This is a genomic window from Exiguobacterium sp. Leaf187 (assembly GCF_001423925.1).
Taxonomy (GTDB): domain Bacteria; phylum Bacillota; class Bacilli; order Exiguobacteriales; family Exiguobacteriaceae; genus Exiguobacterium_A; species Exiguobacterium_A indicum.
The window spans coordinates 114,366-172,036 of the sequence record NZ_LMPR01000009.1 but is presented as its reverse complement, the minus strand read 5'-3'; the positions used below and the strand labels follow the sequence as shown (position 1 = coordinate 172,036).

Here is a 57,671-nt window from a genome sequence, read left to right as displayed (position 1 = left end):
ACGGCAAGTAACGTGATGACGGCACCGTTATGCGGTAACGTATCCATTCCGCCGGACGCCATCGAGATGACGCGATGCATGACTTCCGGTGGCACGCCGCCTGATGTGATGGCTTGCGTATATTTATCCGACATCGCACTTAACGCGATTCCCATCCCGCCTGATGCGGAACCAGTAACGCCGGCAAGCGTCGTCGTCGTGACGGCTCCGTTGACGAGCGGATTCGTAAATGTCTCTGAGATCCCGCTTGAGACGGACTTGAATCCTGGTAACGCTGCGATAACGCCTCCGAAACCATACTCAGCACCTGTATTCATGACCGCTAGAAGCGCGCCACCGATACTGACGTTCAAACCAGCTTGGAAGTTCGTCTTGATCTTCGGGAAGTCATAGAGCATCGCTGCGAGAATTCCGATCAATAATGCCATTTGGACGGACCAGATCGCAAGAACGGCCGGCGTCTCGATCTTTCCGAATGCCTCTAAACCGATTGCTGAAAAATCAAATCCTTCCGGATACCATTTCGGAATCGAGAGTGTGAAGACTTTGTTCATGACGGCAACGAGGACGAGTGGGACGAAGGCAAGGACTTGCCGATAGACCGGTTGACGATCCGTCTCGAGCGTCATTTCTGGTTCATTCTTCAACTCCATCTGCGGTGCGGCACTTGCCGCCGTTGCTTCAAATCCAGCGTAGCCTTCCCCTGCTTGATGGGCTTTTTTCTTGCGTGACTCGAGATACCACATACCGACGACTAGGATGAACAATCCACCGACCGTTCCCATGATTGGCGCAGCGTAGATATCCGTTTTGAAGAACGTCGTTGGGATGACGTTTTGAATCTGAGGTGTTCCTGGTAAGGCATCCATCGTGAACGTGAATGCACCAAGGGCGATCGTTCCCGGGATGAGGCGTTTCGGGATGTTCGCTTCGCGGAATAAGTTCGCTGCGAACGGATACACAGCGAAGACGACAACGAATAAGCTGACGCCGCTATATGTAAGAATGGCGCCAAGTAAGACGATAGCAAGAATGGCACGCTTCGCACCGATCATACGGATGATCGTCTTTGCGATTGACTCCGCGATACCGGACATCTCAACGACTTTTCCGAAAATCGCCCCGAGGAGGAAGACCGGGAAGTACGCCTTGATGAAGCCGACCATCTTTTCCATGAAGATATTCGAGAAGAAAGGTAACACCCAATCCGGGTTCGTCAGTAAGACGGCGAACAAGGCACAGATTGGCGCAAATAGGATGACCGAAAAACCACGATAGGCAACGAACATCAATAAGGATAAGGCAAGAAGAATGATGACAAGTTCCATAAGTAGATCTCCTTCGATTTTAGTAAGCGCTTTCATATCGCTTCTTCATCATTTAACAACGCAGTGTCGAAGAGGTCAATTAAATTCCGTTAAACTATAAGTACAGCTTATAGAAATCATAAGTTCACATTATAGACACAATTGCATCAAATAGATTATTTTTTCAAGGAACAGGAGTTAGTCCTTTTATGGCGTATGTCTTTTAAGTAACGTACTTTATTTGAAAGGATGGACATTTCATGAAAAGCATCCTTTTTGACGTCTTGCATAACGTGACGCTATTAATGGCTGGTTTCTATCTGCTCGGAAAATTATCACCGCTCCCGATCACCCGTGAATCCCCACGGCTGACACGCGTGTTGTACGGTCTTGCTCTAACTGTCATCTCGTTACTACTCATGCAGATGACGATTGAAGCAGCACCTGGCGTCATGGTTGATTTGCGTCATATTCCGGTCGTCGTCGCTGCCTATTTTGGTGGCGCCATCCCGACAACGATCGTGACGATTGCAATCATCATCTATCGTTTCAGTTTAGGAACGAATCTAGCAGCCTTCACCGCATTCGGCTTCATTGTCGCCATTGCTTTAGGAACGAGCTTAATCGTTCGCGAAATGCCACCTTATGCAAAACGAACATTCACACTCGTGACGCTCTACGCGACGGCTTTACACGCTCTTGTCTTATGGATTGTCTTACCGAAACAGATTCTTCTACTTGAAGTGATAGCAGTCGTCATTCCTGCATCGTTCGTCAGTAGTTGGCTCGCCCTACTGATCATCCGCGATATTCGGTTGACCAAACAATCATTACGGATGCTTCGGCAAAAAGCGCAACTCGACTTTTTGACAGGATTGAACAATTCACGCGCCTTCAATGAATACTTCACGGATGTCAAACAGCGATTGATTCTAACCAAACAGTCGGTCGTGTTGTTGACGATCGACATTGATCATTTTAAACAGGTCAACGATACGTATGGACATGAGGCGGGCGATGAGGTGCTACGGCAGTTCGCCAATCGACTGCGCGATGGAGTGGCAGAAAGCGGGTATTTATCCCGTAACGGCGGTGAGGAGTTTTCAGTCCTGTTTGAGAGTGCTCCGCTTGCTGAAGTCTTGCCTTTAGCAGAGCAATTACGCGAACGGATCGCTTCTAGTCCGTTCCGACTAGCGACGACAGAGCTACCGCTCACAGCATCGTTTGGTTTAGCCGCATACGATGAGACGACACTGCAAATCGACGATCTTCTACTGGATGCGGATGCTGCCCTCTATCAGGCAAAGCAACAAGGACGGAACCAAGTCGTCCTGTTTTCTCCTAATGCAGAATCTGCCGTCAGCTTTCAAGAATAACGATGGACGCCACCTCTGAAATCCGCTACCTTTAAAGAAGAGGTAGGTGATTGGCATGAAGTTAGCAAAAGGTCCCTATATCCTGATTGGCCTCATTTTAGGTCTCTTGTTCGGATTCATTGGTGACAACTTCTATTTGTATGTATCAGCAGGTATTCTCGTCGGAGCACTGCTTGAATTGTATGTTGCATACGAACAACGCAAAAAAAATAAAAAATCATGATGGAGGTACCAGCATGACATTCAGTGATCTATTCCTTTCAACACTCTCGTATATCGGTGTCGCGACCGTACTCCTTGCAATCGGTGTCGTCCTGTTCGAGGTGACGACGAAATCGAAGGAACTCGAACTCATCCGTAACGGGAAGAAAGCGGCCGTCTACGCCTTCGGTGGACGTATTCTTGGTCTCGCCATCGTCCTCTATTCGAGTATCTCGAACTCTGTCAGCATTCTCGATATGGTGTTATGGGGCGCACTCGCGATCGTCTTACAAATCGTCTTATTCTATCTCGCGGATTTACTAATCCCACGTTTGAGCATGACGAAAGAGATTGATGCGAACAACGAAGCAGTCGGCTTGCTGCTCCTTTTCTTATCGATTTCGATTGGTTTGATCATTGCAGGATCGCTTACATATTAAAACACATGAAAACAGCCCTGGATCATTAGGATCTAGGGCTGTTTAGATTAAAACTCCACTTCGTAATAAGGTATTGCTAGCTGTTACGATTACTTCAAGAACGAAGCCAAAATGATCATATGATGTATAGCATAAATATCCAAACTACTTTTCCTTTGCTTCTCAACAACTCCTCTCCGAATCTGTCGTACTATCTTTAAATTCGTGTATTCGTCTCTTTTTATTTTGGCGTTACGAGCTTTTCTCTAGTCAAAATCTGATTCTCGTCGAATTTTTAATTACAACTCTTTGTTTGTAATGTTACGCACTATTTCGAAAAACGTCTTTTTGTACTTCTAACTTTTTTGCATTCGATTTGGTGTGTATAAATTTGATGACTAGGTCTGAAAGGATCATGAACTCCGATTCTTCTTCACCTAAAGTAATGGATTGATAAAAAAATATACTCAAAAACGTGTCTGCTTTGAAAATAACAGACGTATTTCTTTGCAAAGCTATAGAGTTGTCTCTCTCATTCAGTATTAGTTTGAGAGAATAACGGCTTTCCCCATTGATCTTAGTTTTTTGTTGATGAACTACAAAGAAGATGATAACTACTTTTAAAAATTTACTTGTGATAATAGGTAATTATCACAAGTAAAATAAAGAGGTGAAAAAAGTGAAGAAAATCATTGTGAAAGATCTACTAAAATTTTACGGATTACAGATGATTAAAAGTTATTTTTACGTATTCTCCTTACTTCTGTTCCCTTTTAGTATTGGAATGAAGATCATCGCCGACATTCGGGAGGAGTATGTGTACATGGATTATGCAAGCCTCTTGAATGGGTTTGTTATTCCTGTACAAGGAATGATGTTACTAGTCGCCGTCTATATGTATCGACTTGTCTCTGAAGAAGTTCAGTATCGACAAAGCATACTCTTCCCGGATATCGTCACCATACAATATCAGCGAATTTTTTCAATCCTTCTAAATCATGTCATTTTTGTAGGGACAACTCTCTTGATAGGTCTATTAGGTTTGTTCATCTACTATCAGAATCAAGAGATTCCATGGTCTACGTTTCAACTTGATATTTTAGAGCATGCTGTGATTTTTTACTTCTTACCGCTCACTCTAACAGCATTATGGGGAATCAACTGTGCACTGATATTTGGAAAGAGAAAGACTGGCATGTTGGCACTCTTTCTCGTATGGGTATTGATTGGTCCATTAAATACCGAATTCTTCTCTGACTATTTCTACAAAGGTGGATTCGAGGGAATACGTAGTCTATTGTTTATTGGTCCTATTCAACCAGGGCATATCCATGCACAACTCAGTGGTTTTCTCGGAAATGAAGCTCTTTTTATAAAGAATATCCTTCATATATCACTGCAATGCGTCTTGTTATTTCTTTTAGTTGGACAATGGCACTTGAGAGCTTCTAAAAGAATTTTGACAGTAGTTTTCTCCATACTTGGATTAGGAGTCCTTGTTTTTGTATCTCCCTTTGCACTCGCGAACAATCAATTGAGTTTTGATCGCAGTTTTGATTCTGATTTATCGAAGCACTATAAACCTCCGTATACCTTCGTTCCTGAAAAGGATGCTCTTGATTATATGATTCAAAAGATGAACTTAAACATGGTACAAGAAACCAACGCATTAAAAGTAGAAGCTGATATGTTAATGAAAGTTTCTCAGAAACAATCTATCAGTCTTTCTTTGTGGCATGAATACGACGTAAACGCTGTAATAGTAAACAACAGGAAAGTTAAATTTAAGCGTCAAGGCGACTTTATCTCTTTTCCGATTTCGTCAGATAGTTCTACAACGAACGTTACAGTTCGTTATGACATTAAAAACAGTCCATATTTTGCTCTTACAAAAGGTACATGGTATTTGCCTGCTACATTAAACTGGTATCCTGTTCGGCAGTCTCAGCCGATCAATCGTTTAGGTGTTGAAACGTTAGATCTTGTCGGAGATCGACAAAGAATGACTGACGTTAAAATCTCGGGAGACATTCCGAAAGACATCATAACGAACTTAAAAAGACAGGGAAAACGTTCTTTAGTAGGTCGTGTAGCTGGTGTAACGATGATGCAAGGGAATATTAAAGTTTATGAGTATGAAGAACATGAAATCGTTACAGATGTTTCGTGGTCGATGCCACAAACTTACTGGCAATCGGTCCAAAAAACATTAGAACAAACTAACGCTGTAGTGCAGCGAACATTTGATAAACAAACGGTAGTACCTAAAAAAGTTATTCTTGTTTCTCCGAACGAAGAACGAAACAGTTATCTTGATAATGAGCACCTCATGCTGCAGATTGGAACGACACTCCGTTTGGATCAAAGCTTAAGTGAAGTAGTGGCAACTTATGTGCCAGGAATTCTTTGGTCAAATAGTTCAAGTGAAGTGAAGGTACAACCCAAATGGAAAGTATTCAACGCTGCCTTCTCTTATTGGATTCAAACAGAATTAAAACTAGCGCCAATAGAGGTGGATCCATTTTTCCTCCAACAATCTAACTTAGATATGAAGGAAGTAGAGCGTTGGATTAAAGAATTTATGGACTATGACCATAAGCAACAATTAATATTGTTGAAAAAATGGTACTCAGAATTAAACGAGACGGAAAAATAGAGTGCAAAGGAGTATGGAGTCATGATCCAGTTACAACATCTCTCAAAATCCTATCGAAAGAAACAAATTTTACACCATGTTTCGCTTGAAATCGAAGGGATTTTTGGTCTATTAGGTCCAAATGGAGCAGGGAAAACGACTTTGATGAAAGTACTATGTGGACTGACTTCCGTTTCTGGAGGACAAATTAGTATCGACGGAAAGTCCGTTGTGAAGAGAAAATATGCGGATGTTTCGAGAGAAGTCGGATTTTTACCACAAGACTTTAATATCTATCCTAGTCTCAAAGTGGAAGATGTACTTCTTCATCTTGCTTTATTGCAAGGTATTACTACAGAATCAGAGCGTCAAGAAAAAGTAGACGAAGCCCTTCACCGCGTGAATCTCCAAGATAAGAGAGACCTGCGAATGAGTGATTTATCTGGTGGAATGCGTCGGCGTGTGGGTATCGCACAGCTTTTATTACGCAAGCCTAAAATCCTTGTGTTTGATGAACCAACAGCTGGACTAGATATCGAAGAACGAATTCGTTTCAGAAATTTACTACGTGAATTAGGCGAAGATCACACTATCATCATTTCTTCGCATATTGTCGAAGACATTGAGTTTTTGTGTACTAAAATCGGAATTCTACAAAATGGAATCGTTCGATTTGAAGGGACACCGTTAGAACTGAAGAATTTAGCTAGAGGTCATCTTTCGAGCGTAAAGGTCTCCCTTGAGGAACTTGGTGGATGGATGCAGGACGAACGAGTCGTTGATCTTAATGAACACGGTGAGCAAATCGAGGTTCGCTATTTAGAAGAAGCCGCAGCCTCTTCGTCGGACATTGAACCCAAACTGATGGACGGTTACTTGATGGTAATGCGAGGTTCGAAATGAAAAGAAGCCTAGCGTTCAAAAGATTATTTTGGTTTGATTGGAGACTTCATGGAATCGCAATGCTTCTTCCTCTAATTATGTTTGTTGCACTAGAATCATATGTTTTGTTCAATCCGATGCTTTATGGCATTCAAGTTATCCAGACAGCATTTATTCCTTGGATTGCTTGGACGGTCATCTTACATTTTCAGCCGATTTTTGATGAAGGTGCATACGATACATTAGTTCCCTACTACCGTAAGTGGCTTGTAATGGATATTCTTCGCTTTCTATTACTCTATTTCGTTGGTTATTTAGTTTTAACCGGGACACTATTGTTCAATGGTGTCGATATACCAACAATCGTTTTTCTACACCATATAGAGTTGATACTGCTCTTTCTATTTTTCGGTATGACACTTATACTTTGGACAAAACGATTTGAATATGCACTCTCCCTTCTACTTATGTACACCTTGCTCGAGGTCGTCACAAAAGGACAGTTCATGCCCTGGCCACACGTGTTTCAATTCGAAACAAATTATTTTGATCCTCTTTATCATGTAAAGGTGCAATTTGTTGGCATTTTAGTAATTTTGTTTAGCTTTATGTCGATAGCAAAGATTAGTAAGCGTAACTAAATGCTCAGTTCTAATATGATTCAGGATAAGATTTCAAATTGGCATGGTGAGCTTCTCCTCTTTTCAATTACCTCTAAGTCAAACAGCCTTGATTCATTGAAATCAAGGCTGTTTTCATGTTCTTTTATTTTTCAAGCTCCTCTAGCTCCGTCCGCGAACGTGGAAAACCATTCGCTTGCCACTCCGACCGATAGATCGAATCCAGTTTCGTCAATCCGACCTCATCCGGGTCTTTCGTAGCATCTGGACTCGGATCTTGATCGAGATGCGCTAAATAGTCTCGTAACGCATCGGTCTGTGTGCTCTGTTCCCGCTTCCTGAACAACAGTAGACTCGCACCGGCAATAACACCCGCTCCGAATAAATATCGTTTTTTCAAGCCCATACGGTTTCCTTCTTTCTTTCCTTAAACCAACCCACCACCGTCACGCAGTCGTGGATGCGCGATACGTTTGACCTTGCCCTCTTCGACCGTCAGCACATGATCGGGCTGTCGCTCGAAGTAACCGGTCTCGAGTACACCCGACCAGCTCTTCACTTCTTTTGCGAATACTCGGACGTCCGAGATGGCTGATACATCGACGTCAAGAATCACGTGACCTCCATCTGTAACGAAGGGACGATCGTCTTTCACGCGTAGCGTTGCTAAGACATGCTTATCACGCAACCGTTGCCGCACATACGGTAACGCAAACGGATCCAGTTCGACCGGTAACGGTCCGCTTAAATGATGAACGAACTTCGAAGAATCGGTCAGATAGAGCAATTCCCGACTCATCAGTGCGACGATTTTCTCGCGAAATAGTGCACCGCCACCACCTTTGATCGTTTGAAATCGTCCGTCAATCTGATCGATCCCATCAATCGTCACATCGATTTCCATTCCCTCTTCCAAGTCGATCAACGGAATGTGTAACTGTTCCGCGAGTCGGACCGTCGCAAGTGACGTCGCCACACCTTGAATCTGTAGTCCGGCCTGCACAAGTGGACCAAGCGCCTCGATGAATCGTTCCGTCGTCGAACCCGTCCCAAGACCAATTATCATCCCATTTTTCACGTAAGTTAGTGCTGCCTCAGCGACTAATTGTTTCTCCTGTTCATACATCCGCATCCCTCCCTACATTTCTGTTCCCGTTTCGATTCGTCTTCAATCGACGGAGAGAGAGGATTCCGTTAACGTCAGGTACTGCTTAATTGCCTGGACGAGCGGTTGTTGAGCTTCCATCCAAAACGCGACAGATGTCGGATCAGCGTCGAGATGACGTGTAACGATCTCATCGATCGTCGCTTGACCGGAATCATGCATGACGGCTTCAAAGACTGTCGAAAATTGACTCGGATCCGCTTGAACCGTCTGATACAGACTATTGCTGAGCAGATAACCGATCGTGTAGGGAATGTTGTAGAACGCAAGATTCGGATTGAACAGATGACTGATGTACATCCATTTATAGCGCGCTGGTTCAGGCAATACCGGACCATAGGCTAACCGTTCTTCCTCTTGCAGGAGTTCACTTAACCGTTCGGCACTGACCGTCCCTTGCTGACGTTCCGCATAAAACCGTTGCTCGAACCGGAACATCCTGGGAACGATGCTGGCATATTTCAGCCCTTCTCGGATCTTGACTTCAAGCAGAGCAAGCACTTCCTCCCGTTCCGTCGTCTCTTTGATGGCAGCATCGAGCACGAGATTCTCCATGAACGTCGAAGCCGTCTCCGCAATGCTCGTTCCTTTTACTTGATTTAAATACGGTTCATCTTGCAGTAAATAATTATGATAGGCATGACCGAATTCATGAGCGAGCGTCGCGACGTCCGGATAACTGTCGCGGTACGTCATGAAGATCCGGCTCTCCTTGGCAATCGGAAAGGCAGCGCAGAATCCGCCCTCTGCTTTTCCAGGACGATTCTCTGCATCGACCCATCCCTCACTAAACACGTTTTCCGCGAAGGCGCCGAGCTGCGGATTCAATCGTTTGAATTGTGTCGTGACGATGGTCTCTGCCATCTCAAATGGAACGTGACGCGCGGAGCGATAGGTGTTCGTCTCAAAATCATGCCATTCTCCCGTCACCCGCTCCGCCTGGGCAATCTTCCGAGCGTAATAGGCGTGAAAGAGGTCGCGGTGTTGATCAAGTGCTTCCATCATCGCTGTTAGGCTCGCTTCCGAGATCCGGTTCTGCTCAAGCAACTCGGTCAATGGTTGCTCCCAGTTCCGCATCTTGTAGGATTGCAATCTGAAGCCGGCAATCCGGTTCAGAATCATCGCGAACAGGTCAGCTTCTTGTGCACAAGCAGTGTCAACTGCTGTCGCTGCCGCTAAACGAGCCGAACGGTCAGGTGCGAACATCGCTTCGTGTAGCCCTTGACCGATCGTAACCTGCTTTTTGTCCAAGTCGACGCGCAATGCCATGAAACGCTGTTTGTAGAGCTGTCCCCAGCCTTGGAACCCGTCCACACCGAGATCCTGCAACAATTGTTCCTGCACTAGTGGTGCACGACGCGACTGGATGTCACGGCGTTCGTTCAAGAAAAAGGCGTATGGTGAGCCCGTGACGAGCTCCTCACACTCTTCTTGTGACAGTGCAGCGATCTTCGTATCGAGTGCTGCTGCCTCACTGCGCACCATCGCTTGCACGATTTCAATCTCTTCGAGCAATGGATGGACTTCTGAGCGCGTGACATCTTCAGCGTACAGACAATAAATGAAGTCGCTCCATTCCTCGACGTCGCGCGCGACTTGCTGATAACGCTCGACCTGTTCTGCCACATTTGTCGGACGTTTCGTCAACGCTGCTTGTATCTTAGTAATTCCTGATTTGACGTCATCTATCGTGTAGAGTGTCTCTAACTGCCATCGTGTGTGTTTCATGCTTTTCCCCCTATGCGTGATCTATTCGTTCTTTCATTCGTGAGAACACTCGACTTCTCCTGTAATTTCCATCAGACACAAAAAAACTCCTTCAGCCATTGACTGAAGGAGGACATCCTCATAAGACGAAGAAGTAGACACATAGGAAATGTGCTAAGCTACCAAGTAATACGAAGATATGGAAGATTTCATGGAATCCAAGATGTTTGAACGATAAGATACGTGGCTTCAGCCCATAGATGATGCCACCGATCGTATAGAAGATACCACCAAGGAACAACAATCCGATGCCGAGCGGTGATAAGACTTGCGCGAGTGGTGTGATCGCAAATACCATGATCCAGCCCATTCCGATGTAGAGCGTCGTTGATAACCAACGTGGACTGTTGAACCAAACCAATTTGAAGGTGATTCCAGAGACTGCAATCAACATGACGATGCTGAACAAGACCCAACCAGTCGGACCGTTCAGACTGACGAGACAAAACGGTGCGTAAGACCCGGCAATCAACAGATAAATCATCGAATGATCCAACCGACGCCAGATTGCGATCGCCCGGTCGCTCGCAAGCACCATATGGTAGGTCGCTGAGACGGCATAGAGCGCCATCATACTGACACCAAAAATAATCGCTGCAACGATCGCAAGTGATGCCCCCCGTTCTAACGATGCCTTGATGACAAGTGCCAGTAACCCGACAAAAGCAAAGACAGCCCCTCCAAGATGCGTTAATCCATTAATCGGTTCTCTCATATAAGCTTTCACTTTCGTTCCTCCTCTGATATGTAGTTTCGAATACTACATGGCGTTATATACGTATTCTATCATATGATGGAGAAGTAGAAAGTCCTATTTTAGCGATTTTGGAGGTTTTTTTATGACACATTCTGATGACACGAGACACGATCGCCAATTACGGCTCGAAGATATTCCGAATATCGATCTCTATATGGATCAAGTCATCCAACTGTTCGAGCGGACATTCGAGGCAACGACGCGAAGTACAGATGAGACGATTTTGACGAAGACGATGATCAACAATTATGCCAAAAAGAAATTATTCTTTCCGGTCACGAATAAAAAATATACGAAGGAGCACTTGATTCTGATCAGCTTGATTTATCAATTGAAAAGTTCGTTTTCGATCAATGATATCAAGACGATTCTCGCGCCCTTGAACGAAGGGATCGAACAGGATCAACTTGATCTTGAAGGGTTTTATCGCAATTACCTCGAACTGACGGAACGAAATACAGCCCGCTTCGTAACAGAACAAGACGCTCTAACCGCCTCGACGACCGACCCACTGGAACAGATCTTAGCGATGGCTCATATGAGTAACTTGTACCGGCGCGCAGCAGAACAATTGATTGACACCCAACTGAAAAAATAAGATAACGCTTTCACTGCGTGATACACTAGAAGAAAAGGCAGAGGAGGAACAGTCATGGAGATCGCGACGACTTTCTTGCGACAGCTGGATCACATCGGACCAGAATTCAGAACCTATCAGGATGGTATTCTCATCGAACTGGCATTCGACCGAACGATCGGAACGGAGCAGGTTTCCGCAAGTGTGTTGCTTGAGACAGCAGATGACTTGAAAATATGCTTGCATACACAAACCACCCAGGCATTATTACTTGCTTCGAAGATTCATGCCTTTGACGCCCACACACCGAGTCGGATTGCTGAGATGATGTCGATTCATGGCTATTTTAAATCGCATCGATTGTCGCATCCCTTGAATGCCTATTCTACTGCCCTGTTCATCAGCCGTCTTACTCCGCAGGACGTGGTACTTGAACGAACGGTACAATTATACACACGCCTCAAAAAACAACATCGGTTCATCGTGTCACCGCTATTGATCTCTTTCGTCTATTTTCACGCTACGACACGCGGTGAGTTAGACGAGCTCGCCTCGCGTATCGAAACGGTCTATCAACGACTCAAACGGCGATTCGGACGCGCTCAACAGACGTATGTCGTCGCCTTGATATTCGCTTTATTGCCTGAAGACGATTGGGATCGCTATATCGCACAAGTGGAGGCATCCCGTAAGATACATCGTAAACACCATGTTCCGCTGTCGTTTCACGGTATGCTTGCGTTACTCGGTGATCCAAATGTTCACGCTTCGTCACTCGAACGGATGGCAGAGGCGTTACGCTCCGATTTACATTTTAAGTACCGGAAAGACTTAGTCTATTTGACAGCAATCCGATTGTATTTAAGTCAACAAACAATCCTGCAACAACTCTTCCCATCTTCGATTCTCCCACCGGACGGCGCCGACGCGATTCCGTTCTTACTCTTCCCTGTTGATTTGACCGATACGTCCCATGCGACAGACGGCGGGATCGACGGAGGATTTGATGGTGGTGGTGACGGCGGCGGGGGTGGCGAGTAATCTTTTACTCCATCAAAAAAAGGCAATCGGTATCCGGCATTTCTGCCGGACATCGATTGCCTTTCATTTTAGTTATTCCTTATCTTGTTGGTTGTCATCATCAGATGGCTGGACATCCCCATCTTCATCTGAAGCATGGGACAAATCGGGTGCCTCTTCACTCGAAGCATCGTTGTCTGGTCGTTCTGTTTTCTCAGCATCTTGTTCTTGCTCTTGATGCTTCGATTCTTTTTCATCCTTCGATTTTTCCGGAACCTCCGCATGGTTCTGCGGATCACGCCCCGCAATCTCATCCTTCGTCATTCGGTTACCTGAAGTAATCGGATCCGTTTCTTTATCGTGTTGATCAGCCATTTGGCATCCCCCTTAAAATGTACTTGTTCCACCTTTTAAGGTATTCCCGACTGAAGAACGGTTAAACCTCAGCACGCCCTCGTATGATGTCCTCGACGAGCAGTTGATCGATCGGTTGAGGATGATGAACCTCGTATCCTTGTACATACAACAACTCATCTAACGTTTGAATGTGCTGCAGCTGAGACGGCGTTTCGACTTCCTGAATCACGAGCGCGATGTTCAACGTCGACGTCAAGGAATGAACAGAGCGAATCATCGAGCGTTCCAGCTGATTTTGAACGAGTCGACGCGTAAAGATTGGATCGAGTTTGACCGCTTGAACAGGCAGGCGTAACAACGAATTGAGTGACGCATAATGACTACCGAAGTGATCGACGGTCAGACGATAGCCTGCTTGGCGTAACTGTTCCAAGCGTTTGATCGCAAAACGACGACGTGTTTGCAGTACTTCCTCACGAATTTCTAGAATGAGACGCTCATTCGGGAAGTAAGACTCTTCTGTTAGTCGAATTAACTCGGAAAAGAGTTGATCCGACTCGAACTGATTTGCCGATAGATTGACAGCGACGGAAATCTTACGACCAAACGTTTCTTCTAGCCGTCGTTGGTCCAAGATGGCCTGACAGATCGTAAATCGACCGATGTCCGGAAAAATCTCCATCTTCTCAGCAATCGGAATGAAATCCGTCGGACTGACAAAGCCAAGCACTGGATGGTTCCAGCGTAAAAGTGCTTCTACCGCGACATAATGTTCTTGTTTGGCATCGACGATCCATTGGTAATAAAGTTCGAACTGCCCTCGTTCCAGTGCATGTGACAGCTCTGATTCAAGGACCGATGCAAACGGGTGTTGCTCCGCATGTCGGTTCGGATTGACGAACGAGGTCCGTCGTTTCCCGTCGTGTTTCACTTGTTGCATCAAGGCTTCCGCTGCATAAATCTGCGTCTGACGACTCGCCATGTCACCCGTCAAGAGACTGACCCCAGACGATGCCGTCACGTGAATCGGTTCGTCCGCGACACCAACGATTGGTTGCTCGATTGCTTCCGTGACGATGCGGGCATAGTCTATTGCATGCTGTTCGAATTCTTGCTCTTGCTCAAGTTCTGCCAATACGACGAACTCATTACCATCCATCCGTCCGACGACATGATTCGGTAACGGTACATATTTTAGACGACTTGCAATTTCACGCAATACTTCATTCCCTATCCGGTAACCGTGCGTAGCATTGATCGCATGAAAACGGTCGAGGTTCAAGACCATCAAGAAAGCTGGATGAATCGTCACACTCGAAATTAAACGATTCATATAGCGTTCGTTATAGACATCTGTCAAAGCGTCTTTGATGACATACGTTTCAACGTTGATTGATTTACTAATGATGTCAGCGTAATGTTCCACAAGTGCAATATCCTGCTCCTTGAAGTCGAATGGTTGATCGTCGAAGGCGCACAACGTCCCGATCTTCTCATTCTCAGCATTCTTGATTGCCACTCCCATGAAACTTCCGTTCCCCAGTGCTTTCGTGACCGGATGATTGACCGTCAATGGATCGTTGAGCAATTCACTGATTGAAACCTTTCCATCCGTTTCATCGACGACCAGCTTACAGAGAACGTGTTGGAAGACATGGGTCGAGCCTTCTTCAATCAATTGTCGCTCTTGATTGATCGCCTTGACGACAAAGTTGCTATATGAATCATTTAATGCAAAAAACAACGTGTTGACGCCGATCCGTTCACTCAGTTTTTCAAGAATCTCTTCGACGAGCGGATGCAATGCTTCATAACGAATGTGTGAATTATTCACCGTGTCTTCCTCCTTTCTCAGTCGATTGTCGGTCATGCGTCGAGCGGGAGTTGAATGATGAATGTACTGCCCTTTCCTTCCGTTGATTGGACGGAAATAGCTCCACCATGATCAAGCACGATCATGCGACAAATCGCGAGTCCTAAGCCGGTTCCACCGATTTTACGTGTATCCGAGTTATCTGCTCGGTAAAACTTATCAAAGATATAAGGTAGGGCTTTCTCTGGTATACCGAGCCCTTCGTCCGAAATCTCAATCCGTAATTGATCCGACTGGTTTGACCCTTTGATCCGGATTGCGCCACCTTCAGGTGAATATTTAATCGCGTTCATGATCAAGTTCGTGAACAGCTGTTTCATCTTTTCACTGCTTGCTGAAATCGTATAGGTGCCTGGATCGAACTGGACACTGATGCGATGCGCGCGACTCGCGAGATCAAACATCGGTTTCATCTCGAACATCAATTGTTTCACATCAAGCGGTTCTTTTTGCGTCCCATGCGTCGAATCTTCTCCTTTTTGAATTTCCAAGATGTCATTGATCAATTCCGCCAAACGAACGGTTTCTGAATGAATCGTCTGCAAATATCGCTTTTGGCGCTTCGGATCCACTTCTCGTTTCATCAATAATTCCGTGAAGCCCATGATGGAAGAGAGCGGTGTCCGCAACTCGTGCGACACGATCGAGACGAATTCTGCCTGCTTAAGATCAAGTTCCTTATCTTTCGTCACGTCCCGTAAGACGAGCATCATGCCCCACTCGACGTTTGCGATCGCAATCCGCTCGGCGTAAGCACTGAGTAGCAAGTTCCCCCGAAACGCTGATAGTTCGATCGTTTCTCCCGGAATATCTCCATTCATCAGTTGACCGATGTAGTCATGGAGTGCGTCTGGCTGATCGACATGTTCAAACAGCGACGTCGCCCGTTCGTAGGCGTGGCGGAATCCTTGCGCTTGATTGACGAGCTTCGGTGGAAACATGTTCAACAAAGCTTGGTTCGCATAAATCTGTTCCCCACTACTCTCGATGTATAGGACAGCTTCCCGAATCGAGTCGAGGAGCTGATACGTCTTGATCTTTTCATGCTCCATCTGATGGAACAGGAGATGGCGTTCAAGCGTCATTCCGAGTTTTCGTGATAGATCAAGTAAGTCCCCGACTTGCTCTAGATTGAACTGAGGAAAAGCATGACGAATATAAAGTAACCCGACGACTTGTCCATTACTTGGAGATTGGACGGGAATCGCCGATTCGAACTGATCGCCAATCGGTAATTGAACCGATTTACGCATGACGAACGCCCGACGTAAGACAGAATATTGATCGAGATCTTTTTCAATCAGCTCCATCTCGTCGATGCCTTGCGCGACGAAATGATTCAACTGTTCACGACGGTACAAGAGGATGGCACCTTCTTTTACATCGAGCAGTTGCAACAGGATCGTCAGGACGGTCTCACAGGCCGCTTCGACATTTTGCGTCGCTAACGCTTCCATGATTTCATTGCGTTGCTTCAATTTCAGTTCGACTTCTCGTAAATTCTGTTGTAATCGATTGATTTCACGTTGATCGAGTGATGTGAGTCGTGCCTCAGCTGATGCTGGAACCGTTCCTTGGCGCAATCGGTAAGGACGGTCCTTCGAGTGGTCGCGTAAGATTCGTTTCAACGTGTATCCTCCTTTCAAAATTCATTCCTGTTACAAATTATAGCATGGTCCCTATTTGATCGACAGTTCGAGTACTGTCTTCCTTATATGCTGCTTTGCACTAATGCGCGAAATGCCTCTTCAAAGGCCCGGTCCGCATCGCGCGTCCGTTTTTTCGGTCCTTTCGTCCGTCCACCCGCTCGTCGGATTTGTTGTCCGACATGGCGTGTATGAAGCAATAGATCGATATTCTCGTTCGTAAACTGACGACCATTTTGGTCCATCGCGAAGCCTCCTCGCGCTAAGACGAGTGCTGCTAAACCGTAGTCTTGGGTCACGACGAGATCGCCACGTTTCATCCGATTGACGATCGCGTAATCGACGGCATCTGGTCCTTGTCCGACCGTGATCGTCGTCGCCCCCTCCCGCATCATCTGGTGTGCTGTATCACAAACTAAAAAGACGTCACGTCCCTGTCGGTGTCGAACGACGAGATCGACAACGGGACATCCGTCTGCATCTACGAAAATAGACATCTGAATCCTCCCTTGTTGTTTCCACTATCAGTGTCACAAACCAAAAGATTTCTTGTCAAGTCGCGTTTCCCATTTGACCGTTTCTTCGTTCTTTCGGACAATGGAAAAGAGAGGATGTGTTGAAATGAACGCTGCGACGTTCCAATCTTTTTACCTGTTATTGAAAAAAACGAAACCCCCGGTCGGATTATTATCCGCTGCCGTTTCCGTCTCCGTCATCCAAGCGCTGGCAGCACTCGCCATCCCTTGGTTCTTAAAGACGTTGATTGACGGTTTTACAGTCGATCGACTGACTCCGCAGCTGATCAGTTTGTTCGTGATCGTCTTCGTCGTCCAAGTCGTCGCGAACGCCTTGTCCATCTATTGGTTACAGATCGTTGGTCAACGGATCGTCGCCAATTTGCGGACGCTCTTATGGAAACACCTGTTGACCTTATCGATTCCGTTCTATGATGAGACGAAATCAGGTGAGCTTGTCTCTCGGCTCAATAGTGACGCTACGACACTCCAGCAATTGCTGTCGGAGCAACTCGTCCGCCTGCTGACATCCCTCGTCTCGATCATCGGGGCGATCACGATCCTGTTCTTCCTCGACTGGCAGATGACACTTGTCATGGTCATCGCTGTACCCGTGACGTTACTAATCATCATTCCGCTCGTGCGGAAGCTGCATAAGATATCTCGTGAGACTCAGAAAGAACTCGCAGGATTATCCGGTTTTTTTGCCGAGATGCTCGGCGAAGTCCGACTCGTCAAATCGCAAGCGACAGAATCCTATGAGCTCGACCGTGGGAAAACTCGCATTGAGAATCTTTATGGCTATGGCGTCAAGGAAGGACGAATCCAAGCCCTCTTGTTGCCAATATTCAACGTCACCTTAACGACGATGTTGATCTTGATCATCGGCTTTGGTGCCTACCGCGTCGCGACGAACCAGATCACGGCGGGTGAACTCGTCGCCTTCTCACTCTATTTGTTCCAAATCATGACGCCGCTCGTGACGATGACTGAATTCATCACGAAGTTGCAGAAAGCACGTGGGGCGACAGAGCGAATCATCGAGCTGCTCGATGAGACACCGGAAGCACCTGGAGCGCTTGTTGCGCCGCGTCCGTTTACGGACGTCACGGTCGATCACCTGTCATTCGGATACAATGAGACGCCTATCCTCCAGGATGTCAGCTTTACGTTACCACGCGGCAAGACGACAGCGATCGTTGGTCCGAGTGGATCCGGGAAGACGACATTATTCGCGATACTTGAGCGGTTCTATCAACCGACGTCCGGTCAGATCCGACTCGGAGATCAATCCATCACTGATTTGACGTTATCGTCTTGGCGCCAAGCGATTGGTTATGTTGCGCAAGACTCACCTGTTTTATCGGGAACGATACGCGACAATCTCATCTACGGTCTTGCGGAAGACGTCAGTGAAGACAAAATCCGTGAGGCTGCACGGATGGCGAATGCCGATACGTTCATTGAACGTTTTCCGGAGGGGTATGCAACTGAAATCGGAGAACGGGGTGTCAAGTTGTCTGGTGGTCAACGCCAACGGATTGCAATCGCACGTGCACTCCTCCGTGATCCGGAAATTCTATTGCTGGATGAAGCCACGTCAAGCCTCGACTCTGAGTCCGAGCGGGTCGTTCAGGAAGCACTTGAACGATTGATGGTCGGACGGACGACGTTCGTCATCGCCCATCGTCTCGCGACAGTCCGTCATGCCGATCAAATCATCGTCCTTGAAGATGGTCGGATTTCCGGCATCGGGACACATGATCGTCTTGTCGTCGACAATCCATTGTATAATAAGCTCGTAACGCAACAATTCATCGGCACGGAACGTGCAAGGGGGAATCACGTATGAAGACAGTCGGTTTCATCGGATTAGGTGTCATGGGACAAGGCATGGTCCGCAATCTGCGCAAGGCAGGTTTTACAGTCAAAGGATATAATCGCACGAAAGAAAAAGGACTCGTCCTTGAAGCAGATGATGTCAAGATCGTCGATACGATTCAAGACGTCGTCACGGAGGTCGACGTCGTCATCTCGATCGTCGGTTATCCGCAAGACGTCGAGCAGATCTACTTCGAAGACGGAATCCTCGATCATGCGACACCAGGAACGATTCTGATTGACATGACGACATCCAGTCCGGCTCTTGCAGAACGAATCGCGAAGGAAGCGGCAGCACGCGGTCTTCAGGCACTTGATGCACCTGTCACAGGTGGTGACCTCGGCGCGAAGAACGGAACACTCGCCATTCTCGTCGGTGGGGAAGAAGCGACTTTCGCACAAGCGAAGCCATTATTCGAAGCGATGGGAAAATCGATTTCACTCTTCGGTGGTCCTGGTAAAGGACAATCGGCGAAACTCGCGAACCAAATCGCGATTGCCGGCTCGATGATTGGAACAGCGGAGATGCTGTTGTTCGTCACGCGGTCCGGGATTGACCCGACGCAATTCATCGAGACGATCAAATCTGGTTCTGCCGGTAGCTGGAGTCTTGAGAACTTGATTCCGCGCGTCATCGCTGAAAACTACTCACCTGGTTTCTTCGTCAAGCACTTCATCAAGGATATGCGCCTTGCCCTTGAGCGAGGAGCTGAGATGGGCATTGCGACACCTGGTCTCGCACTGACGAAGGATTTATATGAACAACTTGCTGAGCTGGGTCACGCCGATTCCGGTACACAAGCGCTTTATCTGTTGCTCGCCGAACGTTCACGCGCTTCGGTAGAATAAGCAAAAGCCTGTACGCTACGTCTACTGACGTAATGTACAGGCTTTTTTCGTTCATCCCTCGACGGATGATTGACGTGTTGGTTTCAAGCGTTCATAGAAGTGTGCCATCGTCGTATCGAAATACGGCGTCAAGAAGATGACACCCACAGTACTAAGTAGTGCGAGGATACCCCAGCCGATGAAACTCAAGTAAAGCATGATCAATTCACGCTTATGCCCTTTCATCATCCGACGGCTCTCGCCAAGTACTTGCCAAAACGACAATTCAGGCCGGTCGACCAAAATGTACGGGACGAGGCGATACGCTAGATAAAAGTACAATGCCGGTAAAATCAAAAATGATCCGACATAGACCAATACCGTCACGATCGCGTAAGCAGCAATCGTCCGGAAAGCACGTCGAAACGAAGAAAATCCTTCGAATAACGTTCCGATGCCAGCAGATTCCCCGCGTGTGAAGCGTAAGTAAGCAATCGTTCGTCCGACCGTCACCGGAGCAAGCACGATCGTTACGACCATGTTCAGTCCGATGAAACGGACCATGCTGTCGATGTCATCTTGGTCAAAGGACATCCGGCTTGCTGCAAGCGCAAAGATCAGGAAGTAGATGATCGAGATGCTTAGCCCGACCAGCCAACGTCCTTTTAGTGTACCAAGGGCGTCTTGTTTTAATTGTTTAGGGTTCATGTCGTACTCCTTCATTTCCACTATTTCCATCTTTGATTCTAGCGTAGTCCCGTTGAAAAACCTAGTTATCCCGCTCTGCTTTTCAAACGCGTCACGGAATCGTCGAAAATCCGTCACGAACACATACAAAAAAATCCATTTCTCTCATCTCATAAGATTTGAAAAATGGATTCGTGCGGTATAGGATTAGCGCAGAAGTCGCGTCAATGCCTCAACACGTTCTTTTTGAATGATACCGTCTTGTAAGACAGCGGAACCCACATGTAGTTCCGATGCCTTCGTCGCCTCAAGAAGTGCTTCCGCATTCTCAAGCGTAATCCCGGAACCTGGTAAGATAATCAAGTCCGGATGGTCCTCGATCAAGCGAGTGATTGTCTCTTTTCCTTCTAACGCCGTCGCTTGACCACCCGACGTCAAGATCCGGTCGACTTCTGGAAAATCAGCGAGCACTTCTGCCGCTTCGAGAATATCACGACTACTGTCGATCGCCCGGTGGAACGTCAGTGACAGTTCCCCTTTATGTTTGATAATTCGACCAAGGAAGCCTTCGTCGATGCGACCGTCTGCGGTCAATGAGCCAACGACGATCCCGGCAGCACCGAGTTCACGGATCAAGTCGATATCCGTGATGATCGTCTCCTCATCTGATTTCGAATAGACGAACGACTTACTATGTGGTCGAACGAGGACGTGAACCGGAATCTCGACCGTCGAGACGACTTGACGAATCAGTCCATAGCTCGGCGTCAACCCACCTTCGGATAATGCGGAAACGAGCTCGATCCGGTCCGCTCTGGCTTGTTCTGCTGCGACCGCTTCTTCTACGGTCGATGCGATGATTTCTAACATGATGCATCCCTCCCGCATCAGTGTATCATGAGACGACCATCCAGTTCACGCGTTCGTTGAACAGTTTCATCTCCCACGATGGTGGATAGGAGGCTGGACTGAGGACGATCTTTGCACGTCGGAACTCTGCCACCTTATATTTACGATTGCCTTGGAATTCATCGTTTGCCAAAAAGGCATAGACGTCCTTCGTACAACTGATAACGGCTTTTTGAATCAGTGAGGATTCAATATCATCGCTGACGAAGCCGCGCTCGATTTCAGCACCGTCAAACGATAGAAAACAAGCATCAAAAGCGTAAGCATCGAGCGCCTGCAAGACTTCGACTCCGACTGTCTGCCCATAAGCATCGACTGTCCCACCGAGTAATCGAATTTCACCTTTGAACGGTCCCGTCTTACGGCACTGCTCCAAGTGACTAGCGACCATCAGTGAGTTCGTGACGATCGTCGCGTTCCCCGTTAAATACGGCAACAGATGCTCGACCGGCTCACCTCGACCAAGAAAGATACAGGAATAATCGCTGAGCCATCCTTTCGCATAACGCGCTAAACGGCGAGACAATTGATCCGTCCGACGTGAGATCGGCGTCTCTCGTTTTCCTCCTTGATAGATGGCGCCACCATAGACGCGCTTCAATTGCCGTTCCCGTTCGAGTTCCTCTAAGTAGCGTCGTACCGTTTCTCCCGAGACATCGAGACGTTCGATCAAATCCTTCGTCATGACTTTCCCTTCCTCTTCCAGCCATTCCATGATGCGTGATTTCCGCTCTTCTCCTAACAACGACACGTGCGCTTCCCCCTTCACAGACAAGTTCTAGTTCTAGTGTATCGAACGTCTGTAAAGGTCTTGTAAATCCGATGTAAATAAACGTGTAGTTCCTATGAAATGTCGTTGAATTCGTCCGTTATCCGACTTTTTTCACAAACAAAAGACGCATCCGCATCTCAATGAACGAGATGTAGATGCGTCTTAATGACTCATTCAGACGGTTTCTTTGCAAAGAGTGGAATCTTAGATTCTGTTCCTTGGCGAATCCGTTGGATGTTCTCGCGGTGCTTGAAGATGACGAACAAAGCAAGAACCGTAAAGAACGTCGGAACGATCCAATCGTTCGTCAAAAAGCCGATGGTGATGGAAACAACGATTCCGACACTTGCCGCCACGATTGAACTGAGCGACACCATCCGGCTTAGACGAAGTGTCGTCAAAAAGGAGACGAGCAGGAAGATGAACAGAACAGGGCTCGTCACGAGCAACATCCCTCCGGACGTCGCAACTGCCTTTCCGCCTTTGAACTTCGCGAAGATCGGATAGATATGACCGATGACAGCTGCTAATCCAGCAAACAACGGATGTATATCTGCTCCCATTAAGATTGGAACAAGGCTTGCGACGGCTCCTTTTCCGAAATCACCGATCAATACGATGATTCCCGCCTTTTTTCCCAAGACACGGAACGTATTCGTCGTTCCGAGATTCCCGCTACCATGTTGGCGAATATCCATCCCGTGTCCCCACTTCCCGACAAGAAGTGCGAACGGTATCGAACCAAGCAGATAGCCAAGAACTAAAATCCCTATGATTTCAATCATAGTCAACCTCCAACCTCTTAGTGACCGACTTTCATATATTCCTCAAGAGTCTGTCCGTTATTTTTAATTTGTGTCGCGACATCGACACCGACATAACGAATGTGCCATGGCTCATACGTATAGCCTGTCCGTGATTGGAAACCACGATCGTAGCGCACGATGAAACCATATTTGGCTGCGTTATTCGCAATCCATTTTCCTTCTTTCGTATCACCAAGGGCAGCTGTTAACCCGTTACCAACGCTTGGTGCCGAAATATCAAAAGCAAGACCTGTTTGGTGCTCACTGTTACCAGGACGAGCTGAATATTGATCAGCAGCTGCCTTGCCATCACGTGCGACATAATTATTATACAATACTTTTTGACGTGCGCCTGAACGGAATCCGCTGACAGCGTTCAATGTCACGCCTTCTTTTTTAGCAGCGGCGAACATCTTTTCCATCTGTTTCGCAGCCGGCGCCCGCATGTAGCTTTGCTCGAGCACGCCCGAGTATGAGAAGCTGACGTTCGGGACGACAAGATCCGATGGCTTGTAGTCGATCGGCAAGCCGTATTTCTTATTGACGACGACGAGATTACCAAGTGATAGATTTGCTTTGGCATTTGCTGATTTATCGACGTCCGGTGTTTCATCTTCTGGTTTCGACGGTTTCTCTTGTTCTGGATCCTGAGATGAACTATCCGGTTTATCCGTCGATTCGTCTTTGTTGTCTTCTGTTTTGTTCTCTGAAGCTGGTGTATCGTCTTTTTGTTCTTCTTCTTTTTTCGTCTCATCCGAAGAACCTTGATCTTCTTGCGTTGCCGCGTCAGACGAATTGTCTTCTTGTTTTGCTTCTTCTGACGTATCGTCTTTTGCTGTTTCGTCTGTTTTATTTGTTTCGTCTTTGTTCGTGTCTTTTGCTGTGTCTTCTTTTTTCGTTTCGTCGTTTGATTGTTTTGTCTCATCTGATTTCTGTTCCGTTTTCGTTGTATCATCCGCTTGTTGATCCCCAGGATTACATCCTGCAAGGAGAAGCGCTAACGTACTGACGGTTACGATTTTTTTCATGAGTAAGACCCCTCTTCTTTTTATGCTTCTCTATGTTACCGCTAATCGTTCCATCCGTCGAGTCTACTTCCGACAGATAGAGTAAGTCCCTACCTTACTTCAGCTTCTTTATTTTCGCAAATGATTCTGACTTTGTCATCGGTCGTTAGTACCAAGTGCTAAATTTTACTGTTCAGACTGAAAAAGCTGAAAAAAGAAAAAAGCAGAACCGATTCAAAAATCGATTCCGCTTTTGATGCATCTCTTCACGCTTCCGTTAAGAGTGCTGCGTCCGTCTCACTCATCTTCTCATAAATTTCGTGCCAGTTCGGGAACACCTTCGGCAAGCGAATCGGTCGGAAGTTTTCCTTCTTGACGACGACGTGTGTCGTTTTCGCAGATACCGCAAGTTTCCCGTCCGGATGTTTGACTGTATAGCCATAAATCGTCCGTAGTCCATCGTAATGATCAATCCAAACCGTGACGACCGCTGTATCACCGTACGTCAACGAGCGTTTGTAATCGAGATTGACATTCGTGACCGGGGAGACATAACCCGCATCTTCCATCTCCTTGTAATCAAGACCCAAGGACTGGATTAATTCTGTCCGTGCGAGTTCCAAATAGACGAGATAGTTCGAATGATAGACGATGCCCATCATGTCCGTCTCGGCGTACCGGACAGGTATTTCAATCGTGTGCATGTAGCTTCCCCCTTAAAAATCCTCTTTTTCAAGATAGGACCATTCTGAACCGGACAAGCTAACTTTGTCAATTAATCGCATCGACTGCTTCGCGATCGCCTGTTCGACGATCGTGATCGCCGCCCGTGCGTTTCCGTTCGGAACGACATCAATCTTCTCGGTAAGCGTCAACCGTGCGTCCTCCGTCAGCTCGTATCCGAACCGTGCTGCGTATCCTTCAATGATTTGAATCAACTCGTCTGGCGAATAATTCGGGAAGTGGAACGATCGCTTAAAGCGTGATTTCAGTCCTGGGTTACTCGCAAGCAAAGCGTTCATCTGTTGCTCGTAACCCGCAAGGACGACGACGAGATTGTCTTGATGTTTCGTCATCTCATCCACGAGCGTATCAATCGCTTCCTTCCCGAAGTCGTTCGCTCCACCGTTTAACGCATACGCTTCATCAATGAATAAGACACCACCCAGCGCGTCGCGAATTGCGTCGCGCGTCTTTTGCGCTGTTTGTCCGACGTAACCGGAGACGAGATCCGCCCGGCTGACGACTTTCAGATGTCCGCGTTTCAAATAACCGCATTGTCGTAACACATCAGCATAAAGCTGCGCGACAGTCGTCTTTCCGGTCCCGCTATTGCCGCTAAAGACCGCATGCAATTCGACCGGTAAGACTTTATAACCAGCTTCCCGGCGACGTTTTTGCATTGACAACAGAGCTTCAATCTGTTTGAGTTCATCTTTAAGATCAGACAATCCGACGAGCGAAGCGATCCGCTCCTCAACGGTTGCGTCCGGTTCTTGCACCATCTCGAAGTCTTCTTGTTCGAGTAAGGCAAAGTCTTCGTGACTGGCACTCTCTCCAAGGCTTGATCCCTTCTTGAAGATCGCATCAAGCACGATATTACGGACGGCGCGTCCATTTCCGAAACTGGCGTCAACTCGTTCTCGCTCAAGCCGTCCGAGCAACGCCCGCTCTGCTTGTTCCGTCAAGACGTAATCGTTCGCGGTCGCGATCGAACGTCCGATGGCGAGCAGCTCCTGATCCGTATAGTCAGCGAGTAGATAATGATTTGATTCCGGGAAACGACTCCGGAGTCCAGGATTCGCCTTCAGGAAATCACGCATCTCTTCTGGGTATCCAGCAAGCACGACCGCAAATCGCCCTGCATATTCCCCACTCGTCATCGCTGCGACGAGCGTATCAATCGCGGCCTGACCATAATCGTTCCCACTTTGTCCGGCACGTTTTAAGGCATAGGCTTCATCGATGAAGAGCACCCCTCCGACGGCTTCGCGGACTTTACTCATGACCTGTTCTTCCGTCTGACCGACGAACGCACCGACAAGCGATGAACGATCCGTCTCGACGACTTCCGGTCGTTCGAGAAGTCCGAGCTCGTGATAGATTTTTGCCATCAGACGGGCAAGCGTCGTCTTTCCGGTTCCGGGGTTACCCATGAAGATCATGTGTAGCGATGGTTGATCGCTTGAACGGTAGCCATCTTCCGATCGTTTTTGTTGATACTTCAAGAAGCGATACATATGATGGACCCGTTGTTTGATGTCTTCGAGACCAATCATCGCGTCGAGTTCTTCGAGTGCTGAGCGTTCGACTTGTTTGCTTTCGACGGGGAGCAAAGCGACGACACGTTTGAGATCCTGGATTGTCGTCGCTTTCAGTTCCGTCATCTCGCGAAACGCTTCTCGGGAATAGAAACGCTCTTGCAAGCTATCGACGAATGTCTGCGCTGTCTGTTCAAGCGTGGCACTCGAACGCAGTAATGCCGTTCCAGCTTCGAACAGTTCCGTCCAGCGACCAGCATCCAATCGACGCAACCGTTCCGTCAGTTCGACGATTTGTTCCGTCTCCTCGACGATTTGGCTTGCTTGGAGAATCAGTTCTTTCGTCGCTGATCGTTTGGCGTTCGCATTGTCCGTCTCGCGAATCGTCGGAAACGTATGCGCAACAAGGCGCTGATACGTACTTTGTAATTGTTGTTCCGTCAACAACTGCTCAAGACGAGCTGGCAAACGACCATGCTGACGGATTTCTTGCATCCAACTCTCAGCTAAGGCATCCAGTCGTCCCGTCATGATATAGCGATGTTCGACGAGTAACGCCAAGATGCGGACGAGTGCTTCCGTCTCTCCAAGCAACCGGCTACTTTGAGCATACCGTAAGGCGAGCACCTCCTCGACCTTCGCGCCCTCTTCCCACGCTTTGATTTGATTGAACATCTCCTCTTTCGAGAATGCTTCCATGTTGAACCTCCTGCGTCTCGAAAAAACCGACTTTGTCCGCTACCGTTTCGTAGCGTCATCGCCGGTCGTTTCTTGTTTATTTTGCTTTTAACCAATCCGGATCGAACGTATCGATCGTTTCAAAACTCTTCATCTTGACAGAGTAGAACAGTTTACCGTTATTACGTGACTCCGCACCGAGTACTTTCGAACGGTCGGAAGCGACATAATACGTTGCTTGTTCTTGGTTGTTTTCTTTATCGAAGATCGATGGGTATTGTTTGATCCAGTCTTCTGGTACCGTGCTTGATGGTTCTTTTTTCACATACACGTCTGCTGCCATTCCAGCGATGTCCGCTTCTCCCTCGACTTGTCCGAAGTCACCTTTGTTGATGAAGGCGAGGATCTGTTCGTTGAAGCCACGTGAGAGGAATGGGCGCGGCGCACTGACACTTTTGCCGGCTTTCGTCTCATTGACTAACTTCCCTGTCGCATCATACTCACGGAACATCGTCCCGTTCCAGATCGCAAGCGATCCTTTTGACGGACCGTCTACGACTTCTGTCCGGAAATGACCTTTGTCATTAAAGACGACTTCATACGTGCGTGATTCAAGTTCATCTTTTTTCGTCGCGAGCTTCTTCTCAACATATTGGATGCGTGTCATCGTATAAAACGGTTTGACCGTCGCGGCTTTTTCATCGCTTGCGGTCTGCGTCTTGTTCAAGAGATAAAAATTGTAGGCAAGGAGGATCGCCATTGCCACGATTGCTACTGCAATCCACGTGCTCGTTCGTTTCGTCATGCCATGTACACCTTCCTAGCTCAAGTCTCTATTCCTTATCATCGTATCGGTTTTATAAGGAGAATACAAAGGGTTTGTCCGAGATTTCACGATTTCTGACTAAATTCGTCAGACTTTTGAACAAATCAGAAAATGGTCAGGACGACAAAAAAAGGCGAACCGAATGAATTCGGTCCACCCTTGATTACGTTTATGCTTCTTTCGGCGTCAGCGAGACGATCATCGACTCATCGACCAAGTAATAGCTATGATGCGGCATTTCACGCAAATAGCCATCTTGAAACAACATCGCGCAGTCGACTTGGAACGTTTTGCTATACGGTTTCAACGGGAGTTTCTTCACCCGGTCAAAATAGCGATCGACGGCAACCTGGACATGATCCATCTCATAGACAAGTTCTCGGTCTTTTGCCTCCATGATGGTGAATGTCTCACGCGACATGTAAAACACTTGTGTCGAACGTGCTTTCAAATACGGCTCCAACTGCTTTAAGTCGATGCGTTGTTCGTTGTCTAAAAGCACTGTCCGATTCGTCCCTTTCGGTAGTTCGGATTCAAAAGCATGCGTCGCTTGTTTGACTTCATCAAGCGTCACGTCACGCATCGGCAACGGCTGGTCTTCCTTCGGTTGAAACCACTTCTTGAATCGGTTCACCTTTTTCCTCCTCTCGTCAAAAAAAGGTGGGGTTTCCCCCACCTTTGATTAGACAACTTATGCTTGTTGGAGACGCTCACGAAGGACCATTGGAAGGATCCCGCCGTGACGGTAGTAATCGATGTCGACTTCTGAGTCGAAACGAGCGATCGCTTCGAATTCAGTGACTTTTCCGTCTGCCGCTGTCGCTGTGACTTTAACGATGTCACGTGGACGAACAGACTCATCGATTGCGATGCTGATCGCTTCTTCACCTGTTAAACCAAGTGTTTCAGCTGTCGTGCCTGCCACGTATTGCAGTGGAAGAACACCCATCATGACGAGGTTTGAACGGTGAATCCGCTCGAAGCTTTCCGCGATGACGGCTTTGACGCCGAGCAAGTTCGTTCCTTTTGCTGCCCAGTCACGTGAAGAACCCATACCGTAATCTTTACCAGCGAGGATGACGAGACCTGTGCCATCTTCTTTATACTTCATCGCAGCATCGTACATCGCCATCGTTTCGCCTGTTGGCCAGTACGTCGTGAAGCCACCTTCTGTACCTGGTGCGACTTGGTTACGGATGCGGATGTTCGCGAACGTTCCGCGCATCATGATTTCGTGGTTACCACGACGTGAACCGTATGAGTTGAAGTCTTTTGGTGCAACCCCTTTGTTGACGAGGTATTGACCGGCTGGTGTCGTTTTCGAGAATGAACCCGCTGGTGAGATGTGGTCCGTCGTAACCGAGTCAGCAAACTTACCGAAGACACGGAGTCCGTTGAGCGCTTCGACTTGACCAGCTTCCTTCGCCAAGTTCTCGAAGAACGGTGGGTTTTGGATGTACGTCGACTCACCGTCGAAGTCGTACTGATCCCCTGTTGGCACATCAAGGTTGTTCCAACGTTCGTTTCCTGTGAAGACTGAATCGTATTCTGCACGGAAGCTTTCTGGTGTGACGACCGTGTTGATGATCGTTTGGATCTCATCACGTGACGGCCAGATGTCAGCGAAGAAGACTTCTTGTCCGTCTTTGCCTGTTCCGAGTGACGCGTTCATGATATCGACGTCGACTGTTCCTGCAAGTGCATACGCGACGACGAGTGGCGGTGAAGCCAAGTAGTTCGCTTTGACGAGCGGGTGGACACGACCTTCGAAGTTACGGTTACCGGAGAGGACAGACGAAACGAGTAAGTCTGAACCGAGGATTGCGTCTTCGACTGCGCGGTCGAGTGGACCAGAGTTCCCGATACATGTCGTACAGCCGTAACCGACCGTGTTGAAGCCGAGTTCGTCAAGGTACGTTTGGAGTCCTGATTTCTCGAGGTAATCCGTAACGACCTTCGATCCTGGCGCAAGTGATGTCTTGACGTATTTTGGAACCGAAAGACCGAGTTCGATCGCTTTTTTCGCGACGAGTCCAGCACCGATCATGACGTATGGGTTTGATGTGTTCGTACAGCTCGTGATCGCAGCGATTGCCACGTCACCCGTACGCATTTCAACTGCTTCGTCTTCGAACTGAACGACAGCGACTTTGTTCGCTTCTTCTTCCGCTAAGCCGAATCCAGCGTTTCCTTGTGGAGCCGTCAACGCTTTTTTGAATGATGTATGAACATCCGTCAAATCGATCCGGTCTTGTGGACGTTTTGGTCCAGCAAGGGCAGGAACGATTGTCGAAAGATCGAGTTCGACTGTTTTCGTGAATGTTGGATCTTCGTTTTGTGGCGTGTAGAACAAACCGTTTGCTTTCGAGTAGTTCTCGACTTTTTCGATCAATTCTTCATCGCGACCTGTCAGACGAAGGTACGTCAATGTTTCTGTGTCGACTGGGAAGAATCCACATGTTGCACCATATTCTGGCGCCATGTTCGCGATTGTTGCCCGGTCAGAAAGTGACATCAAGTGGAGTGATGGACCGAAGAACTCGACGAATTTACCAACGACGTTCTCTTGACGGAGCATTTCCGTTACACGAAGGGCAACGTCTGTTGCTGTCGTTCCTGGGTGCATCTCACCTGTAATGCGTACACCGATGACTTCTGGTACTGGGAAGAACGATGGCTGTCCGAGCATGCCCGCTTCCGCTTCGATCCCACCGACTCCCCAACCGAGGACGCCAAGACCGTTGATCATCGTCGTGTGTGAGTCCGTTCCGACGAGTGTATCCGGGTACACATCAACTGTACCGTCTGCTGTTTCCTTTTCAAGGACGACAGATGCCAAGTACTCGAGGTTAACTTGGTGGACGATCCCTGTTGCTGGTGGTACGGCACGGTAGTTATCGAATGCCGATGTCGCCCAGCGAAGTAATTTGTAACGCTCTTCGTTACGTTCGAATTCGAGATCCATGTTTTCTGCAAGTGCTCCAGCAAAACCGTAAGCATCGACTTGAACCGAGTGGTCAACGACGAGGTCGACTGGTACTTCTGGGTTGATGACCGATGGGTCTCCACCGAGATCTTGCATGGCTTTACGAAGTGACGCGAGGTCAACGACCGTTGGAACACCTGTGAAATCCTGAAGGATGACGCGTGACGGTTTGAACGGAACATCGACATCGTTCGAAACTTGAGCTGTTCCCCATTTCGCCAAGTTCTCGACGTGTTCACGTGTGATCGAACGACCATCTTGTTGACGAAGTACTGACTCGAGTAGGACACGAATCGAGTATGGAAGACGTTTGACTTCCGTCAATCCGAGTTCTTCCAATTTTTCAAGACTATAGTACTGATAATTCTTACCGTTTGCTTCAAACGAACGGCGTGCGCCAAAGACATCTTGCGACACATCTGTTTGCTTCATGGTGATTCCCCCTTTAAGTGTTCACGACATCAAGCCCCTGATACCGCTTACTTGTACAGTTCTATCATAGTATAATATGGATTCCGTTACAATTTGAAAGAACAAAAGACTTTCGATAAGTTTTACTTATTGCCGATATTAGAAAATTATTCTGTTGTCCTGTTTTTCTCATATTTCCAGTCTCGCGTTTCCATTTAGAATGTTCAGGGTACTTAAAAAGTGTAGTACGATATCCGATTCTTGTGGAGGCGTTTATTATGGCGAAATACAAAAGCGATGCAACGCACGTTATTACGACAATCATTTTTAGTGATTTAGAAAAAGCAAAAACAGGCTTTGCGATGATTAAGGATCTCGAGGCAATCAAGGAAATCGAGATGGATCAGATGGTTCTCGCAAAACGTGACGAAGCAGAGGGCTTCTCTTTCATCGATGCCATCGACTTCACGCAACAGGACCAATCCTTCAAAGGCTCATTGATCGGCATGGCAATCGGTGTCGTTGGTGGTCCGTTCGGTATGCTCGTCGGCTCCGTTGCTGGTTACTTGATTGGTGCGAACCGGGATGAGAAGAACGAGCGGGAATCATTTGATTTGTTCAATCGGACGCTGAATCAGATCAATCCTGACCATTACGGTGTCATCTTGATCAGTGAGGTCAACGAAGATTCAGAAGCCGTCAATGCGATCGCCGCTGAACTTGGCGCGACGATTCGTCGGACTGGTGAGACATTACCGGATGGTACGGTCTAATCAAATCAGAGTTGTCACCTTTACGTTCTCGTTTTAAACGGGGACGTTTTTTAATTCCTGGATCACCTGTTTTGCTGCTTCCTGTGTCGTGTCAGGATCTACTTTGTTTAATGAATTTTGTTGTACGGATATGAGGATGTTTTTGTAGCTAATGATGAGGAGCTCGCCGTAACTACCGTTTGATTGATACTGAACCAGATCATTGCCTATGTATCGATTCGTATACGCAAAATGAATCGCTAACTGCGTATCTTGTTTTTGGTTTTCAAAATAAAGTGTCTCCTGGGTCGATGGCGTATCAATCGTTCCGTCAACCGTTAACCATCTTCTCTTCTCAAAACTCAAGGATTGGTCGACAGCCGTGAAGTCTGCACCGATCGTACTATCCTTCAACTGAAACTGGTCCATCTTCAAGTGTTCATTCATATGCTTGAACAGCTTTTCATACTGAACTGGATTTAAGATGGGGTGTTTCGTCTGATTCGTATGCGTAGTAGTTTTGACTTCTACTTTTTTCTGTTCCGTCGTGACCGCCTCATCCGTGCATCCAGCGATCAAAAACACACTTGAAAACAGAATCAACATAGTCCCCTTATAATTCATAGAATATCCTCCCCAATTGATAATAACCTTCCATCATTTCGCCTTAAAGTTGTACAGCGGTTTAATGATTTCGACGACATCGACCGTTTCTTTCGTATTACGGATGATTTCGTCCATCGGCTTGTAGACGAACGGCGACTCGTCACGCGTCGATGCGACGACTGAACTTGACCAGACATCGGTCATCGTCTTTTCGAACGCATCCAGTTCAACTGTTTTGAATGCTTTTGACCGCGACATGATTCGTCCTGCTCCGTGTGGCGCGGAATAGTTCCAATCGGGATTTCCTTTTCCTACGACGATCAAGGAACCATCACGCATGTTCATCGGAATGATTGCCCGCTCGCCGGCTTTTGCAGAGATGGCACCTTTTCGTAGAATCATCGCGTCAAGATCGATGTAGTTGTGGATCGTATCGAATTGATCCGCTACCGTCCATCCCATCGCCTCGAAAATGACCTCGGTCATCGCCTGACGGTTCAATGCTGCGTATCGTTGAGCAATCTTAAGATCATGGAGGTAACGCTCCATCGCTTCGCCGGAAACAGATGCTAAATCTTTGTTAAACGTAGACCGTTTTTCCTTCAATTGCTGTAAGGTCGTCTGTATATCCGACTCGCGCCCTTGTTGTTTTAATTCGGCGATGACTTGGTCAGCGTCAAATTGGAAGCGTGCAGTTTCTGCCTCTGCTTGATAATGTTCGGCAATCGTCTTCCCAAGATTGCGACTACCAGAATGAATGACGAGATAGCGCTGTCCTGCTGCATCCTGGTTCAGTTCGATGAAATGATTCCCTCCACCAAGCGTACCGATTGATAATCGTGCCCGTGTCTCGTTAAACGGTGCAAGTACTTGATCAAACGGTACCTGTTCGGACAATGGATGAGCTTGCTGACGTACCGACATGCCACTTGGAACGAGACGCTGAATCGTCGCGTCAAGTTTCGCATAATCGATTGGTTCTTGTTCAGCAAGTCGTGTACATAACATGCCGCAACCGATATCAACACCGACGAGGTTCGGTACGACCTCGTCCGTCACATGCATCGTCGTTCCGATGACAGACCCTTTTCCAGCATGGCAATCTGGCATGATCCGGACGCGACTGTCTGTCGCAAATTGTTCCTCTAACATAGCTGTGACTTGCTTAATCGTCAGGTCGTCGACGTTATCCGTGAAAATCTTTGCTTCTCCATACGTGCCTTGAATCGTTTTCATACGATCGTTCCTTTCTTTCCTATCCATTTAATTATTCTGCTGTTTCTTTCATGATTTCAATGAATTGTTTTGTCAGTGTCGTCGGTCCCGTCTCCGTCAACCAGACGAAGGCTGTCGTACTCGCGGCACCGGATAGGTATGTCTGGTGCAGTCCTGTCATATCCAGTTCCCGCAACGTACTCTCCGGCAAAACGGTCACCGCCTGTCCACTGCGGACGAGTCCGATCAGCGTCAAAACATCGGAACACGTCTCTTGCGATACGACGCCGAGCCGTTGACTTAACGTCTGAAAGACACCGAGTCCTTCCTGACTCGGAATGATGAGATCCGCAGTCGGATGATCGGGGTGCCAGACTTGATGAAACGGTTCTTCTTCAATCCATTCAATCGAAATCCCTTGCGCATCAATCGGCAGACGGACGAACGCTGCGTCAAGCGACCGCTCTTTCAACCGTTCGATGAGCGCACTCGATTCTCCTTGGTGGACTTGTAAGATAATGCCAGGATGTCGTCGTTTCATCTGTTCAATCCATTCAACGAGCCGACTGGCTGATAAAGTGTTCACACCAATGCGCAAGATTCCCGTTCGTCCGGCTTCGATGTCGCTCACTTCCATCCGTGTCTCCTGCTCGAACTGTAGCAAAGAGACTGCTCGTTCATATAAGCGGTTGCCGCTCGAGGTAATCCGAATCCCGCGCCCTGCCCGCTCAATCAGACGAACACCTAGCTCTTCTTCCATTCGCCGAATTTGCTGCGTCAAGGCAGGTTGTGCCATCCGTAAGCGCTCCGCTGCTCGTGTGACGGATTGTTCCTCGACGACCGCACAAAAATAGCGGTACTGGCGTAAATCCATATTCATCATCTCTTTCATATGTTTTCATGTATAAAGATATATGAATCATAACATCAATCATATGCTATGATGCAGGAATATCTGAAGTTTAAGAAAGGAGCTTTTTCATGAAACAAACGACTTCTACCTTCCAGTGGATCGTCTTTTTACTCGCGAACACGATTGCTTTACCAATCGTCGTCGCCAGTCTGTTCGACCTCTCATCAGTTGAGACTGCTGCCCTTGTCCAACGGTCGTTCTTTGTAGGCGGGATTGCCTGTTTCCTACACGGAGCCTTCGGCCACCGGCTTCCGATCGTATCGGGACCTGCCGGATCATGGGTCAGCATCTTCGTCGTCATCGCTGCACTACCGGTCGATTCAAAAACGGCCTTTACAATCGCGATGGCAGCCGTCGTCATTGCCGGCGTCGTCCTCATCATTCTCGGTTTGACAGGATGGACGAAATACTTATTACCCGTCTTTACACCGCTCGTCAGCGGAACGTTTTTGCTCTTATTATGTATTCAATTGACAGGTGTTATGCTCGGTGCCGTTCTCGCCGTCGAGGCAACACGCTTCACCGGAATCGTCACGTTCTTGCTCGTGCTCGGACTCAGCCAATTTGGACCGAGTCGCTTACGTCCGTTTGCCTTGATGATCGGAATCATCGTCGGTTGGCTCGTCAGCCGTCCGTCGCTTCCTGCATCATCTAGTTTGTTCGCACCACCGCAAGCGCTACCGTTCGGATGGCCACAGTTTGACGGCAGTGCATTCCTTGTCGCGATTCCGTTCGCGATCTTGCTCGTCATCAATTTAATTGCCGCTTTAAGCGCCGTCGAAGCGACGCTTCAAAAACAAGGACGTCTGCACCAAGGATTATCCATCGAAGGTGTCATTCATTTACTCGCTGCTACATTCTCGACGCTTGTCCCGGTGCCATTGCCCATCACGAGCGGATTCATCGCGCAAACGGGAAGCCGGAAACGTCGCCCGTTCTTGATTGCCTCGCTCGTCATCGCACTGATCGGTTTCTTCCCAAGCTTGATCGGGATCATCGCGACATTACCGCGTAGCGTTGCGAGTGCCGCGTTGCTTGCGACATTGCCGCACATGTTCCTGATTGCCTGGCAGTCTGCGGAAAGTAACATGGAGAACAGTCGCCGCCGCCATGCGTTTGCGATCAGTGCCGTCATCGGCATCAGTATCTTGTTGCAATCGACCGTCATCGCGGAAGTCCTGCCTTTGACGCTTCGTCCGTTCCTCAGTAACGGATTACTCGTCGGAACGATGCTTGTGCTCGGTTTCGAAATCATCGAAAAAGTTCGTTCTCGTCGCGTAAAGCAAGCGGATCAATTGGCGAGCTAAATGGTATTGTACGATCGGACGATGACATCATCCTCGCTTTTCTATAAGAGTCGAGGATGAACATTTCGTCTGTTTATTCACCTAAAAAAGTAGCCTTTTCGATGTGATTCGAAAAGGCTACTTTTTTCTCATTTCATTCAATTAAAATCAAAAAGTTATTTTACTCAACGCACTTCCCGCCACCATTTTCGTGTCGTGCTCTCGGGTGTCACACTCTCCCCGATCATTGGTGTCAGAACCGGAATCTCATCGCGTTTCGCTTCCTTGAGCAACCGTTCGACCGGCTCGAACCACGCATGGAACGCGAGGATGAAGGCAGACCAGTGAATCGGCATCAGGACACGACCTTTTACATCTCGATGAGCTTGAACTGTTTGTTCCGGTAACATATGCGAATTGGACCACCGGACATCGTACTGTCCACATTCCATCATCGTCAGGTCAAACGGACCATATTGTTCGCCGATTGCTTTGAAGTGTGGACCATATCCACTATCGCCACTAAAGAAGACCTTTTGCGAGCCTTCGATGACCCATGACGCCCATAGCGTTGAAAATTGATCAAGACCATTTCGCCCTGAATAATGGCGCGACGGAGCCGCTGTCAGTTTGATGCCACCGACTTGTGTCGATTCATGCCAGTCGAGTTCCGTGATTCGCTCAGCCGAGACGCCCCATCCACGGAGACGACTCCCGACACCGAGCGGCACGATGAAGCGACCGACTCGATTTTTCAAGGCGAGGACGGATGGATAATCCAGATGATCATAATGATCATGCGAATAGACAACGACATCAATCAACGGTAGACGTTCGAGATCAACCGTCTGCGTCGTTTGAAAACGTCCTCCCCCCAGTTTCGGGAACGGTGATGGTGCGCGCCCGAGCATCGGGTCAAAGAAAATCGTTTGCCCATCGAGTTCGAGTAAAAATGCCGAATGTCCGAACCATGTGACACGTGGTGTTTCACTATCGTCTTGACGTCGCTGATACGGAAGCGTCGGTAACGCTTTGACAGGACGCAGATTCGGAATGTTTCTTCCGTAATCCTTTAAGATACTTTTCATCGAGTCCCATTCCATCTTCAACTGGAAATCCATCTCATTTTTGAACTTCCCGTCGACAAAACGATCTGATCGTTCGAAACTCAGCCGCTCTGCACGGCTTGGTCGTTTCCCGAAAACTGGGTACCGGTTAATGAACCAAGCACTGGCAAGACCAATTCCTGCTAAAGCTGTCACTATTTTTTTCATGTCTTATCACCTCTTCGATGCTCTCAGTATAGCACCTCGATTCCTCACACATCTCGCCCTACGCCTCCAGATATGAAAAAAAGTGAAGTCCACCGCAAGCGGCGCCTTCACTTCTAGGTATTAGTCGAGATCGTCCGCTTTCCACTTCGCCCGGTCGCTCTTCTCACCGTCCCCGCGGTGATTGGATTCATAGGCATTGTTCCCCGGATTTTCGACCTTGTTATCATCGTGTCGATGGTCATGATCATGGTCATGGTGATGATGGTGCTCATGGTCGTGGTCATGATCGTGATCTCGATCCTTGACGAACAATGCAAGACCGCCACGCTCGACTTCTGCGTAATGCCGTTCTGCCTCATCGTCCGAATGTCCGACACGTTTTAATGTCTCGCGGAGCGGTGGTTCTTTAGAAAATTTTGATTTGACCTGATCAATCCAACTTGCACCCGATGCTTCGTCTGCCGCGTCATCTCGACCGACGACAGAAAAATCCGAATCATGATGCCCCTGTTGTTTCAATTCCTCGATTTTTCGTTCCAGACTCGATTGATCCTGATAGATTCCAACAAACCGTTTCGCCATCACATGACACCTTCCTTTTTCATATGAATTCAAACTCGCTCTGTTTTTACCCTTGTTCGCTTGCCATCAAACGAGATTTCAGGAACGAAAAAACGGACTACTTCGAAAAGTAGTCCGTCAAAAACTTAGAGTTGTTGCGGTGAATCGACCAATGTGATCGTTCCTTCGTTCTTCTGAACGAATCGCTCGTAGACGAAATCATTCGCAAATAATAGAACAGCATTTTCCCAACGGTCGTAGACGAGAACCGTCCGTGAATCCGTCAATTGTTTGACGGCAGTGACTTCAGCTGGCTTGATCCATTTCGCGACTTGGAAGTTCGCAGCATCCTTCAAGATGTCAACGCCATACTCGCCTTTGAGCCGGTGCTCGAAGACTTCGAATTGGAGTTGTCCGATTGCTCCGAGGATGATTTCGTTGTATTCCGTCTTGTAGACCTGGATCGCACCTTCTTGCGCGAGCTGTTCGACACCTTTTTGGAACTGTTTCGACTTCAAGGCGTTTTTCGTGTAGACCTTCAAGAAGAGTTCTGGTGCGAACGTTGGTAGTGCCTCATATTGCAATGATGGATCACCGTTCGTGATTGTATCACCGATTTGATAGTTGCCTGAATCGTACAACCCGATGACGTCTCCTGCGAACGCTTCATTGACCGTTTCCCGCTCATCCGCCATGAATTGTGTCGATTGAGATAACTTCATCTTCTTGCCTGTCCGTGTCAGGACGACGTCCATTCCACGATCAAATTTACCCGTACAAATACGGACGAACGCAATCCGGTCACGGTGGTTCGGGTTCATGTTCGCTTGAATCTTGAAGACGAAACCGCTGAAGAAGTCTTGTGCCGGCTCGACTTTCCCTTTGTTCGACTCGCGTGGTGTCGGTGAAGGAGACAAGTTCAAGTAATGTTCAAGAAGTGGTGTGACACCAAAATCGACGAGTGCTGATCCGAAGAAGACTGGAGTCAGTTCACCTTTTGCGATCAATTCTTCATCATATTCGTTACCTGCGCCGTCGAGTAAGTCGACTTCATCCATCAACGTCTCATACATTTCCGAGTTGATCGTCGTCGCGAGTTCTTCGTTCGCGAGACCTTCCTCACCGAGTTCGATCGACTTACGATCGTTCTTGAAACAATGGAATTGTCCTTTGACACGGTCATAGACCCCTTCGAACTGTTGACCTGAACCAGCTGGCCACGTCACAGCAACAGACGGAATACCGAGGACTTCTTCGAGTTCTTCCATCAATTCGAGTGGGTCACGCGCTTGACGGTCCATCTTATTGATGAACGTAAAGATTGGAATCCCGCGCATCCGACAAACTTGGAAGAGTTTCTTCGTTTGCGACTCGATCCCTTTCGCTGCATCGATGACCATGATTGCTGAGTCAACAGCTGTCAGGATCCGATACGTATCTTCACCGAAGTCCGAGTGACCTGGTGTATCCATGATTGAGACGATCTTTTTATCGTATTCGAATTGCATGACCGAAGACGTAACAGAGATTCCGCGTTGTTTTTCGATTTCCATCCAGTCGGATTTCGCAAATTTCGAGTTTTTCCGTGCCTTGACAGAACCTGCCTCACGGATTGCCCCTCCGTGCAGGAGGAATTTTTCAGTTAATGTCGTCTTACCCGCATCCGGGTGGGAGATAATGCCGAAAATCCGACGCTTTTCGACTTCCGTTTGTAGAATGTTTGTCATGTATGGTAGTTCCTTTCACCGATATATTCAAAAGTCCGATCAATCTTTTTCGCAACTAGTCTATCATACCGAATTTTCAAGGTCTCGTCCATTTCACTTCATTGACTCAATTTTCAGATTTAAAGTTGACAATTCATCACGATCTTCTTTACGATGACTAGGAAGTTTACTATTACAGAAGGAGGAGACGTACAATGGTATTCCATCAAGCCCGGACATCTGTCCACACTGTCTTTGTATCGGCTACAACTGTACGTCACCCAATCGTTTAATTTTTAATTAAGCAGGGTGTGCGTATGCGTATACGTACATGCTGCCCTCTTATATTAGGACGGGTATGCCCATATTTGTGCGTATCCGTCTTTTCTATTGTCTAAAAACGGAATATAAGGGGTTTTCACTATGTTTAACGCACTCAAACAGCTTGATCGCAACATCTGGATCCGGTTCGTCGGGGAAACGATCACGGGGATCATGATGTTCATGATTGCACCATTTTTAGTTCTTTATTATGCGGATCGACTCGATTCCTACTTCTTGGTCGGTGTCATCATGGCGACCGGACCGATCATGTCGCTCGTCGGTGCCGTCCTCGGTGGTCACTTCGCCGATAAATTCGGTCGAAAACCACTGATGGTCCTCTCGATCATCGGTGACGTCATCGCACTAATCGGTTTTTCGTTCGCTGATTCATTCGGACCACTTCTCGCTTTGAACGCGCTGCTCGGTTTATCGAGTTCACTGTTCCATCCGGCGGCAAGCGCGATGGTCGCTGACGTCACACCACCAGAACGCCTGAACGAATCGTTCGGCCTGCTGCGGATGGGACATAACGTCGGGGCCGCATTCGGTCCACTTCTCGGAAGTGCGGTCCTATTCGTCGACCGTTCACTCATCTTCTACTCTGCCGCTTTCGTCTTTTTCCTGTACGGACTCGTTCTCTACTTCTTCATCGAAGAGACGAAACCGGAGTATATCGAAAAGACGGACGAAGTCAAAGTATCACCGCTCACTGTATTGCGGAAGGATCATGTCTTTTTAATCTTCATCGGGGCGGGTGTCTTCATCTCGATGGGATTTGCCCTCGTCGAGAGTATGTTACCGGTCTTCTTGAAGGAAGCACTGCCGGGACTACCGACGAAACAAAATCCGTTTCCTTACTTGATGGCACTGAACGGAATCATGGTCGTCTTGTTCCAGTTCCCGATCGCTGCTCGCTTGTCCGGCAAGGCATTCGGAAAAGTCATGTTGCTCGGCGCCTCGATTTTCGGGATCGGCATGATTTTTCTCGCATTCGTGCCGTCTTACCTGTTCTCACTCGGAACGAGTTATGTCGTGCTCGTGACGGTATTGCTTGCGATTTATGCGTTCTATACGCTCGGTGAGATGATCATGTCTCCTGTGCAGATGACGTTCATCGCTTTGATCGCACCAGAACATCTCCGCGGAACGTACAACGGTGCTGCGAGTCTCCAGTGGTTGATTGGCGGCGTCACCGCACCGCTTCTCGGATCGTTATTCCTTGATACCGGAAAAGGTGACTTTGCGCTCGGATTCGTCGGACTGCTATGTTGTGTCTCAGGTGGGGTCTATCTCGCACTCGACCGGTCGATTCAACGTGCGAAACGCTTAACGAAATCAGCTTAAAAAAGCGATGTGTCATGCTCCGACTTTTGTCAGAGCGTTACACATCGCTTTTCTCGTTAAGAGGGTAATTGATTTGCCGCTACGAACGGACCGAACAGGACCGGTAGCGGATCAAGTCGTTGCTGGATTTCTTCAATGAAATTCGTCGATCCACTGACGAAGACAATCGGATCATTCGCCGTGATCATCGTCAAGAATTCGTGCATCTGTTGTTCCCATCCTTCTTGACGAATGTGATGAACGACCATCCCTTTCGTCGTCAAGGATACGACATTCGCTAACATTCGTTCTGCCAGTTCCTCAGCTGAGACATGTAACAATGTCGTTTTTCGACCACTCAAGAGCGCGTGCCTGGCTTCATCGATGACGGCTCCGAGATGATGTTCTTCTGCGATCAACAAAATATCTTGTTGACGCCAATTTTCAGCATGACGGTATTTACAAAAATGGCGGCACGTATCGACGAGTTGATGGTGAACAATTGCCCATGCTTGAAGTAAAGGTGCATCTTCTTTAAGGTCATATTCGATTTGAATAGCTTGAAGAATTTCACGACTGATGATGTCCGGGTACGTCAGCAGAAACGATTTCGTCTGATCGATTTCATTCAGCAAAATCAATTTAAACAGTTCACTCGATTCGTGCTGGTTGGTAATCTGGTTCAGTAATTGACTCAGGCGTAAAATCCGTAATGCGCGAGTTCCGTCCTGAGCTCCTGCTTCTCGAAGCGCGCGCAATTCTTCTTCGTACGTCGCCTCGAGCGAGTCATAGAAGCGCGTCGCGATCCGCAATCCCTTTTGCTCCATCGATGGACCGAGCTGTTGCAAAAGGTGTAATGCCTGATCGAAATGCATAATTTAACCTACCTTTCACCGTCCATTATGCGTGAATCCACTCTCAAAAACAATCTCTAAAATGCATCTTATTTTTTGCACATTGAAAGTTGTAAATGCTTGCGTCCCCCCCTAGTATGTGTGTTAAGTAGGTGATGAAAATGCGCATGACACGTTATACGGATTACGCGATTCGGTCCCTGCTGTTCGCAGCAGCTCATCCCGATCGTTTAGTCCGAATCCAGGAAGTAGCGGATTGTTACGACATTTCTAAGAATCATTTGATGAAAGTAGTCTATCGTTTAGGACAGAGTGGTCTGATTGAATCTGTCCGTGGTCGTGGAGGTGGTTTTCGATTAGCGAGCCCTCCGGATGCAATTCATATCGGTGACGTCGTACAACTGTTTGAACCAACCGTTCATTTTCTCGATCCGCAAGAAGGCATTCACGAGATTCCTTCGCTCAATCCAGCACGTGATGCTTTCGATGATGCCATTGCGGCGTTCCATCAAGTACTCAATGGTTACACAGTACATGATTTGCTACATCCGACAGCTGAAACTCATCCACAAATACTTGAAATGATTCCGAACCGCGATTGAGCGGGTTCGGAATCTTTTTTTATTCCGTCCTCGCTCAATTGCGATTTCTCAAAACGCTCGTGGTATACTTATATAAGAAAGGAGGGGTACAGATGAACCCTCAAGAAGAACTCCATCTCTTATATCTTCGTTTAAAGGAAGAAGAACCCTCCGTTGCACGCGGTGAGGCCTTATGGGCCATCTTTGAGGAAACAGCTGATGATTCACTCCGCTTCCTCTCCTTATGGACATTTTCACAAAATCAATTTGATTTAGGACACTTCCGATCGTTTCTTGTGTCCTTCACGCTCTTGATGGAATGGATCCGAAAAGATGAGATGACACTGACTCCAAAACAAGAACTTGATTTGTACTGGAACTACAAGTCCTACTTGATCTATATGGCAGAACAAGAAGACGTGACGGTCTCGCTTCTCGAAGAAGATCTCGATCGCTTCATCGATTTCTGTGACGCGCATGGCTTTATTCGGACGCGCGACTATATCAGCTTCATGGTCTATAGCAAACTCGGTGACGAGGAACAAGCCGATCATTATCTATCGGAATGGGTTGACGCGCCAAGTGACGAACTTAGTGATTGCCCATCCTGCGAAGCATTTAGCCGGATGACGTATGCGATCGAACGTGGCTTCGAAGATCGTGCCTTGTTACTTTATGCAGCACTTCGGCATGAACGGGGTTGTTCACGGATGCCGGATCAGGCACATCCATACATCCTACCGTTGTTCCTTAGTCGCAAAAAAGAACGCTTCGATTGGAGTGAACGCTTGATCGAAGAAGTTAAACGTGGCGAAACCTTGTTCACAGGTGGCGACGAGCCGTACCACCTATATGCGAAGATGTATTACGATACGAACTATACCTGGTCGATGGAAGAGAAAAAACAATTGATTCCATTCTTGACTGATCGTGGGTATCTTCAGTTCTTACTCGCTCACTATGCGTTCGCCCATCGTCAATCTCTTGGTGAGGAAGCGTCGTATCTCGCAGCGCTTCGGACGAATCTCTATGAGATCGCACAATCTCTCGATCGCCGGATCGAAGGTGTCTTCTACTTGAACCTCGTCGAACGTGAACTGAAACGGATCACTCAGTTCGTTGCCTGAATCTAATTCGTAAAGGAAGTGTCTTCATGTTAGATCATGTCCAGCTCGCTATGCCGAAAAACGAAGAAGATCGCGCCCGTGAATTTTATGCCGGGCTTTTACATATGAAGGAAGTCGAAAAACCGACTGGTGTTCAAGCCAGTGGTGGTGTCTGGTTCGAAGAACATGGTGCAGCACTTCATCTCGGCATCGAGGATCCCTTCTCCCCTGCTAAAAAAGCGCATCCTGGATTAACCGTCGCTGCGTTCGAAGCCTTGAGCGATTCTCTTCAAGCTGCCGGTTATCCGGTTGAGCATGACACACGCCTTGCGCCACGTCGTCGTTTCTTCACAACCGATCCATTCGGTAACCGTTTAGAGATCATCGCTGCCCACCTGCCGACGTTAACGCCAAAGAAGTTGACGGATGGTTCTCATGTCCGCTTAATCGCACCCGCTTCTAGCCTCTCAACGGTCGAGATGAAGATCATCGATGGTGCGATCCAAACGCTCGAATCGCTCGGATTACGTGTCTCGATCAGTCAACATGCGCGTGCCGTCAATCCGTTCGGTTCCAGTGATCCTGAGTTACGCGTCGCAGACCTCCATGCCGCGTTCGCTGATCCGAACGTTGATGCGATCCTGTGCGTTCGCGGTGGGTTCAGCACGAATGAACTTGTCGACTTACTCGACTACGAATTGATTCGGACACATCCGAAAATCCTGTGTGGCTTCTCCGATATCACAGCACTCAGTCACGCCATTCTAACGAACACTGGATTAATCACTTACTCCGGACCGATGTTACGGGCTTTCCGTGATCGCGATGCTTATACGATCGATTACTTCAAGCAAGTGTTGTTCGGAACAGAACCCGTTACGATCAAGCCTTCAGTCCATTGGCGTGATACCGATCGTGGACATATCATTACGTTACCAAACAAAGGACCGATTCTTTTATCCAATGGGCAAGCAAGCGGTCGACTGCTCGGTGGGAATCTTTGTACATTAAATCTCCTGCAAGGCACACCGCACTTCCCTGATTTACGGGATACGATTTTATTCCTTGAAGATGATTACGAAGTCCATCCAGCGACGTTCGCCCGTGATTTCGCCTCTTTGATGGCACAACCAGGTGCGGAAACGATTCGTGGGATCGTCTTTGGACGCTTCCAACTCACAACGAAGATGACGGAAGAGCATCTGCGATATCTGATCTCACTCTATCCATTCCTAGAGCACGTACCGGTTCTTGCGAATGTCGACTTCGGACATACGAGTCCTTTGTTCACGTTCCCGATTGGTGGTCAGGTGGAACTGCATGACGAGGTCATCCGACTTCATATTTCTTGAATATCAAAAGAAGGAGACGCGGCAATCCGCATCTCCTTCTTTTTTAATAGTCGAGCAATCTCGAAGCGTCGATTTGACGTTTCGACCCATCCGCGAACATCTCAAGTGTCGCAAAAATCTGGTCATTTGCCCATTCATAGTGAAGTAACGTGAAGTCTTCGAGTGTCGAAACCGTCTTGAACGTTTTCCCGACCGTAAACGCACGCTTCCGGCTCGCATCTTCTGCCGGAACGGTGACGAAGATCACCGTGATCTCTTCACCCTTCGTATCATAATAGAATTCAACGATCCGACCGTCCGCTGTTTCAGGTAAAACACCTTTACGGGGCTGTCCGGTCTCGTCCAATTGTACGTATGGTTGCAGCATTCTTTCGCCTCACTTTCTCCGTCATTCATCATAGCACGTCCACCTGATTTATGCTAATCTATATTTGATGTGAAAGGGGGATGAGTCGCGCATGGAATGGTTCATGAACGGGATTCTGCTCTGGGGCTTTATCATGATCACACTCATGGCAATTGGCGGGTTTTTCATGTTCCGGAAGTTCCTCAAGAAGTTACCGAAAGAAGACGGTAAATCGATGATGGACTGGGAAGATGAGTACATCGACCAAACACGACATCTTTGGACGGATGAGACGATGGAATTGTTGAACGCTCTCGTCATGCCGGTTCCATCGGCATTTCGTGATGTCGCACGCCGCAAGATTGCCGGGCGGATCGGACAGTTCGCACTTGAAGAACGGGCGACAGAGATGACATCCGAACTGGTCGTCAAAGGATATATTTCTGCGACACCGAAACGCGATCATAAATTCTTGAAAAAAGCACTAACGGAGCACGCCATCGACTGGCGAGACTACGCATTATACTTCCAAAATTGAAGGATGCACGAAAAACCGCCGAAGTCGCCTTCAGCGGTTTTTTTAGTGAGGTAAGTGCGCAACCGGCACGGTGCCCGACTTGACTCGTTTGTATTTCATATACATCGCGAAGCGCCACGGCGCAATCATTCCGAAGGCAACGAGATAAAAAATCCCACCCGTTTCGAAGATATCGATCTGTCCGCCGATGAAAAATTTCGCAACCGTCCGAACGAGTAAGATGCCGAATAAGACGATGAAAAATGCTTTCGAACGTTGCAAATAAATTTGCCCTTCCGCTTCATAAAAATTGGATGTCTTGATCAAAAAGATACTGAAGATGGCTCCAACGAGCAATGCTTCTGCTACCTCCGTCCATGTCAGACGGGATGCTGGGTATAAAAACTGTAGCATACCCGTCGACATCGCAAAGGGCGGGATCAAGATTTTTTTAGCATTCGTCGGTTTTGCTGATGCCTTCACACGAATGAAGCTGATCAGCAATCCCATGACGAGCGCTACCCCAGTTGATATCCAAATCATCCGATCACTTCCTTGATTAAAATCCAGTGAATCCGACGATGTCACTCATCCATGCTGCGAATTTACTCAAGCCATCAAAATACAGCATGACTCCGAACACCATCATCAAGGCTCCCCCGAATTTCGTTAATTTCAGACTATACTGCACGAACAAACGCGAACGACCGACGAAGAACGCCATCAATAAGAACGGAATCGAGAAGCCAAGGACATACGCGAGCATGTAGAACATGCCTTGACTCGGATTGGTCGCAGCTAATCCGATGACTCCTGCGAGAATCGGACCTGTACACGGTGTCCAACCGGCTGCAAAACCGATTCCGACGAGTACCGTCCCGACGTATCCTCCTTTTCGTTCCCCGAGATTCAGTTTCTTTTCACGCATCAAGAATGTTGGTTGCCATAATCCGACGAGAACAATCCCAAATACGAAGATGACGAGTGCCCCAACCATCCGTAACGTATCTCGATATGTGATAAAGACATCTGCGAACAACGATGTCGATAAACCGAGTACAACGAATACCATCGCAAAACCAACGAGGAACGCTAACGTATGAAACAAGGATCGCTTTTCTCGTACGCCCCGTTCTTTTAAATCCGTTACCGACACGCCTGTGATGTATGAGAGAAACACAGGATACAGTGGTAGCGTACATGGAGAGACGAAAGATAATAATCCTGCTCCAAACGCTAACCATAATGAGAGCTCCATATGAGCATCCCCTTTCTTTACTACTATAGAAGAAGTTCCTCCTCTATTTTGCCAAACTCCTCTGCATTTAGCACCTATTATCTCACAGAAAGTTGCAAAAGATTCGTGTCCGCCAAAATTACAAAAAAATTACATTTCATCGATTTTACTGAAATCTCATTGCACCTCGTAAATGGACTTGCTAGAATATGGATACGACACCAATGTAAGGGAGACTGCTATGACGACACAACAACTATTGACGTTAGCCATCGAAGCCAAACGTAGCGAACTATATCATCAAGCTGACCAGTCCAGCTTCACCTCCCCGCGTGTTCTACAACTTAGCCATGAACTTGATGTCCTGCTTTTAGAATATTCACGGACAGTCCAAAACTACACCATTCACGGTTCGAACGAACCGCTCTTATCTTAATGCGCGATTTGGTCAGCATTCGAGTGCGAATGCTGACTTTTTTATGGCTTCTTATTTCTGATGGGGTGCTTGACGTCCGCTCTTACATTCATTTCTAGCTCTCGTCCCCTTTATATACCTGACGATCTCCCTCAATTATACGTACATGAAGTCGAAGCGGTTGAAATACGTCTCATTGAAGCGAGGACAATTCACGATACCTTACTTGTCTACGATCGATGGTGCCGATCAGTGGGAGTTCATAATTTATCTACAGCGTTATATGGAAGAAGGAGATGTCCTCGAGCTGCTCTATATCGAAAATCAAAATGACAGCATGCATGACCATCTACCGTCCACTCCGCTACTAGAGCCAATCGAAATCAATATTCGCCAGCGAACGTACCAAACGATTCACGGCACGTTTCAACTTTCCGCTAACGATTGGATGCAGGAATTGTATCATCGTTCTTACCTGACAGCGTTCGGCGTGACGACGATCGTCAAGTATTGATCTACGTATCATCCGTTTCACTTTTTCATCATCAGACGATAGAAGGATTCAACACTTTCTATCTTTAAGGCTTTTTTCTGTTGAATTGTGCGAATTTTTTATATTCAGTAAGCCAAAATACCTATAAACGTCCGTTTTTCATAATCAGTATGTCCTATCGATGACAAAAACCGTCCTTTTGCAATCTTGTTGTCACAAAAGCTCGGTTTGTAACTCGAATGACATTGACCTGTAAACGCACAGGTCAGATTTGCCGTGTAAAGTAGGAACAGTAAACACAGCATATGTCAGGAGGACATCAATAATGAAAAAAGCAGTTTTCGCTGCCGGTCTTGCAGCAACAGCTCTATCAGTAGGATTTGCCCAAGAGACAGAGGCTGCCTCAGAAACGGTAACAGTAAATACACCAGTACTCAACGTACGCACAGCACCTACAACTGCATCAGCAGACGTAGGCAATGTATATAAAGGTCAAACATTAAATGTCGAAGGACGTTCTGGCGCATGGATCAAAACAACAGTTAACGGTCAAAAACGTTATGTCCATGGTGCGTATACGTCTGCAGCAGGCTCATTCGACTTTAAAAAAGCGACAGTTACTACGGCAGTACTAAACGTCCGCACACAACCAACGACAAGCTCGAAAGATGTCGGTAACCTCTACAAAGGCGAAAAAGTCAACGTAGAAGGTAAAGTTGGTGCATGGATCAAAACAACAATCGATGGTAAAACGCGCTACGCACACAGCGACTATACTTCACTCGCTGGCGTATCGAAAGCACCAGCAGCAAAAGCACAACCTGCTGCGAAGCCAGCACCAAAAGCAGCAGCTAAACCAGCTACTGCAACAAAACAATCAACACCTGCAAAATCAGGTACGAAAGTGACGATGAACGTCAGTGCTTACACGAACGACCCATCTAACAACGGTAGCCAACTCTACAACGGTCGTGCGTTGACAGCAAGCGGTTATGACGTTACAAATACGATCACGTACAATGGTATGCGTATCGTAGCAGCTTCTTCACAATACCCAATCGGTACACGTATGCACATCGAAGGCATTGGTGAAGCAATCGTACTCGACCGTGGTGGCGCAATCCAAGGTAACAAACTTGACCTTCTCGTTGGTTCACAACAAGAAGCACTCAACTGGGGACGCCAAAACGTTACAGTTACAGTCTACTAATCAAAACAAACAACCTGCCGGGCGAGATCGCCTGGCAGGCTTTTTTTGTCTATTTTTTTAAGAAACCGTGACATGACCGGATTGCAACTGATACATCTTCTTATACAGACCATCTTGTGCGATCAATTCTTGGTGATTTCCTTGCTCGATCACTTCCCCTTGATGCAATACAAGAATCAAATCTGCATCTTGAATTGTCGATAGACGGTGGGCAATAGCAATCGTCGTCCGCCCTTGACGCATCCGTTCAAGTGCGACTTGCACTTTCTCCTCTGTCTCCGTATCGATCGAACTCGTCGCTTCATCAAGGATCAGGATTTTCGGATCCCGCGCCATCGTGCGTGCGAAGGAGATTAACTGACGTTCCCCAGCTGAGAACGTCGCCCCCCGTTCCGCAACGGGACTGTCATATTGCTGATCCAGTTGATTGATGAATCCGTCCGCTTGTACGAATTTAGCAGCTGCTTCGACACGATCAAAGGAAATCGAACTATCGAATAATCGAATGTTGTCCGCGACCGTTCCCGTGAACAAGAATGAATCCTGCAACACGAGTCCGACATGCTGTCGTAGTTCTTCTTCTGATAACTGCTCAAGCGGTTGACCATCGATCAAAATCCGACCCGATTGGTATGCGTAAAAGCGCATCAAGATATTGATGATTGAACTTTTTCCACTTCCCGTATGACCAACGAGGGCAATCGTCTGTCCTTTTTTCGCCTCGAACGAAATTCCTTTCAAGACATCTTTCTCTCCGTCATAACTAAAGCGCACGTCTTCAAAGACGATATGTCCTTCCGATACTCGTGCATCTCCTTCGAGTTGTTTCGTTGGTTCCGGCTCATCCGTATCGAGGACCTTGAACACACGGTCTGCTGAGACGACAGCTTGTTGGAACTCGGACAACCGTTGCATGATTTGCTGAACCGGTTGGAAAATCCGCTCCATGTAGCTGATGAAGGCATAGACGACACCGACTTGGACCGTTTGCGAGAACGATAGGACACCGAAATATGTTACGAGTGTTGCGATCGAAACCGCCAGTAACAATTCAATGATTGGTCGCAGTAACCAACTATCGAGCTTCAAGTTCTTATAACGTCCATTTTGGTGGGCGACGTTCGTCTCCTCGAACTCTGCCATTAAGCGTTTTTCTTGGCGGAATTGTTGGATGATTGCCATCCCGTTGATCGATTCGTTCAGTTGGGCATTGATTTTCGATAGTAAATCGCGGACTTCCGCGTAATACTTCGTCGAATACTTCCGGTAAATCCAAATGATGAAATAAAACAGCGGTAACAATAGTAACGCAATCGTCGCGAGTCGCGGCTCTAGCAGATAGAGGAAGATATATGTTCCAATCAACTGAACGCCGCTTTGCACGAATGTCGACAGGACACCGATGTAGAGCTCCTTGATCGCTTCCGTATCGTTCGTGATCCGGGACACGAGCACTCCAGCAGGCGTCCGGTCAAAATAGGCAAGCCGTAAGTGCATGACGTGCCGGAACACATCAATCCGTAAGCGTTGAATGACTTGCAAGGCAATCTTTTGGAATTCGAACGCCTGTAAGTAATCGACGATGATCCCTGTCGTATGCAGTAACAAGTACGCTGTAAACAAAAGTGCGACTTCCTGTACGGGATATGTACCCGGTGCGACGTATTCATCAATGAAAATCTTGACGAGATACGGTCCCCCGAGTTTTGCCGCTGTCGTAATGAACAGCAGGATGAAGGCGATACTGACCTGTTTTTTGAACGGTTTGACGAAATCAAGTAATCGTTTCAGGACGGCTTTTTCATTGATATCATGATTCATTAGAACGCCCTCCTTGTTCGACGAGTGATTCTAGTTGCTGACGATCGTACGTCTCTTTATACCAACCGTCATGAGCGAGTAACTGCTCATGTGTGCCTCGCTCGATGATCCGACCGTCTTCAAGGACGATGATCTCATCGGTATGTGACACAGCCGACAGGCGATGAGCAACGATGATTTGTGCCTGATCGTGATCCGCCGTGCGGAAGTGGTGGATGATCGCTTCCTCAGTTTTGGCATCAACCGCAGATAAGGCATCATCGAGCACTAAAATCGGACAGTCTGCTAGTAATGCCCGGGCAATCGAGATCCGTTGTTTTTGACCGCCGGATAACGTCACCCCACGCTCCCCGACCATCGTCGCATACCCTTCCTTAAATCCAAGAATATCATCATGAACCGCTGCGATCCGAGCTGCTTCCATGATGTCTTCCATTGATGCATCCGGTTTTGCAAAGGCAATATTATCAGCAATCGACGCGGAGAATAAGAAATGATCCTGTGGAACGATCGCCACTTGACGACGGACGGTGTCACGCGTCAATTGTTTGATGTCTCGTCCACCAATCGTGATGGCGCCTTGTTTGACGTCGTATTCGCGAGACAATAAGCGAACGAACGTCGATTTCCCAGCACCTGTCTTCCCGACGATTCCGAGCGATTTACCGGGCTTCAACGTCACATCGATGTCTTGTAAGACCGGTTGCGTATCATAGATGAAACGCTCAATCCCAACGTGGAGTTCAGGTGAGGAAACACTTGTTGCTGCTTCTTTCGCATCTTTAATTTCCGGTTCGATCGCAAGCATTCGCTCGATCCGATCGTAGGAAGCACGACCACGTTCGACAATGTTGAACAACCAACCGAAGGCAAGCATTGGCCATGTCAATAAACCAAGATATGTAGTGAATGAGACGATGTCACCAATTCGGATTTCACCTTGTTGTAACAGATATGCACCATATCCGACAGCGATGATGTACGATAGACCGACTAATCCAAAAATCGTCGGATCAAATAATGCATCGATTTTTGCGACACGACGGTTCTTTTGGACGACGTCATCCGATAGATCCGTAAACGTCTGCACGTCAGATTCCACTTCCCCTGTTGCTTTTAAGACGCGGACACCACTAATACTTTCCGCGACCTTGTCATTCAAATCGGAGAATGCTTCCTGCGCGTCGTGAAAACGCGAATGTAACATTTTCCCGTAGCGTGACGTCAAGTAGACCATCAGCGGCATCGGTAGAAGTGATACGAGCGTCAATTTCCAACTGATCGTCGTGACCATCGTGATGATGACAAAGCTCCCCATCGTCACCGAGTCGACGAGCGTGAGAATACCGGCACCTGCTGTCATCGATACCGCCTGTACGTCGTTCGTCGCATGCGCCATCAAGTCCCCGCTCCGATATTTCTTATAGAACGATTGATCCAAATCTGAAAAATGTCCATACAGTTGGCTGCGCAATAATCGACCGAGACGAATCGATGCTCCAAAGATATAAAAGCGCCAAAAATAACGAATGATATATGTCGCGACCCCGATGAGCAACAACGTACCTGCGAGACGAATCAAATCATCTTTCGTCAAGCTTCCCTCACTCAGACCGTTGACCGTCGTCCCGATGATTTTTGGCGGAATCAACTCTAACGCCGCTACAAAAATCAAACTGACGACCCCAAGACTATACGCTTTCCATTCTCGCCGGAAAAACCAACCGAGTTTCCTGAAGACTCCCATTCAAGTCTCCCCCCTTTTTTAAATCCTATGATTATTTGAAATAGTCTCACATTTTAGATTAGTTCTCTTTCTAAAAAATAGCAAATAAAAAGGAGACCATTTAGTCCCCTTTCGTACAGCTTATTTTTTAGGTGATTTCATTGAACCACTCATTGAACGCATCACTTGGTTGACTTTCTTTTGTGATGGCTTTTGACCCATTTGCATCATCAATGTCTTAATCATATCTTCGTTGATTGGTGGGTTTTGCTCCAAGTAGTTCATCATGTATCGACGAGCGATATAGAAACCAAGGGCGACACCTGCTACCAAGCAAAGAAGGGCAATTAAAATCCAAATCCATGTAGCCAAGTTGCTTCCTCCTCTAACTTAAAACGTCGCTTTTTACTATACTATAATTCCAATTGTTTGCATAGATGATAATAGATGAAAAACGAGCCCGACGTAAGATCGGACCCGTTTTTCCGGAAAAGATTATCCGAGTTGTTTGACTGTCGCTAAAACGTTCTCAACAGACATGCCGTATTCTTTCAAGAGGAAGTCTCCAGGCGCAGATGCGCCGAAACGATCGATTCCGATGACTTGTCCTTCTGTTCCTACATATTTGTACCAACCGAGCGAAGCGCCTGCTTCGATCGCAACACGTTTCGTGATGTGTTTTGGAAGAACTGATTCTTTATACTCTGCTGACTGCGCTTCAAATACTTCCCATGATGGAAGCGAAACGACAGCTGCTGATTCACCAAGTTCTTTTTGTGCTTCGACAAGAAGGTGAACTTCTGAACCCGTACCGAGCAAGAGCGTGTCGGCTTTCGTGACGTCACCAGCGATGACATAACCGCCTTTTTCTGCGCCTTCCGTCGTTGTGCCTTCAAGTTCAGGAAGACCTTGACGTGTTAAGACAAGAAGTGTCGGTTTGTCTTTCGCTTGAACTGCTGTTTTCCATGCTGCGATCGTCTCTTTTCCGTCTGCTGGGCGGTAGATCGTGACGTTCGGCATTGCACGGAAGCTCATCAAGTGCTCGACTGGCTCGTGTGTTGGACCATCTTCCCCGACAGCGATCGAGTCGTGCGTCAAGACGAAAATTGATGGAAGTCCCATTAATGCTGCTAAACGAACTGCTGGACGGAGATAATCCGAGAAGACGAAGAATGTCGCGCCGTAAGGAATGACGCCGCCGTGAAGTGCCATACCGTTGACAGCCGCAGCCATTGCGAATTCACGTACACCGAACCAGATGTTACGACCACTTGGGTCGATATCGAAGTCTGCTTCGCCTTTGAGCATCGTGTTGTTCGATCCTGCAAGGTCAGCTGAACCACCGAACAATGTCGGAACGTTCTTCGCAAGACCGTTCAAGACTTCACCACTCGTTTGACGTGTCGCTTTTTTCGATGACAAGTCGTACGTTGGAAGATCTGCTTCCCAGTTGCTTGGCAATTCGTTTGCGATCGCGCGAACGAGTTCCGCATGCAATTCCGGGTGAGCTGCTTCGTATTGTTTCATCGTTTCGTTCCATGCGTCTTCCGCAGAAGCACCACGTTGGACGATCCGCTCGTCGAACAATGATTTGACTTCTTCAGGGACGTAGAACTCTTCGTGATCCCATACATAGCTAGCTTTCGTCAATTTGATTTCCGCTTCACCGAGTGGTGCACCGTGAGAAGCCGATTTCCCTGATTTGTTCGGTGAACCGAAGCCGATGACTGTCTTGACTTCGATCAATGTTGGTTTTGTCGTCTCTGCTTGCGCCGCCGCGATTGCTTTCGAAATCGAATCGATATCCGTTCCGTCTTCTACGCGAATGACTTGCCAGTTGTACGCTTCGAAGCGCTTCTGGACGTTTTCAGAGAATGATTTATCGAGATCGCCATCAAGTGAGATATCGTTTGAATCATACAATACGACCAATTTACCAAGACCAAGGTGACCTGCGAGTGAAGCCGCTTCAGCTGAGACACCTTCCATTAAGTCTCCATCTCCACAAATTCCGTATGTGAAGTGATCGACGACGTTGAGATCGTCACGGTTGTATTTTGCTTCAAGATGACGTTCTGCCATCGCCATACCAACTGCCATTGCAATCCCTTGACCAAGTGGACCTGTCGTCGCATCTACACCAGCCGTGTGACGGTATTCCGGGTGACCTGGTGTTTTTGATCCCCATTGACGGAATGATTTAAGATCATCCATTGATAGATCATATCCCGATAGGTGGAGGAGTGAGTAGAGAAGCATCGAACCGTGTCCGGCTGAAAGTACAAAACGGTCGCGGTTGAACCATTCTGGATTTTTAGGGTTGTGGTTCATATGATCCGCCCAAAGCGAGAATGCCATCGGCGCTGCTCCCATTGGCATACCTGGGTGACCCGAGTTCGCCTTTTGTACGGCATCAATCGATAAGGTACGAATCGTATTAATTGCTAATTGTTCTACTGTCGTCATGTTCGTCAAAACAATCATCCTCTCTCTTTTTCACAAATTCCTACTCATTTTAGCACACTCTTAAATGTGATACAACTTTTCTAAATAGTATGTCACATTAAAATGAATGCGCTATCTATAGCCGTTCTATCGACTCATACAGGATGCATGAATTGATGAAAGATCGTTATTAAGATGTATTGCTATCGTGCAATGTTTCCTCATCTAACAGCGCTAAACAAAAAAGAGGTCCGCTTAACGCGAACCTCTTTCTTCTATAGAAGAAACAAACGATTATTGTTTATTCCGTTCTTCTTCTTGTGCTTGTTTTAATTTCTCTGGTGTTACGTCCGTACCTTCTTCATCAACAATCTTCATGCCCATGAGTTGGTTTTTGAACGATCCACGGAATGCTGCGAGATACGCTGCACGTAACTCTTTTTGCTCTGCCGCTTCTGCTTCTGATAACGGCTCGACTTTTGATTTATTCGCTAATGCGTTGATTCGATCTAATTGTTCTTGTGATAACATGGAATCCCTCTTTCTGTACGACTCAAACTTGAGTAGTTCAATTGTATTCTTACTGTAAAAGAGCTTACTAAAAAAAGCAAGTTAACCGCGTCAGTCGACGGGTTACTTGCTTCTCATTCCGGGCTAGGCGTCAATTCGCGGTATTCAAGGTATCGACGATTGACCGTTGCCTTTGAAATATCATGTCCCATCCCGCGAAGCGTAATGGCGATATCTGAAAACGTCAGTCCGAGTTCACGGAGACGTACGATTTCTTCGATCGGTACGTCCTTTCGGCTACGCCCGGCGTTCTCTCCTTGGCGATTCAGATTTCGTTCCGGGCGAAAGCCTTGTTCGACCGCTCGCCGCATGCCGCGCGCGATTTTTGCATTATGCAGTTTACGTTGATATTCTTCCACGAGTGAGACGATCTCAAGGACCATCGCTTCTGCATCAGCAAGTTGGTATTCTCCATCGGAATCAAGTGTCATCAACCGAACACCGTGCTTCTTAAACGTGTGCAAAATAGCGATTTTCGCATTCCCTCGACCAATCCGTGTGTCATCCGTTACGAGGACCGCATCTACCGCATCACGTGTCACATGATCAAGAACCGTCAGCATCCCTTCCCGATCGACGTCATATCCACTCTCTTTTTCAGAGACGACATCCACGACATCAAAACCCTTTTGAGACGCGACCTTCGAAAGTTCCATCCGTTGGCGTTCAATCGAACTATCTTGTGCTTCTTTTTCGGTCGACACCCGACAATAAATCACGACCTTCATCGTACCTCACATCCCTGTTCGTTCTTTCACAACTTTTCCATTTTGTCATTGTTGTGCGATTGGTACAACGATTTTGCTTTTTGAGATGACGTGTTTTGTCTCGACATCATTATTTTTAATCAACCAGTTGACGTATTCTTCATCTGACATCGAACCGTCATTGTAGACTTCAGCGATTTGTTCAACTGTAGCGTTCTCATCGACCGTAACGGAAGCAGTCATTAGTTGCGCCACTTTTTCATCCGGGCGCGGTGTGAGTAAAAAGATCACGAAGGCAATACTTAATGCATAGAAGAGAATTGAAAAAGCATGAGTACGAATCGTATGAATCATCATGAATCCCTCCAAATATGAAATGAATGAGTTAGAATAAACGTTCGCGGAACAATTGTTCGCATAACTCATAATAAACACAGAACCCGTGTTCGGTCAACACAAAATGTCGAACAATTGTTTGTACGCTCATTTGTTCTATGTTATAGTGAATCTAGAAACATATATTCTTACATTTCAAACTTCAATCCAGAAAGAGGTGGCAATTCGTATGCGGAAAATGTCTAAGCGCCAACAAGAGATTCTCGACTACATCGTCTCTGAAGTGAAACTGAAGGGGTATCCACCATCAGTTCGTGAAATCGGAGAAGCAGTCGGACTCGCGTCTAGCTCGACGGTACACGGTCATTTGGATCGACTCGAGAAACGGGGAATGATTCGCCGTGACCCGACGAAACCACGTGCGATTGAGATATTGCTTGATAAGCCTGAAGAAATCACGGAAGCCATCGTCCATGTTCCCGTCATCGGGAAAGTCACAGCAGGTCTTCCGATTACAGCGATTGAAAACATCGAAGAACAGTTCCCACTCCCTGCACATTATGTAGGGAACGAGACGGTCTTCATGTTGACGATCGATGGTGAATCGATGATTAACGCAGGTATTCTTGACGGCGATCGTGTCATCGTGCGCCAACAAAACACAGCAGAAAACGGAGAAATCGTCGTAGCTATGACCGAAGATAGCGAAGCGACGGTGAAACGGTTCTTCTTAGAAGATCAACAGGTACGTCTACAACCAGAAAATGACTCGATGGATCCGATGTATTTCGATAATGTCTCCATTCTTGGTAAGGTAATCGGCGTG

At 47.4% G+C, this 57,671-nt stretch carries 57 protein-coding genes (2 of these 57 cut by a window edge); 21 read left to right on the top strand and 36 right to left on the bottom strand.

The annotated features are described in order from the left end of the window. Positions 1-1,328 carry the 5' portion of a GntP family permease gene (locus ASF99_RS04775; RefSeq protein ID WP_035398062.1) on the bottom strand. It extends 112 nt beyond the left edge of the window, so the window shows 1,328 of its 1,440 coding nt (coding positions 1-1,328); the start codon lies at positions 1,326-1,328; its stop codon lies off the left edge, out of view. Positions 1,329-1,567: 239 nt separating this feature from the next. Here ASF99_RS04775 and ASF99_RS04770 point away from each other — a divergent pair, with 239 nt between their 5' ends. From ASF99_RS04770 to ASF99_RS04750, 6 genes are all read left to right on the top strand, one after another. Continuing rightward, positions 1,568-2,683, top strand: a complete 1,116-nt coding sequence (locus ASF99_RS04770) for a GGDEF domain-containing protein (protein WP_055967227.1) — start codon at positions 1,568-1,570, stop codon at positions 2,681-2,683. 55 nt (positions 2,684-2,738) lie between these two features. Next, on the top strand, positions 2,739-2,906 hold the full coding sequence (locus ASF99_RS17420; protein WP_023467823.1) for a hypothetical protein: 168 nt from the start codon (positions 2,739-2,741) through the stop codon (positions 2,904-2,906). A 13-nt stretch (positions 2,907-2,919) separates the two neighbouring features. Beyond that, on the top strand, positions 2,920-3,324 hold the full coding sequence (locus ASF99_RS04765) for a DUF350 domain-containing protein (RefSeq protein ID WP_023467822.1): 405 nt from the start codon (positions 2,920-2,922) through the stop codon (positions 3,322-3,324). 802 nt (positions 3,325-4,126) lie between these two features. Then, positions 4,127-5,959: a hypothetical protein gene (locus tag ASF99_RS04760; RefSeq protein ID WP_156357182.1), complete on the top strand. Its 1,833-nt coding sequence runs from the start codon at positions 4,127-4,129 to the stop codon at positions 5,957-5,959. A gap of 21 nt (positions 5,960-5,980) precedes the next feature. Continuing rightward, positions 5,981-6,841 (top strand): ATP-binding cassette domain-containing protein, encoded by an 861-nt coding sequence (locus tag ASF99_RS04755; RefSeq protein ID WP_055967221.1) that lies wholly within the window; start codon positions 5,981-5,983, stop codon positions 6,839-6,841. Continuing rightward, positions 6,838-7,461 carry a hypothetical protein gene (locus ASF99_RS04750; protein WP_055967219.1) on the top strand — a complete coding sequence of 208 codons (624 nt, stop codon included), beginning with the start codon at positions 6,838-6,840 and terminating at the stop codon, positions 7,459-7,461. Before ASF99_RS04755 ends, ASF99_RS04750 begins: the two co-directional genes overlap by 4 nt. Before the next feature lie 124 nt (positions 7,462-7,585). On the opposite strand, the gene ASF99_RS04745 is transcribed toward ASF99_RS04750, so the two are convergent. From ASF99_RS04745 to trhA, 4 genes are all read right to left on the bottom strand, one after another. After that, on the bottom strand, positions 7,586-7,846 hold the full coding sequence (locus tag ASF99_RS04745) for a hypothetical protein (RefSeq protein WP_023467817.1): 261 nt from the start codon (positions 7,844-7,846) through the stop codon (positions 7,586-7,588). A 21-nt stretch (positions 7,847-7,867) separates the two neighbouring features. Continuing rightward, on the bottom strand, positions 7,868-8,566 hold the full coding sequence (rpiA, locus tag ASF99_RS04740; protein ID WP_055967216.1) for a ribose-5-phosphate isomerase RpiA: 699 nt from the start codon (positions 8,564-8,566) through the stop codon (positions 7,868-7,870). Positions 8,567-8,608: 42 nt separating this feature from the next. Then, positions 8,609-10,333 carry a M3 family oligoendopeptidase gene (locus ASF99_RS04735; protein WP_055967213.1) on the bottom strand — a complete coding sequence of 575 codons (1,725 nt, stop codon included), beginning with the start codon at positions 10,331-10,333 and terminating at the stop codon, positions 8,609-8,611. A 118-nt stretch (positions 10,334-10,451) separates the two neighbouring features. Continuing rightward, the gene (gene trhA, locus ASF99_RS04730; RefSeq protein WP_023467814.1) at positions 10,452-11,099 is read right to left on the bottom strand and encodes a PAQR family membrane homeostasis protein TrhA; all 648 of its coding nucleotides are present in this window, start codon (positions 11,097-11,099) and stop codon (positions 10,452-10,454) included. Positions 11,100-11,211: 112 nt separating this feature from the next. Between trhA and ASF99_RS04725 the strand changes: the two genes are divergently transcribed. After that, entirely contained in the window at positions 11,212-11,727 is a 516-nt protein-coding gene (locus ASF99_RS04725) for a DUF1836 domain-containing protein (RefSeq protein WP_055967209.1), read from the top strand. Positions 11,728-11,781: 54 nt separating this feature from the next. Next, entirely contained in the window at positions 11,782-12,747 is a 966-nt protein-coding gene (locus ASF99_RS04720) for a DUF4003 family protein (protein WP_055967206.1), read from the top strand. Between the two features lie 72 nt (positions 12,748-12,819). On the opposite strand, the gene ASF99_RS04715 is transcribed toward ASF99_RS04720, so the two are convergent. The 4 genes from ASF99_RS04715 to ASF99_RS04700 all read right to left on the bottom strand — a co-directional run bounded on the left by ASF99_RS04715 (position 12,820) and on the right by ASF99_RS04700 (position 17,099). Further along, positions 12,820-13,101 carry a hypothetical protein gene (locus ASF99_RS04715; protein ID WP_023467811.1) on the bottom strand — a complete coding sequence of 94 codons (282 nt, stop codon included), beginning with the start codon at positions 13,099-13,101 and terminating at the stop codon, positions 12,820-12,822. A 61-nt stretch (positions 13,102-13,162) separates the two neighbouring features. Further along, complete coding sequence (locus ASF99_RS04710) at positions 13,163-14,917, bottom strand: EAL domain-containing protein (RefSeq protein WP_023467810.1); 1,755 nt, start codon at positions 14,915-14,917, stop codon at positions 13,163-13,165. Between the two features lie 32 nt (positions 14,918-14,949). Next, complete coding sequence (locus ASF99_RS04705) at positions 14,950-16,584, bottom strand: ATP-binding protein (RefSeq protein WP_023467809.1); 1,635 nt, start codon at positions 16,582-16,584, stop codon at positions 14,950-14,952. 83 nt (positions 16,585-16,667) lie between these two features. After that, positions 16,668-17,099 (bottom strand): YaiI/YqxD family protein, encoded by a 432-nt coding sequence (locus ASF99_RS04700; protein ID WP_055967203.1) that lies wholly within the window; start codon positions 17,097-17,099, stop codon positions 16,668-16,670. A 124-nt stretch (positions 17,100-17,223) separates the two neighbouring features. On the opposite strand from ASF99_RS04700, the gene ASF99_RS04695 reads away from it, so the two are divergent. Together ASF99_RS04695 and ASF99_RS04690 are read left to right on the top strand one after the other, a co-directional pair. After that, a complete protein-coding gene (locus ASF99_RS04695) occupies positions 17,224-18,969 on the top strand; it encodes an ABC transporter ATP-binding protein (RefSeq protein WP_082486989.1) in 1,746 nt (581 codons plus the stop codon). Next, positions 18,966-19,847 carry an NAD(P)-dependent oxidoreductase gene (locus ASF99_RS04690; RefSeq protein ID WP_055967197.1) on the top strand — a complete coding sequence of 294 codons (882 nt, stop codon included), beginning with the start codon at positions 18,966-18,968 and terminating at the stop codon, positions 19,845-19,847. The genes ASF99_RS04695 and ASF99_RS04690 overlap by 4 nt, the downstream gene beginning before the upstream one ends. Before the next feature lie 51 nt (positions 19,848-19,898). Here the strand turns inward: ASF99_RS04690 and ASF99_RS04685 are convergent, their stop codons facing one another. The 10 genes from ASF99_RS04685 to acnA form a co-directional block, all read right to left on the bottom strand. Next, positions 19,899-20,534 carry a DUF975 family protein gene (locus ASF99_RS04685; protein WP_050678317.1) on the bottom strand — a complete coding sequence of 212 codons (636 nt, stop codon included), beginning with the start codon at positions 20,532-20,534 and terminating at the stop codon, positions 19,899-19,901. 186 nt (positions 20,535-20,720) lie between these two features. Further along, positions 20,721-21,383, bottom strand: a complete 663-nt coding sequence (locus ASF99_RS04680) for a copper homeostasis protein CutC (RefSeq protein ID WP_055967194.1) — start codon at positions 21,381-21,383, stop codon at positions 20,721-20,723. A gap of 25 nt (positions 21,384-21,408) precedes the next feature. Further along, on the bottom strand, positions 21,409-22,173 hold the full coding sequence (locus ASF99_RS04675) for a DeoR/GlpR family DNA-binding transcription regulator (RefSeq protein WP_023467804.1): 765 nt from the start codon (positions 22,171-22,173) through the stop codon (positions 21,409-21,411). A gap of 191 nt (positions 22,174-22,364) precedes the next feature. Next, complete coding sequence (gene plsY, locus ASF99_RS04670) at positions 22,365-22,979, bottom strand: glycerol-3-phosphate 1-O-acyltransferase PlsY (RefSeq protein WP_035398091.1); 615 nt, start codon at positions 22,977-22,979, stop codon at positions 22,365-22,367. A gap of 17 nt (positions 22,980-22,996) precedes the next feature. Continuing rightward, entirely contained in the window at positions 22,997-24,028 is a 1,032-nt protein-coding gene (locus tag ASF99_RS04665) for a M15 family metallopeptidase (protein WP_035398093.1), read from the bottom strand. A 245-nt stretch (positions 24,029-24,273) separates the two neighbouring features. Beyond that, positions 24,274-24,711 carry an acyl-CoA thioesterase gene (locus ASF99_RS04660; protein WP_023467801.1) on the bottom strand — a complete coding sequence of 146 codons (438 nt, stop codon included), beginning with the start codon at positions 24,709-24,711 and terminating at the stop codon, positions 24,274-24,276. Between the two features lie 12 nt (positions 24,712-24,723). Beyond that, on the bottom strand, positions 24,724-26,967 hold the full coding sequence (locus tag ASF99_RS04655; protein ID WP_023467800.1) for an AAA family ATPase: 2,244 nt from the start codon (positions 26,965-26,967) through the stop codon (positions 24,724-24,726). Between the two features lie 76 nt (positions 26,968-27,043). Further along, positions 27,044-27,751: a hypothetical protein gene (locus tag ASF99_RS04650; protein ID WP_023467799.1), complete on the bottom strand. Its 708-nt coding sequence runs from the start codon at positions 27,749-27,751 to the stop codon at positions 27,044-27,046. A 190-nt stretch (positions 27,752-27,941) separates the two neighbouring features. Then, positions 27,942-28,406 (bottom strand): DUF3939 domain-containing protein, encoded by a 465-nt coding sequence (locus ASF99_RS04645; RefSeq protein ID WP_023467798.1) that lies wholly within the window; start codon positions 28,404-28,406, stop codon positions 27,942-27,944. 57 nt (positions 28,407-28,463) lie between these two features. Further along, positions 28,464-31,190 carry an aconitate hydratase AcnA gene (gene acnA, locus ASF99_RS04640; protein WP_023467797.1) on the bottom strand — a complete coding sequence of 909 codons (2,727 nt, stop codon included), beginning with the start codon at positions 31,188-31,190 and terminating at the stop codon, positions 28,464-28,466. Positions 31,191-31,447: 257 nt separating this feature from the next. Between acnA and ASF99_RS04635 the strand changes: the two genes are divergently transcribed. After that, the gene (locus ASF99_RS04635; RefSeq protein ID WP_023467796.1) at positions 31,448-31,942 is read left to right on the top strand and encodes a hypothetical protein; all 495 of its coding nucleotides are present in this window, start codon (positions 31,448-31,450) and stop codon (positions 31,940-31,942) included. 33 nt (positions 31,943-31,975) lie between these two features. On the opposite strand, the gene ASF99_RS04630 is transcribed toward ASF99_RS04635, so the two are convergent. The 3 genes from ASF99_RS04630 to ASF99_RS04620 are packed head-to-tail and all read right to left on the bottom strand — an operon-like array spanning position 31,976 to position 34,616. After that, the gene (locus ASF99_RS04630) at positions 31,976-32,545 is read right to left on the bottom strand and encodes a hypothetical protein (RefSeq protein ID WP_023467795.1); all 570 of its coding nucleotides are present in this window, start codon (positions 32,543-32,545) and stop codon (positions 31,976-31,978) included. 33 nt (positions 32,546-32,578) lie between these two features. Continuing rightward, a complete protein-coding gene (locus ASF99_RS04625) occupies positions 32,579-33,763 on the bottom strand; it encodes an RNA-splicing ligase RtcB (RefSeq protein WP_023467794.1) in 1,185 nt (394 codons plus the stop codon). A gap of 31 nt (positions 33,764-33,794) precedes the next feature. Continuing rightward, positions 33,795-34,616 carry a LysR family transcriptional regulator gene (locus tag ASF99_RS04620; RefSeq protein ID WP_055967190.1) on the bottom strand — a complete coding sequence of 274 codons (822 nt, stop codon included), beginning with the start codon at positions 34,614-34,616 and terminating at the stop codon, positions 33,795-33,797. 107 nt (positions 34,617-34,723) lie between these two features. On the opposite strand from ASF99_RS04620, the gene ASF99_RS04615 reads away from it, so the two are divergent. Then, a complete protein-coding gene (locus tag ASF99_RS04615; protein WP_055967187.1) occupies positions 34,724-35,962 on the top strand; it encodes a purine/pyrimidine permease in 1,239 nt (412 codons plus the stop codon). Between the two features lie 164 nt (positions 35,963-36,126). On the opposite strand, the gene ASF99_RS04610 is transcribed toward ASF99_RS04615, so the two are convergent. The 3 genes from ASF99_RS04610 to ASF99_RS04600 form a co-directional block, all read right to left on the bottom strand. Beyond that, positions 36,127-37,215 (bottom strand): MBL fold metallo-hydrolase, encoded by a 1,089-nt coding sequence (locus ASF99_RS04610; protein WP_035398100.1) that lies wholly within the window; start codon positions 37,213-37,215, stop codon positions 36,127-36,129. Positions 37,216-37,335: 120 nt separating this feature from the next. Beyond that, the gene (locus ASF99_RS04605) at positions 37,336-37,797 is read right to left on the bottom strand and encodes a general stress protein (RefSeq protein ID WP_035398102.1); all 462 of its coding nucleotides are present in this window, start codon (positions 37,795-37,797) and stop codon (positions 37,336-37,338) included. A gap of 125 nt (positions 37,798-37,922) precedes the next feature. Continuing rightward, entirely contained in the window at positions 37,923-39,503 is a 1,581-nt protein-coding gene (locus tag ASF99_RS04600; RefSeq protein ID WP_035398104.1) for a peptide chain release factor 3, read from the bottom strand. Positions 39,504-39,905: 402 nt separating this feature from the next. Between ASF99_RS04600 and ASF99_RS04595 the strand changes: the two genes are divergently transcribed. Beyond that, on the top strand, positions 39,906-41,150 hold the full coding sequence (locus ASF99_RS04595) for an MDR family MFS transporter (protein WP_023467788.1): 1,245 nt from the start codon (positions 39,906-39,908) through the stop codon (positions 41,148-41,150). Positions 41,151-41,206: 56 nt separating this feature from the next. On the opposite strand, the gene ASF99_RS04590 is transcribed toward ASF99_RS04595, so the two are convergent. Continuing rightward, the gene (locus tag ASF99_RS04590; protein ID WP_023467787.1) at positions 41,207-42,004 is read right to left on the bottom strand and encodes a hypothetical protein; all 798 of its coding nucleotides are present in this window, start codon (positions 42,002-42,004) and stop codon (positions 41,207-41,209) included. A gap of 140 nt (positions 42,005-42,144) precedes the next feature. On the opposite strand from ASF99_RS04590, the gene ASF99_RS04585 reads away from it, so the two are divergent. From ASF99_RS04585 to ASF99_RS04575, 3 genes are all read left to right on the top strand, one after another. After that, positions 42,145-42,585: an RrF2 family transcriptional regulator gene (locus ASF99_RS04585; protein ID WP_023467786.1), complete on the top strand. Its 441-nt coding sequence runs from the start codon at positions 42,145-42,147 to the stop codon at positions 42,583-42,585. A gap of 92 nt (positions 42,586-42,677) precedes the next feature. Next, positions 42,678-43,691: a hypothetical protein gene (locus ASF99_RS04580; protein ID WP_023467785.1), complete on the top strand. Its 1,014-nt coding sequence runs from the start codon at positions 42,678-42,680 to the stop codon at positions 43,689-43,691. A 26-nt stretch (positions 43,692-43,717) separates the two neighbouring features. Then, the gene (locus ASF99_RS04575; protein ID WP_055967183.1) at positions 43,718-45,022 is read left to right on the top strand and encodes an LD-carboxypeptidase; all 1,305 of its coding nucleotides are present in this window, start codon (positions 43,718-43,720) and stop codon (positions 45,020-45,022) included. A 43-nt stretch (positions 45,023-45,065) separates the two neighbouring features. Here the strand turns inward: ASF99_RS04575 and ASF99_RS04570 are convergent, their stop codons facing one another. Next, positions 45,066-45,389, bottom strand: coding sequence for a hypothetical protein (locus ASF99_RS04570; RefSeq protein WP_023467783.1), 324 nt, complete (start codon positions 45,387-45,389; stop codon positions 45,066-45,068). Positions 45,390-45,480: 91 nt separating this feature from the next. On the opposite strand from ASF99_RS04570, the gene ASF99_RS04565 reads away from it, so the two are divergent. Further along, entirely contained in the window at positions 45,481-45,906 is a 426-nt protein-coding gene (locus ASF99_RS04565) for a DUF2621 family protein (RefSeq protein ID WP_023467782.1), read from the top strand. Positions 45,907-45,948: 42 nt separating this feature from the next. Here the strand turns inward: ASF99_RS04565 and ASF99_RS04560 are convergent, their stop codons facing one another. Both ASF99_RS04560 and ASF99_RS04555 read right to left on the bottom strand, forming a co-directional pair. Beyond that, complete coding sequence (locus ASF99_RS04560) at positions 45,949-46,428, bottom strand: CcdC family protein (RefSeq protein WP_035398107.1); 480 nt, start codon at positions 46,426-46,428, stop codon at positions 45,949-45,951. A gap of 16 nt (positions 46,429-46,444) precedes the next feature. Next, a complete protein-coding gene (locus ASF99_RS04555) occupies positions 46,445-47,143 on the bottom strand; it encodes a cytochrome c biogenesis CcdA family protein (RefSeq protein ID WP_023467780.1) in 699 nt (232 codons plus the stop codon). A 220-nt stretch (positions 47,144-47,363) separates the two neighbouring features. On the opposite strand from ASF99_RS04555, the gene ASF99_RS04550 reads away from it, so the two are divergent. The 3 genes from ASF99_RS04550 to ASF99_RS04540 all read left to right on the top strand — a co-directional run bounded on the left by ASF99_RS04550 (position 47,364) and on the right by ASF99_RS04540 (position 49,240). Continuing rightward, positions 47,364-47,558, top strand: a complete 195-nt coding sequence (locus ASF99_RS04550; protein ID WP_023467779.1) for an aspartyl-phosphate phosphatase Spo0E family protein — start codon at positions 47,364-47,366, stop codon at positions 47,556-47,558. Positions 47,559-47,718: 160 nt separating this feature from the next. Further along, entirely contained in the window at positions 47,719-48,051 is a 333-nt protein-coding gene (locus ASF99_RS04545; protein ID WP_023467778.1) for a hypothetical protein, read from the top strand. A gap of 304 nt (positions 48,052-48,355) precedes the next feature. Next, entirely contained in the window at positions 48,356-49,240 is an 885-nt protein-coding gene (locus tag ASF99_RS04540; RefSeq protein WP_055967180.1) for an SH3 domain-containing protein, read from the top strand. 57 nt (positions 49,241-49,297) lie between these two features. Here ASF99_RS04540 and ASF99_RS04535 read toward each other — a convergent pair whose 3' ends face one another. The 7 genes from ASF99_RS04535 to yneA form a co-directional block, all read right to left on the bottom strand. Further along, positions 49,298-51,061: an ABC transporter ATP-binding protein gene (locus tag ASF99_RS04535; protein WP_035398112.1), complete on the bottom strand. Its 1,764-nt coding sequence runs from the start codon at positions 51,059-51,061 to the stop codon at positions 49,298-49,300. Next, positions 51,051-52,808 (bottom strand): ABC transporter transmembrane domain-containing protein, encoded by a 1,758-nt coding sequence (locus ASF99_RS04530; RefSeq protein WP_023467775.1) that lies wholly within the window; start codon positions 52,806-52,808, stop codon positions 51,051-51,053. The genes ASF99_RS04535 and ASF99_RS04530 overlap by 11 nt, the downstream gene beginning before the upstream one ends. A gap of 120 nt (positions 52,809-52,928) precedes the next feature. After that, complete coding sequence (locus ASF99_RS04525) at positions 52,929-53,159, bottom strand: YneF family protein (RefSeq protein ID WP_012370001.1); 231 nt, start codon at positions 53,157-53,159, stop codon at positions 52,929-52,931. A 123-nt stretch (positions 53,160-53,282) separates the two neighbouring features. Then, complete coding sequence (gene tkt, locus ASF99_RS04520; RefSeq protein ID WP_023467774.1) at positions 53,283-55,271, bottom strand: transketolase; 1,989 nt, start codon at positions 55,269-55,271, stop codon at positions 53,283-53,285. A 255-nt stretch (positions 55,272-55,526) separates the two neighbouring features. After that, positions 55,527-55,763, bottom strand: coding sequence for a DUF896 domain-containing protein (locus ASF99_RS04515; protein WP_023467773.1), 237 nt, complete (start codon positions 55,761-55,763; stop codon positions 55,527-55,529). Between the two features lie 113 nt (positions 55,764-55,876). Then, complete coding sequence (locus ASF99_RS04510; RefSeq protein ID WP_029341251.1) at positions 55,877-56,530, bottom strand: YneB family resolvase-like protein; 654 nt, start codon at positions 56,528-56,530, stop codon at positions 55,877-55,879. A 45-nt stretch (positions 56,531-56,575) separates the two neighbouring features. Beyond that, positions 56,576-56,863: a cell division suppressor protein YneA gene (gene yneA / locus ASF99_RS04505; protein WP_023467771.1), complete on the bottom strand. Its 288-nt coding sequence runs from the start codon at positions 56,861-56,863 to the stop codon at positions 56,576-56,578. Positions 56,864-57,074: 211 nt separating this feature from the next. Between yneA and lexA the strand changes: the two genes are divergently transcribed. Beyond that, positions 57,075-57,671: the 5' portion of a transcriptional repressor LexA gene (lexA, locus tag ASF99_RS04500; protein WP_023467770.1), read on the top strand. The gene runs 18 nt beyond the window's last position; the window shows 597 of its 615 coding nt (coding positions 1-597); it begins with the start codon at positions 57,075-57,077; its stop codon lies beyond the right edge, outside the window.

Bases quoted from the DNA above. Each gene is read 5' to 3' on its own strand.
- ASF99_RS04770 (WP_055967227.1), top strand. From the start codon at position 1,568: ATGAAAAGCATCCTTTTTGACGTCTTGCATAACGTGACGCTATTAATG.
- ASF99_RS17420 (WP_023467823.1), top strand. From the start codon at position 2,739: ATGAAGTTAGCAAAAGGTCCCTATATCCTGATTGGCCTCATTTTAGGT.
- ASF99_RS04765 (WP_023467822.1), top strand. From the start codon at position 2,920: ATGACATTCAGTGATCTATTCCTTTCAACACTCTCGTATATCGGTGTC.
- ASF99_RS04760 (WP_156357182.1), top strand. From the start codon at position 4,127: ATGGATTATGCAAGCCTCTTGAATGGGTTTGTTATTCCTGTACAAGGA.
- ASF99_RS04755 (WP_055967221.1), top strand. From the start codon at position 5,981: ATGATCCAGTTACAACATCTCTCAAAATCCTATCGAAAGAAACAAATT.
- ASF99_RS04750 (WP_055967219.1), top strand. From the start codon at position 6,838: ATGAAAAGAAGCCTAGCGTTCAAAAGATTATTTTGGTTTGATTGGAGA.
- ASF99_RS04745 (WP_023467817.1), bottom strand. From the start codon at position 7,846: ATGGGCTTGAAAAAACGATATTTATTCGGAGCGGGTGTTATTGCCGGT.
- rpiA (WP_055967216.1), bottom strand. From the start codon at position 8,566: ATGTATGAACAGGAGAAACAATTAGTCGCTGAGGCAGCACTAACTTAC.
- ASF99_RS04735 (WP_055967213.1), bottom strand. From the start codon at position 10,333: ATGAAACACACACGATGGCAGTTAGAGACACTCTACACGATAGATGAC.
- ASF99_RS04725 (WP_055967209.1), top strand. From the start codon at position 11,212: ATGACACATTCTGATGACACGAGACACGATCGCCAATTACGGCTCGAA.
- ASF99_RS04720 (WP_055967206.1), top strand. From the start codon at position 11,782: ATGGAGATCGCGACGACTTTCTTGCGACAGCTGGATCACATCGGACCA.
- ASF99_RS04715 (WP_023467811.1), bottom strand. From the start codon at position 13,101: ATGGCTGATCAACACGATAAAGAAACGGATCCGATTACTTCAGGTAAC.
- ASF99_RS04700 (WP_055967203.1), bottom strand. From the start codon at position 17,099: ATGTCTATTTTCGTAGATGCAGACGGATGTCCCGTTGTCGATCTCGTC.
- ASF99_RS04695 (WP_082486989.1), top strand. From the start codon at position 17,224: ATGAACGCTGCGACGTTCCAATCTTTTTACCTGTTATTGAAAAAAACG.
- ASF99_RS04690 (WP_055967197.1), top strand. From the start codon at position 18,966: ATGAAGACAGTCGGTTTCATCGGATTAGGTGTCATGGGACAAGGCATG.
- ASF99_RS04685 (WP_050678317.1), bottom strand. From the start codon at position 20,534: ATGAACCCTAAACAATTAAAACAAGACGCCCTTGGTACACTAAAAGGA.
- ASF99_RS04680 (WP_055967194.1), bottom strand. From the start codon at position 21,383: ATGTTAGAAATCATCGCATCGACCGTAGAAGAAGCGGTCGCAGCAGAA.
- plsY (WP_035398091.1), bottom strand. From the start codon at position 22,979: ATGATTGAAATCATAGGGATTTTAGTTCTTGGCTATCTGCTTGGTTCG.
- ASF99_RS04665 (WP_035398093.1), bottom strand. From the start codon at position 24,028: ATGAAAAAAATCGTAACCGTCAGTACGTTAGCGCTTCTCCTTGCAGGA.
- ASF99_RS04660 (WP_023467801.1), bottom strand. From the start codon at position 24,711: ATGCACACGATTGAAATACCTGTCCGGTACGCCGAGACGGACATGATG.
- ASF99_RS04655 (WP_023467800.1), bottom strand. From the start codon at position 26,967: ATGGAAGCATTCTCGAAAGAGGAGATGTTCAATCAAATCAAAGCGTGG.
- ASF99_RS04650 (WP_023467799.1), bottom strand. From the start codon at position 27,751: ATGACGAAACGAACGAGCACGTGGATTGCAGTAGCAATCGTGGCAATG.
- acnA (WP_023467797.1), bottom strand. From the start codon at position 31,190: ATGAAGCAAACAGATGTGTCGCAAGATGTCTTTGGCGCACGCCGTTCG.
- ASF99_RS04635 (WP_023467796.1), top strand. From the start codon at position 31,448: ATGGCGAAATACAAAAGCGATGCAACGCACGTTATTACGACAATCATT.
- ASF99_RS04630 (WP_023467795.1), bottom strand. From the start codon at position 32,545: ATGAATTATAAGGGGACTATGTTGATTCTGTTTTCAAGTGTGTTTTTG.
- ASF99_RS04625 (WP_023467794.1), bottom strand. From the start codon at position 33,763: ATGAAAACGATTCAAGGCACGTATGGAGAAGCAAAGATTTTCACGGAT.
- ASF99_RS04620 (WP_055967190.1), bottom strand. From the start codon at position 34,616: ATGGATTTACGCCAGTACCGCTATTTTTGTGCGGTCGTCGAGGAACAA.
- ASF99_RS04615 (WP_055967187.1), top strand. From the start codon at position 34,724: ATGAAACAAACGACTTCTACCTTCCAGTGGATCGTCTTTTTACTCGCG.
- ASF99_RS04610 (WP_035398100.1), bottom strand. From the start codon at position 37,215: ATGAAAAAAATAGTGACAGCTTTAGCAGGAATTGGTCTTGCCAGTGCT.
- ASF99_RS04605 (WP_035398102.1), bottom strand. From the start codon at position 37,797: ATGGCGAAACGGTTTGTTGGAATCTATCAGGATCAATCGAGTCTGGAA.
- ASF99_RS04600 (WP_035398104.1), bottom strand. From the start codon at position 39,503: ATGACAAACATTCTACAAACGGAAGTCGAAAAGCGTCGGATTTTCGGC.
- ASF99_RS04595 (WP_023467788.1), top strand. From the start codon at position 39,906: ATGTTTAACGCACTCAAACAGCTTGATCGCAACATCTGGATCCGGTTC.
- ASF99_RS04590 (WP_023467787.1), bottom strand. From the start codon at position 42,004: ATGCATTTCGATCAGGCATTACACCTTTTGCAACAGCTCGGTCCATCG.
- ASF99_RS04585 (WP_023467786.1), top strand. From the start codon at position 42,145: ATGCGCATGACACGTTATACGGATTACGCGATTCGGTCCCTGCTGTTC.
- ASF99_RS04580 (WP_023467785.1), top strand. From the start codon at position 42,678: ATGAACCCTCAAGAAGAACTCCATCTCTTATATCTTCGTTTAAAGGAA.
- ASF99_RS04575 (WP_055967183.1), top strand. From the start codon at position 43,718: ATGTTAGATCATGTCCAGCTCGCTATGCCGAAAAACGAAGAAGATCGC.
- ASF99_RS04570 (WP_023467783.1), bottom strand. From the start codon at position 45,389: ATGCTGCAACCATACGTACAATTGGACGAGACCGGACAGCCCCGTAAA.
- ASF99_RS04565 (WP_023467782.1), top strand. From the start codon at position 45,481: ATGGAATGGTTCATGAACGGGATTCTGCTCTGGGGCTTTATCATGATC.
- ASF99_RS04560 (WP_035398107.1), bottom strand. From the start codon at position 46,428: ATGATTTGGATATCAACTGGGGTAGCGCTCGTCATGGGATTGCTGATC.
- ASF99_RS04555 (WP_023467780.1), bottom strand. From the start codon at position 47,143: ATGGAGCTCTCATTATGGTTAGCGTTTGGAGCAGGATTATTATCTTTC.
- ASF99_RS04550 (WP_023467779.1), top strand. From the start codon at position 47,364: ATGACGACACAACAACTATTGACGTTAGCCATCGAAGCCAAACGTAGC.
- ASF99_RS04540 (WP_055967180.1), top strand. From the start codon at position 48,356: ATGAAAAAAGCAGTTTTCGCTGCCGGTCTTGCAGCAACAGCTCTATCA.
- ASF99_RS04535 (WP_035398112.1), bottom strand. From the start codon at position 51,061: ATGAATCATGATATCAATGAAAAAGCCGTCCTGAAACGATTACTTGAT.
- ASF99_RS04530 (WP_023467775.1), bottom strand. From the start codon at position 52,808: ATGGGAGTCTTCAGGAAACTCGGTTGGTTTTTCCGGCGAGAATGGAAA.
- tkt (WP_023467774.1), bottom strand. From the start codon at position 55,271: ATGATTGTTTTGACGAACATGACGACAGTAGAACAATTAGCAATTAAT.
- ASF99_RS04515 (WP_023467773.1), bottom strand. From the start codon at position 55,763: ATGTTATCACAAGAACAATTAGATCGAATCAACGCATTAGCGAATAAA.
- ASF99_RS04510 (WP_029341251.1), bottom strand. From the start codon at position 56,530: ATGAAGGTCGTGATTTATTGTCGGGTGTCGACCGAAAAAGAAGCACAA.
- yneA (WP_023467771.1), bottom strand. From the start codon at position 56,863: ATGATTCATACGATTCGTACTCATGCTTTTTCAATTCTCTTCTATGCA.